This is a genomic window from Paenibacillus paridis (genome assembly GCF_006345825.1).
GTDB classification, from domain to species: domain Bacteria; phylum Bacillota; class Bacilli; order Paenibacillales; family Paenibacillaceae; genus Pristimantibacillus; species Pristimantibacillus paridis.
Genome location: NZ_VCIX01000088.1, coordinates 57,672 through 115,342, shown reverse-complemented (window position 1 = coordinate 115,342; position 57,671 = coordinate 57,672). Strand labels below are relative to the sequence as shown.

Genomic DNA, 57,671 nt, shown 5'->3' with positions numbered 1-57,671 from the left:
CTCCAAGTTTCCGGATGCAAAAGGCTTAAACAATGCTTCGACCGAGGCCTTGCTATCGGTATTCGACATTCATATCCCTCCCGTATATGTGGTATGGTTCCTTATTTTCTTCGATGCTTTTCTATTTTACCATTCATTTCCGTGTATTCCTAGTTAATTAATATGCTTAAGACTAGTATAAAAAAGCTGCCTCTCAAGTCATTTTAGACTCGGGGCAGCTCTGCTATTTCCATCCTATTTGTGTTCCATGAGGATCAAGCCATTTGCTTTGTTAGTCTGCTTTTTCTTCCGGAGGAAGCAGAACGATCTTGCCTTCGCCAAGCTCAACGCGCAGCTTGTTTGAGTTTTTCACTCCAATGGATTCTAGGTAACCCGCAGGTACCTGGAGCCGCCCGGCTTTATCCAGCACAGCATATTCCACATGCGAGCTTTCATCGCCGTCCGCTTCCTCGAGCTCGGCAAGCTCCTCCGCATAGGAGCGTTTGCGCAGCATCTCCGAAGATATTTTGCCATCGCGAATGGCCGCTACGCGGTCCACCTTCTTGGCAAGCTCCGGATCATGCGTAACGATGACGACGGTGATGCCAATCGTCCGGTTCAGCTCGCGGAACAAGTCCAATATTTGATTCGCCATGCGGGAATCAACCGAGCCTGTCGGCTCATCCGCGAGCAGCAGCTTCGGATGGTTGGCAAGCGCGATAGCGATCGCTACCCGCTGCTGCTCGCCTCCCGACAATTCATAAAGCTTATTCGACGCACGGTGGCTGAGCCCTACGGCATCGAGCAGCTCCTTCGCGCGCCAGCGCTTACGGCTGCCGGTCAGCAGAATGGGCAGCTCGATATTTTCGAGCGCAGTCAAATACGGAATCAGGTTCCTCGCATTGTTTTGCCAGACGAACCCGACACTCTCCCGCTTGTACTTCACAAAATCTCTCTCTTTGAACTTCAGCATGTCACGGCCGTCTACGGTCAGCTTGCCTGCCGTCGGACGGTCCAGCCCGCCCAGCATGTTCAGCAGCGTGGACTTTCCACTGCCGCTATTGCCGATAATCGCCATAAGCTCGCCGTTCTCGATATGGAGATCAAGGCCTTGCAAGGCGAATACTTCCAGGTCAGCTGTTTTGTATATTTTGACTAGCCCTTCGCAATGAATCATCCGTCAATCCTCCCCCAGCTTAATCGCTTGATGGATACGCAGCCTCGACAGCATGTACGCAAGAATGCCAAGTCCAAAGAGGAGCATAAAGCCAACCAGCACATAGATGCGCATTAAATCGGTGGAGTCGAACATAACCTTGAACGGCGGTACAAGGCTGCTCGGGTTAAAAGCAATCTGGAAGTTCGGCACGTACAGCAGGCTAGCCAAATTTCCGACACCGATGCCGATGAACACGGCTACTCCGGAGGTGAGCAGCTGCTCAACGCCAAGCATGCCAATCAGCTGTTTAAGCGATAAGCCAATGGCGCGCAAAATCCCGTTTTGCAGCGTCCGGCCCCTCAGCGACAATACCCAATACAATAAAAACCCGATAAAACTGACAAGAATCGATAACACAAAGCCTAACGTCAAGATGCCATTCAATGCCATAAGAAATGGATCATTCTTGGCATCCACAAGCTCGCTTCTCGTGTTCACGATATTCGTAATAGGCAGATTCGCTTCCTTAATCCCTTCATAAAAGTCAGCCGTGCTGACTTCGGGGTCGAGCTTTAGCCAGACATTGTAGGGCTCTAGCGCAAGCTGCACCTGAATGCGGGGCAAATGACCGACGATGAGCATAGGCGCCTTGCCCGTTTCCGCTTTATCGCTGACATCCACACTTCCGACAGGCGGATTAGGATTAAAGGTTGGGAAATAGTCAATGATGCCGTAAACCTTAAACGGCTGCTGCGGAACATCACTCCATCCAACCCAAATGGTATCGCCAGGCTTTACTTTTTTCTGCTCCGCAAGCGTTCTTGAAATGAGTACAGCCTGCGAATCGCCCGCCAGCAAATTTAGATAGTCATTTAGCGGATAGTCGAGCAAGCTGTCCCGGAACCAGGTCGTTTCGCCAAACTCATCCGTATCAATGCCGATCAGGGTAGCGGCTCCCGTCCCGTCATTTACGCTAAAGGCGGTTTCCTTCTTAAATACTCTTGCTGCGTGCTGAACGCCTTTGACCGTCTTGAAAGGCTCAAAGGCTGGCTCCACATAATGGACGGGAGCTTGAACAGCAGCCGTATCCGGCTGCGGCGCTCCTGGGCCTGCCGGAGGCGGCGCATCGTTCATCCACTGTGCGGTAAGCACAATCTCCGCTCCGTTGCCGTATCTAATCCGATCTTCTGTATTATTGTTAATCGTTCTCGCTGCCGAAGCGCTGAATACGCCCGTAGCGATGGTCATAATGAGAAAAATCATCAGAAATTGATATTGCGAGCTGGATCGCCCTACCTGAATTAGCGTGGCATAGACCGATGGCGGCCACCACTTCTTGCCAACCCAGTAGACGAGCCTCAGCACCCATGGATATAAACGAAGCAGCAGCAAGCCAGCACCCATAATGAACAACGCCGGAATGACGAACTGCAGCGGATCGATATTCAAGTCATCGGCATTAAGCCCTAAGCTTTGCAAATCGGCAAGCCGTTTACGGAAAGTATATAATCCGTAAATCGCCAAAGCTAGCGCAATGACATCAAGGAACATTTTGTGCCATAGCGGTGATTTGAGCAATCTTGCGAGCTGCTGCTTATGGCCAACAATAGAAACCCGCGTAGCCATAATGATTGGGATCAGCATAATAATGAAGCATGCAGCGGATGCAATTGCTCCATAGCGGTAAGCTTCCTCCGTCAACCGGACTGGCAGCCTCACGCGCTGGACAAATTCAAGGAAGCCATTCGACGAGCCAAGCACTTCGGTCAATAGGACACCGAGCAGCGGACCCAAACCAAAGGCGATGCCACATAAAATAATGCCCTCCACCCCGTACGAGGTAATGACCTGCCAGCGCGCAGCGCCTCTGCTTCGCAGCACGGCGATTTCGTTTTTCTGCCGATCTGCAATCAGGTTGGATACCATAAACATATAGAAGCCGAGCATGATCAGAACCGGAACATTGAGCGACCACATTAACGTTCTTAACTGCTCCGCACGTTCCATGTATTTGGCGATCGTATCCAGTGACGGTGTCTCCGACACGATCTGGTACATCGTGACATGATTCAGCAGCACATTTTTTATTTTGCTAGTTGTCAGAATGAAATCATCAATGAATCTGAGCTCCAGCTTGGAGTAATCCAGCACGAAAAACCACCCTGCAGAGGCAAGCGGAAGCCGGCCTTCCTGCAGCAGCTGCTGCCTAGCTACTTTATCGCTAATAATGAAGCTGCTGCTCAGCTCGCTTAAGTCCGTATCTCTAAAATAAGGATCATCATCTAGCTTCTTTTCGAACACGCCTACCGGCTTAAACTTTATTTCCCCGGCAATTTTTTTGTCGTCCAAACGAAACTCGGAATCCAGCACCGTTTTGAATTGCATCAAGCTTCTATCCGTCACAAGCACTTCATAGACGCCATCCACAGGCTGCTGCTCTGCAGGCATCCTGCCATCCGTCAGCTTAATATGCTGCTCCAAATCGGAGAAAGAACGAAGCGTCATCGTTTTGACCGATTTTGTCGTCTCTGGGTCGGGGTCGTTCATTGGCCTAATCTTGAGCGACTTGGATTGAAGATCTACAACAAGCTCCTGTACCGGGATTTGAAAGCTGGCCGGCGCCTCTTCCTGAATATAACGGTCAACCTTGTCGAAAATGCTGTTCATCTGCTCTGGCGTTTCTTTCGTATAAAATAATTTATTGTATTGGTTGCCGGGATACACGCCACGCTTGGCCTGCATCGTCTCCAAATCCTTAACCAGCATTCTCGATAATACCGCTTCCGAATATATCGGCATGCTGCTAACCAGCGCTACCGACATAACTAAGCCTATAAACAAGCTTGCGACCAGCCATTTGTTTTGGACCATTTTACGAATAATCATGACGAATAATGCCACTTGAAAACCTCCCAGGTAAACGGCAATCCTGCAAAAATTATTGCAGCACGACTATTGCGCCCTCTTCCAATCCCTTCGTGATCTCAATCTCCGTTGATCCTTTAATGCCCGTTTCCACATCGATTTCGCGAATTTTGTTGCCGTCCTCCAGCGTTCTTACGAAGGTCCGGCCAAGAAAGCTGCGTACGCCGCTCCGCGGAATTTTCAAAATATCATCGCGCTGCTGCAGAACAATAATGACATCTGCAAATGCTCCAATTGAAGCATCCGCCGGTACTTTAGGCACCTCAATAAACAGCGTTTTGGAATAGCGATCCCGAAGCTGCTCGTTCATCGTCGTTGGAGCGGAAGAAGGCGTCTGAACCACTTTCCCTTCAAACTCTTGGGAGCCGAAGATGACTTTGGCAGGAAACCCGACATCCACGCTCGTTATTTCGGCGCCTGACTCGACCCGCAGTGCGACGCGCAGCTGGCTTGGGTCAGAAATCATCACTAACGTCTGATAGGGCTCGACAAAATCCCCTTCGTCCAAATCCTCGACAAAGGTTACCTGGCCATCCATTCCGGCTACAAGCTGTTTACTGTTAAAGGTGCTCATTAACCGATCCAGCTTTAAATTTTCAATTTCCATCTGCAGCTGGGCAATATCAATGGCATCGCTATCGCCGCCTAATTTCGCCTGCTTAAAGGAGAGCTTCGCTTTGGCAACCGATAGCTGCTGCTCCTTTAACTGAATATCGAGGCCATCCACGTTCAACTGAACGAGCACATCGCCCTTTTTAACCTTTGCCCCTGAGGTTACCGTCATTTTCGCAATGCGTCCGCCTTGCCCTGTAAACTGCGCGATTTCCGATTTCGTCGATTCCAGGCTGCCGCTTCCTTTAATATCCTGTGTGATCGTTCCCTTCTCTACGGTAACGGTCCGATAGTTCTCTTGCGCCGGCTTCACAAGCGGCGGCTTCAAAGCGCTCTCCTCGGCTGGAAGCAGGGAGCAGCCTGTTAATGAGGCGCTAATAAGCAGCGCGAATGACCAGCCTAGCAGCGGCTTAAGCTTTTGCGACAATTTGTCCATCCTCCAGTTCATACACATGGTCAACGATTTCCATAATGGCAGGATCATGGGTGGTCATAATAATCGTCATGCCTGCCGACTCAACCAAATCACGGAACACCTTCATGATTTGCAAGCCCGTACGGCTGTCAAGCTCAGCGGTTGGCTCGTCAGCAAGCAGAAGCTTGGGCTTATGGGCAATCGCCCTAGCAATTGCAGTCCGCTGCTGCTCCCCGCCGGAGAGCTCAAATGGGCGATGATGCATTCTTGTTTTTAAGCCTACTTGCTCCAGCGCTTCAACTGCCGCTTCCTTGCGGCCATTAGCCGCCATTCCCGCGACTCTTAATATAAACTCTACGTTTTCATAGGCGGACATGAGCGGTATGAGTGCGAAGGATTGAAAAATCAAGCCCATTTCCTTGCGTCGCACCATATCGCGCTCTTGATTGGACATAGCCGTCAGATCTCGCCCGGCAAACGTAATCTGGCCCTCGGTCGGACGGTCCAGCGCGCTTAACAAATTGATTAGCGTTGTCTTGCCCGAACCGGATCTTCCCTTGAACGCAATCAGCTTGCCAGACGGAATTGCTATATCCACGCCCTTTAATACGGTTACAGCTCCGGTACCGCGTCCGAACGTTCTCTTTAAAGCGCTTGCATGAATGATATCATGCGTGGTTGGCAGCATCTGACGGTAAACCTCCATTTCCAATAAAACGTTTACATTTGTATCTTTTTCCATTTTAACCCCGTCCAGCCGTCTGCACAAGACTATCTATTTTTTCTATTCAATGGCGTAAACGACTTGTGGTGAAGGTAATATTCTTGGGGGTCATATAATGAGTATGTTGGAGTAAAACATTGGGTTATCTATGGTCTCTAATTAGTAATCTCTAGTCTCTATTTAGTTATCGCTGGTCTCTATTTAGTTACCTCTAGTCTCTAGTTAGTTTAGATGGAATTTTTCCCTCTAATCTTCTGAATTCCTACCGATTTTTCCATTTACCTGGAATTCATCCTGTTAATTTCAAGGAATCAGACGAATCTCAATGAAAATAGCTAGATTAACGGGATAAATTCCTTCTATTATCTATTCCAATCCAATAAGGCTATTTTAGCAGGAGAAATTCCATTTAATCTCCGTTTCATTTCACACGAGAAGACCGCCTCATAACTATCGTAACCCGCTTTTTGAGTTAAAGGGCATTGCTTAATGGGCAGGGCAGTCCGTGCGAGTTTCTATCTTCATAAAATTAGCAAGGTCCTCAATCGACCCCTGCACGAGGTTTTCAGTTCCTACCCAAACGTTGCTTTCTCCTAGCCGCATTTTCCGCATGAAAGCTATGGCTTCCACAAAATAAACCTCAATCCCCCCCTCCCTCTCATTCGCTTCTTCACGCCTGATAGCCGTAGATTTCATAGAAAAAAGCCTTCGCTCCTTAAAAAGGTTCGAAGGCTTTAGCTTCTATTAAATATCAAGCTGCAAGAAAAAAATAACAGCCGTCACCGTGAGGATGCTTATTATCGTAGATACAAACACCGATTGTGAGGCGAATTCTGCCTCGTTGTCGAACTCAACTGCCAGCAATACGCTGCTGAGCGAAGTTGGCACGGCGGAGGAGACGATTAGCGCGGCTGCGGTCAGCTTGTCGATTCCAAGCAGTGTGTTCATTTGCATCAGCCATACGATCAACCATGCGAGCAGCGGTCCGGCAACAAGCCTCAGTATACCCGAAATGCTCACGTCGATGAGCAGCGAGCGTTTGATTTTCCACTCCATATTGCCTAGCTGAACCCCGAGCGTAATAAGCGCGGTACCGATAAACGCATCCGAAAGATAACCGAGCGGCGTCGCAATCGGCTGCGGAATGGCAACCTCAAACCCTCTTAATAGGAAAGCAATTGGAATGACATAAATAATCGGCATGGACAGAATGGTTCGCATAATGGTCCGCATATCCGCTTTATGGGCGTTTACGTTATAGATGCCATAAGTGTTTGGGATAAGGGATTGCATCATCATAATGAGCACCTGTATGGCAAGCGTTTTCTCGTTTCCTGCAAAAGCGAGCTGATTGAGCGGTATGCCGTAATTCGCGCTGTTATAAAACAGGACGCTGTTGCGCATTGCGCTTTTCATGCTGGGCTGGTAGCTTCTCAGCCGAATGACCGCTTCGACAATCAAATACTGCGCAACCATAAACAAAATGAAGAAAAATAACACCTTTCCAATGACAGAAGCGGAGATATCCGTTTTGTACAGCAAATTAAACATGATCGCCGGAGAAAATAAATAAAAATTGAGCTTCGATAGCGTTTTGATATCCAGTTTGAACGCCCGCTGAATCACGATGCCAAGGCCGATCATAATAACCATCGGAAGCACATTCGACATCAGGATGTGAAGGAAAATACTCATTGCTGCATCTGCTTCTTTCTATTAAATAGTCTGGTAAGCATGAGGAACATAAACTGATTAGACACAAGTCTTCATCGTTCTTTGATCGCTTCACTCATTTTAATAGTTTCGCACACGGTTAGGCAAGCATCGGTTTAATAAGGGGCTCTTCTCCTTCAACTGATGATAATAAGGAGTTATGATGGTCAGAGCCAATGTTCCTTCACTCGTCTGAGAGTAACTTTCTTTGCCGAATCGATAGTCACTGACCCTTCAAAAATACCTTTGTATATGCCTAAGTTTCATCATGCGACACTTCTATTCTAATTTCTGATTGATTAGCATTTCATCCCATCCGTTTCCGGATGAAGTTATCCTTTCTCAGCCCGCTAGCCAGGCTTATGAACCGCCATAGATTAGGCTGTGCTGAGTTAAGTCTACTTTTTAGATCTATTTCTTCCAATCGGGCAGATTCAGATGAAATAGGTCTATTTTTTAGATCTATTTCCTTGAGATGCGGCGTTTTGGTGCTCATTTTACCGAATGGAGCTGATTTAGATCTATTTTTTAGACCTATTTCTTCCAATCGGCCAGATTCAGATGAAATAGATCTATTTTTTAGATCTATTTCCCTGAGATGCGGCGTTTTGGTGCTCATTTTACCGAATGGAGCGGATTTAGATCTATTTTTTAGACCTATTTCTTCCAATGGTGTGACCTTTGAGACACAAGAAGAAAGGCTGTCCCCACAGGCGATTAGCCTTACTGGGACAGCCTCGTACATTAATTAGTGATACACATATAATATTATTCATAACGGGTTACTTGAAACCAGAAACAATGAGGTACGCCGCAAAATTACAGCACTTATCTGTAAATCCACCATAGCCTTATCTACAAAACAATACAGACGCAACTTCTCAACAAGCCGTTTACTCTCTTGTGTAAACATATCTTCTCGACTAACTTACTATTATCTACCTACAAGCGTAGCCTCATCAATAATCTACCTCACCTAAGTACAAACGCAGCTCAACCACGAACCTACCGCCACCTCAGTACAAACGCAGCTTCACTACTAACCTACTGCCAGCCACCTAAGTTCAATCGCAGCTACTTAACAACCAGCCAACCACCGTTACCTCATCGCAGACGCAGTTGACTAGCAAACCTGGTATGAAGCGCAGAAGCAGCATAAGCGAAGGGGCAGCAAACTAGACTTTAAACTAAACTATACCTGCGTACTAGCGCTAAAGCATGTTCCTCCTTACAGCTGCTGCTCCTGCTGGTAGAGCACCGTTGACAGGTAGCGCTCGCCGTTGCTCGGTATGATAGCGACTACGCGCTTGCCTGTACCGAGCTTCTGGGCTAGTTGAACTGCTGCGAATATGGCTGCGCCGGAGGAAATGCCGCCGAGGATCCCCTCCTCCTTCGCCACTCTTCTTGCCGTCTCAAAAGCATCCTCGTTGCTGACTTGGATGATTTCGTTATAGACGTCCGTGTCCAGAATGGACGGGACGAAGCCTGCGCCAATGCCCTGAATCTTATGCAGACCCGGCGGCCCGCCGGATAATACTGGAGAAGCGGCGGGCTCCACCGCCGCAATATGAATATGCGGGAAGCGTTCGCGCAGCACTTCGCCCGCGCCCGTAATGGTACCGCCTGTGCCAACGCCCGCCACAAAGCCGTCCAAACTGCCGCCGAGCGACTCGATAGCCCTGACGATTTCAGGGCCAGTCGTTTCGCGGTGGATCTTCGCATTGGCGGGATTATCGAATTGCAGCGCCGGAAAATAGTCCGGATGCTTCGCCTGCAGCTCCTGCGCCGTCCGGATGGCGCCCTTCATGCCTTCAGGCCCCGGCGTCAGCACAAGCTCCGCGCCATAGGCGCGCAGCAGGTTGCGGCGCTCCAAGCTCATCGTCTCCGGCATGACCAGAATCGCCTTGTAGCCTCTCGCCGCCGCGACCAAGGCAATGCCAATGCCCGTATTGCCGCTTGTCGCTTCAATTATCGTATCGCCCGGCTTCAGCTTGCCTTCGCGCTCCGCCTCCTCGATAATGCTGATCGCAATGCGGTCCTTCACGCTGCTGCCCGGGTTAAAAAATTCCAGCTTCAGCAAAATTTCCGCGCTGCCCTCCGGCACTACATTTTTCAAACGCACGAGCGGAGTGTTTCCAATTAAATCGGTAATATTATCGACTACGAGACTCATCTTCCCTACCTCCTATATGTTAAAGGCCTTGCGGCGCGTGCCGATATCGGTTAAGCCTGCTCGCTAGACAGCAACGTTGCCCTGCGAGTGCTCATACAGCTCTTTATAATGTCCGTCATGCTCCAGTAGCTCCTGATGATTGCCCTGCTCCACGATCTCGCCATGGCTCATGACAATAATGCGGTCTGCCTGCATAATCGTTGACAGCCGGTGCGCAATGACAATCGTCGTCCGGTCCTGCGACACCACTTGAAGCGCATTCTGAATCAGCTGCTCAGTATGGGAATCGAGATTGGCGCTCGCCTCATCCAAAATTAGCACCTTAGGCTTGAACACGATTATTCTCGCAAAAGAAATCAGCTGGCGCTCTCCCGCGGACAAGCCGCTGCCGCGCTCGGAAAGCTTCGTATCGTAGCCGTTTTTCAGCTTCGCGATAATCGCATCCGCTCCCACAAATTCGCAGGCGTGAATAACCTCCTCGCGGGAAATCGAATCGTCGAACATCCGGACATTCTCGATAATGCTGCCGGAATACAGATACGGCTCCTGCTGCACCAACCCAATAAGACGATGAAGCGTGGCTTGCGGGATATCGCGGACATCGGTCTCGTCAATTCGGATGCTGCCTTCCTTCACATCATAGAAACGGCATAACAAGCTGATCAACGAGCTTTTGCCTGCCCCGGTCGTTCCCACGACGCCAATGAGCTCGCCCGAATTAATATGCAAATCCAAATCCCGGATGATGGGAATGCCTTCCTCATAGGAGAAAGAGATGCGATCAAAATCAATCCGCCCCTTCACCTGCTCCAAGTGAATGCCCGATAGCGTGGCCTGACGCTCGTCGGCTTCTTCGCCGTCTTCCGTTTTTTGCAAATCGACAGGCTCTTGCAACCGGTCCGTAACGTCGGGCTTATTGGCGAACACGCTCCATATTCTCGTAATCGCAACCGTTGCCGATTGCAGCGTGTTCCACTGCTGGGTAATCGTATTAATCGGCTGAAAAAACTGGCGGATATATGTGATGAACGCATACAATACGCCAAACTCCAGCTGTTTGCCAAGCACCGCATGCCCGCCGATCCAGACAACCAGCGCAACGGACAAGTTGCTCAATATATCAAAGGTCCGGCCAAAAACGACATTCGTCCGTATTTCCCGAAGATTGGCTTTGAAATAAAGGCCATTGCGCTCGTCGAATTGCTTCTGCTGCTCCTTCTGCTGATGGAACACCTGCACCAGGTTCATGCCAGACAAGTTCTCAGCTACAAATGCGACCATACGCGACAATCTCGTTCTCGCAATCTGGTAGGTCGTGCGCATAAACGAGCGGAAGGCGATGGCAATAAACCATATCATCGGCAGCAAAATCAAGCAGTACAGCGCAAGCTTCGTATCCAGCTGAAACATGAGCACGATGATGAAGATCAGCGTCAGCCCATCCCGGAAAAGGCTAAGCAGCACCTGATTAAAAAACTGGTTAAGCGCCTCCGTATCGCTCGATACGTGGGTGATCAGGCTGCCGCTCGACATCCGGTCGAAATAGCGCATAGACTGCTTCAAAATGTGTCCAAATAGCTGCTTGCGGATCCGGGACACAATACTCTGCCCGATATTTTGCAGCAGATTGCTTTGCAGATAGGTAAACAGAAAGCTCGATAAGGATAAGCCTAAATATACGATACAGATCGTGAGCAAGCCTTTATATTCCGCTTTGCCTGTAAATAAATGATCGTCAAACGCAATTTTCATTAAAAAAGGCTGCAGCAAATCCGATAAAATCGCAATCAGCGTGCAGCAAAACACGCCAATAAAGGACCACAGATGCGGTCTAGCGTAGCCGGAAAGCGTACGGAAGGCCGATATATACTCTGGCTTCTGTTCGGGCATATTGGGATCGCCTTTCTGATCCGCCTGCCAATTATGAATGGCTTGTGCCGGTCGCATGTTGACTCCCCTCCTCCTGTATCGCATGAAGCGTCGCATAGAGTCCTTGCTGCTCCAATAGCTCCGTATGCTTGCCGCGCTGCACAATCTCGCCTTCATCGAGCACGATGATTTCATCGGCGTGCTTAATTGCGCTGATGCGGTGCGCGATGATAATCGTCGTCTTGCCGCTGCGCTGCGTCTGAATCGCGTCAATAATATCCTTCTCCGTGACCGCGTCGACAGCGCTGACGCTATCATCAAGAAGCATGACCGGAGCATCCTTTATGATGCCTCGCGCAAGGCTGGTCCGCTGGCGCTGGCCGCCCGAAAGCGTCAAGCCTCGCTCGCCGAGCCTCGTTTCGAATTTATTTGGCAGATCGACGATGTTGTCGTAGATCTGGGCATGCTTAGCTGCAGCCTCGACCGCATCAAGCTCCCGCTCCCTGTCGGAGAAAGCAATGTTTTCCCTGATCGTCGTACTGAACAAAAATCCGTCCTGCGGCACGTACGCGATCTGTGTACGCAGGCTCTCCAGCGACATTTCCCGTACATCCGTGCTGCCGTACATAATAGTGCCCGGCGGCGGATCATAGGTGCGCAGCAGCAGCTTCATTAAGGTGGTTTTGCCGCTGCCCGTACGCCCGATAATGCCAAGAGTCGTACCTGGCTTAACGCTCAGGCTAATATTTTTAAGCACGGGGTTTGAAGCCTCGTCGTAGCGAAAAGACAAGTTCCGGACGCTAATGCCCGCTTGGGTCAAGTTGACCGTCTTGGCATGCTCAGGCTCTGCAATATCCGAGCGCTGGGCTAACAAGCCGTTCAGGCGATCCAGCGAAGCACGCGAGCGCTGAATCGTATTAATGACATTTCCGATTTGCTGAAGCGGATTCATCAGCATTCGAATATATAGCGTTAGCGCAACGAAATTGCCTAACGTAATCTGCTTGGTAAGGGTGAGATAGCCGCCGAAGGCCAGAGCGACGATAAGGGAAATCGCCCCAAGAAACGGAATCAGCGCCTGAAAAAAAGACGACACGCGCACGAGCCGCAGCTGGTGATGCCGAATTTGATCGACGGTTTTTCCGAAGCGCTCGTTCATGATGTCTTCCACGGCGAATTTTTTCGTTACGCGGATGCCCCCGAACTGCTCCTCAGCTGTTTCTGTCATCGTACCGAGCGCTTCTTGTACCTCCATCGATCTCTTTCTAATAATCGGCCCTAAATAAACGACGATGATCGGAATGAGCAAGAGCGGAAATATCGATGCCAATATTAAATAATAAGGAATATGAATGAACAGCATCATCGTAACGGCCGCCACGAGCATCATCGTTGCGTTCGCCGTTGAGTTTACGCCCATGGAGATGGACTCCCGCACCGCCGTAACATCGTTCATAAAATAGCTGAGCAGCTTGCCGACGCCGTTTTTCGAATAAAATCGCTCGCCCATAGCCGTAAAATGTCGAAATAAGCCTTGCCGAACCATGTATTCAAACCGTCTGCCCACATACATAATCAGATACATCGCGAGGCCATTAAACAGTACGTGACCAACGCCAATCACCAAAAGCAGCAAGCTGAAATCAACAACCAAACCGCCGGTTAATAAGCCTTGCTCCAGTTTATCCGTAAAGTCTCCCAGCACCTTCGGATAAAAAACGTTAATGACGTTGGCGACCAAGTGGAACAGAATCGAGATCAGGTAAAAATGCCATGTTTTCCGAAAAAAATCAGCGAGTATTCTTTTGGGTCTCAATAAAGGATCACTTCCTCGTCTAAAAGATTGGGGTTACGCTTCCTGCGTTTGCGGAAATTGCAATTCATACAGCTCATGGTAACGGCCTTGCAGCTGCAGCAGCTCGTCATGCGTTCCGCTCTCTGCAATCCGTCCTTGCTCGAGCACATATATCCGATCGGCCTGGCGTATCGTCGACAGCCGATGCGCGATAACAAGGCAAGTGCGGCCTTGAAGCAGCAGAGCCAGCGCCTCCTGAATGTATTGCTCTGACTCGGTATCAAGCGAGGCCGTTGCCTCATCCAAAATAATAATCTGCGGGTTTTTCAAAATTGCTCTGGCGATGGAAAGCCGCTGCTTCTGCCCGCCGGAGAGCTTTACGCCGCGCTCACCGATCGGAGTGTCGTAGCCAAGCGGGAATGAATCGATGAACCCGGCTGCATTGGCTGCTTGCGCCGCGGCGACGACCTCCTCGTGCGAAGCCTCTTGGTTGCCGTAGCGGATATTCTCGCCTATCGTTCCATTAAACAAAACGACATCTTGGGAGACGATACCGATTTGCTCTCTAAGGGAGGCAAGCGTTACGTCCTTAAGCGAGTAGCCGTCAATCGTTATATCGCCCGACTGCGGATCGTAAAACCGGGCAATCAGGCTCGCGATCGTCGTTTTCCCCGAACCGGATGAACCGACAAGCGCGGTCACCTTGCCCGCTTCAAGCTCTAGGTAAAAGTTGCTCAGTATGGTCGAATCGCCTGAATAAGCAAAATGGATGTGATCGAACACGATATGGCCGCTCGCTTGCGGCAATCGCTTCGCATCCTTCTTCTCTACAATTTCCGCCTCTGTATTCATAACCTCCATGATGCGTTCGTAAGCAGCAGCCGATTGCTGGATGGTGTTAATAATGCGGCTGAAATGGCGAATCGGATTTTGCAGCAGCCGCAAGTAGGCAATAAAAGCGACGATCGTGCCAACCGTCATCTGGTCATTCATCGCCAGCCATGCTCCGAACACGAGCACGATGGCCAGACCGAGATAATTAAGAAAATCTATGATAGGTTCATAAGCCGCCCTTAAGCGGGTCACCTGAATATTCGCATCCATGTTCCGCTGGGTGCGCTCGGAGAAACGATCCGACTCGTAGGCCTCTGCGGTAAACGATTTAATTAGACGTATGCCCGTCAGCGTATTTTGCAAATGGTCGCTCACATCAGCCACGGATTCCTGAACCGTCCGGAACGAGGCACGCATTTTTTTGCCAAATAAACGGGTCGTCAGAATCATGAACGGAAAAGTTGCCAGCAGCAGCACCGTTAGCTTCCAATCAATCCATAGCATATAGACGGCAATCGCCGTAAAGGTGAAAAAGTCGGTAAATAATTGCATCATGCTGGAGGAGATCATTTGCTGAAGAATGCTTACGTCGTTCGTGACCCGCGACATCAGGTCGCCGGTGCGGTTGCGGTCGAAGAATGAAACATCAAGGCTTTGCATATGACGATATAAATCGTTGCGAAGGTTATAGAGTACCTTTTGACCGATGGAGGCCATAAGCGACGTGCTGATGTAGCGCAGCGCACCAAGCGCAAGCGCAGCACCGAGCACACCTCCACCGATCAGAAACAGCTTGCCAAACTGCTTATTCGGAATGATATGGTCAATGGTCATTCGCGTTAGTTGCGGAACGATAAATTCGAGCAGCGAGATCGCGATGACGCAGACGACCGCCGCAAGCAGCAGCGGCCATTGCAGCCGAGCATGGGTGTAGACGCGCACGAACATATCGAGAATGCGGGCAGGCTTCACCTTCTCCCCGTTCCCAAATTTCCTCATCCCGCCCATGCCCCCGCCCGGCCGATAAGCGGGAGCGGAATTGTTGCGCTCGCTCATATTCGCTCACCCTCTTCGCTGCCGCCTGCCGTACCCTCCAAAATCTGGCGAAGCGATAGCCGAAGCTCACCGAGCAATATGCGCAGTTCCTCTGCTTTGCCGCTGTCGGCAACCGCAGCGCGTTCTGCCGCCTTCAGCAAATGAAGCAGCTCCTTGCCTGCCGGTGTCAAGCGGCGATTCGGCTTGCGACGCTCGAAGTGGGCGCCATCCTCCTCCGCCTCCCGCTCTGCGCACTCGCGCCGTTCAGGCTCGTTCCCGTCATTGTCCTTCTCCTCGAGCAAATAAGCTCTGCCGTCGTCCGTAATCTCAAATACCTTCTTGCCGTCCTGCTTTGAGGATTCGACAAAGCCCTGGTCCCTCAGCATCTGCAAGGTCGGATAAATCGAGCCTGCGCTTGGCTTGTAGGTGCCGCCGGATTGATCCTCCAGCGCCTTCATCATCTGATAGCCATGCATGCTCTCTTGCTCCAGCAGCGCCAGCAATGCATATTTCACGCCGCCGCGGCTAAAATAGCGCCTCCCCGAGCCTCTGCTCTCCCTCTCATGAACGTGATGCAAAAACAATTGTTCCTCTGGCTGCCATTCTTTCGTCATGCCATAATCTCCTCCGTTAACGATATATCGTATTAATATGAATTCTATACGATATATCGTTAATTGGCAATTACTTGTTGCGGAAGAGGGCCCCTCATCACCTCTTAGAGCCCCTAGCTTACTGGCGCAGCCTGATTTTTCCCATGACAAAATCCAGTAAATAATCGTACTTTACTGGATTTTGTCGCAATATAAGTCCAGAATATATTAGAAATTCCCTCTTGAAGCAACGGGAGCCTGATCAATCACTTCCGCAATGCGCGCTAGCGTGCCCTCACCCAGCACGATGCCCGATGCCTTCACGTTTTCTTCCACCTGCTCCGGACGGCTTGCACCGACCAATGCGCTGGATACGTTAGGCTGCCGCAATATCCAAGCTAGCGACAGCTGGCCTACCGTAATTTCCAGCTCGGCTGCAATGGCTTTGAGCTTCTCGACCTTAGCTAGCTTCTCCTCTGTAATTTTGTTTTTAAAGTTCTCATGCTTAGCCGCACGCGATTCATCCGGCACTTGGCTGTTTGCCGAGTATTTGCCCGTTAGCAGCCCTTGGGCCAGCGGCGAGAATACCACTTGGCCAAAACCTTTCTTCAGGCCAAGCGGGATAATTTCCTTCTCGATGTAACGCTCGAACAAGTTATAGATCGGCTGGTTTACAACGATGCGATCCAGCAAATACTTGTCGGCAATGGCGAAAGCTTCCGAAATCTGCGCCGCCGTCCATTCGCTGACTCCTACGTAATGAACCTTGCCCTGGCGGACCAAATCCTCGAACGCCCGCAGCGTCTCCTCTAGCGGCGTCTCCGTATCGAAGCGGTGGCTATAAAATACGTCCACATACTCCAGTCCCAGACGCTTCAGGCTCGCATTCGCCGATTCGATCACATGCTTGCGGGACAAGCCGCGGTCGTTAGGCCCGTCGCCGATTTTGCCGAATACTTTCGTTGCAAGCACGTAGGATTCGCGCGGATAAGCGCGCAGGGTCTCGCCGACCACCTTCTCCGCTTCACCCTTTGCGTATACATTTGCGGTATCGAAGAAGTTCACGCCTAAATCATACGCAGCCTCAATGGATTTCACTGCATTTTCCCGCTCCACGTAGCCCCCGTAGGTTAACCAGCTCCCAAGGCTGATACTGCTGACCTTCAAGCCGCTTGCGCCCAGATTCCGATAGTTTACTGTCATTATAAAATCCTCCTTTTTTAGATCCGTTGCACGTATTGCCACCATCCTGCACCGTTTACTCGCAGTGCTTAACCGTTGTTTGCTTTCAGCTTCTCCTCGGCTTTGCCCAAAGCCCATATCGCTTTGTGGCTGTTCTCGGGCTTGTCGAGCCCAAGGTTCTCGCGAAGCGTCTTGCCTTCATAAGAGGTTCGGAACAAGCCGCGGTTTTGCAGCTCTGGAATGACCTTATCCACGAAGGTCTCAAAGCCGCTGTAATAAATGTGAGGCAAAATATTAAAGCCATCCGCCCCGCTGCCGCGAATCCAGCTCTCAATAAAATCAGCCGTCTGGATAACCGATCCGGTAAAGGACACATGCCCGTGACCCGCGGCGCTCCGGGCAAGGAACTGGCGGATCGTCATTTTGTCTCGCTTTGCCGCATCCACCACCACCTCTTGGCGGCTGGTGATGCCGCTTGTAATGGTGCCATAAGGCTTCGCCTTATCAATAGGGACCGGACTGTCGAGCGGATACTCCGACAGATCCACCGTGAAATAATTCGACAACCGCTTCAGCGACTGCTTCGTGTTCAGCAAGGCATTAAATTCATCCTCGATATCGCGGGCCTCCGCTTCCGTGTCGGCTACGATCGGACTGAGCCCCGGCATAATGAGGAGCTGGTCGGACGAGCGCCCGTACGTCGCCAGCCTTCCTTTTACATCCGCATAAAACTCCTTCGCCGCGCCCAGCGTTTGCTGCGCTGTAAAGATGACGTCCGCGTTTTTGGCCGCAAGCTCTTTGCCGCTCTCCGAGGACCCTGCCTGCACGAGTACGGGAAAACCCTGCGGCGGACGCGGAATATTGAGCGGGCCCTTCACCGAATGGTATTTGCCTTTAAAGTTAATCTCGTATACCTTGCTCGTATCCAGCGTCACTTCCGCTTCCCGGTCATAGATGAGCGCATCCTCTTCCCAGCTGTTCCAAAGCTGCTTCGTGACCTCGACGAATTCATCGGCGATCTCATAGCGCTTCGTGACCTCGGGATGCTCGGGCTTATTGAAGTTTTCCGCATCCGCCTGCGAGTGGCCAGTGACGATATTCCATGCGGCCCTCCCCTTGCTGATGTGATCGAGCGAAGCGAACTTCCGCGCTACATGGAAGGGATCATTGTACGTGGTGCTTACCGTTGCAATTAAACCCACATGCTTCGTCAGCGCAGCCAGCCCGGCGAGCAGCGTGAACGGCTCAAGCCGCCTGCCGAGGCCTGAGTAGTTATCCGCGGTAAACAAAGAATCGAACAGCCCTCTCTCGGCAATTCTGGCTATGCCGGCGTAATAATCCAGGTCCAAATCTTCTTTCGGGCTAGAAGCCGGGTGCTTCCATGCCGCTGCATGATGTCCCGCCCCCCGCAGAAACACGTTAAAATGCGCCTTCTTATCCTTTGTTTCCTCGCTCATTTTGTCAGCCCCTTTTTCTTTTCTGCCATAAAAAAAGGAGACTCGGCCTACGATAAAAAGCCAAATCTCCGGTCGTCCGGTCGGTTATCTGAGAACATTTCAGTTGTGTCCTTCACTTTAGCAATCTGCGATGCCTAACGTTGGTTTAGGAATTCTGCTTATACGGCGGCCGCCTGCTTCCGCTTCTGCCACTTCTCGCGGAAGACGGGAAGCAGCGCATGGCCGGATGCGGTCGCTTCCTCCAAGTTCGGATAGCCCGATAAAATAAAGGACGTAATGCCGATGTCCACGTACTCCAGCAGCCTGTCGGCTACCTGCTCCGGCGTCCCGACGAAGGCCATCGCTCCGCCTCCTCGCACTTGAGCGAGCCCCGCCCAAAAATTAGGCCCAATGACATAATCATTTGCTTCAGCCAGCTTCTTAAGCTCGTTTTGCCGCTGCTGCCCGGCCGAGAGATTGTAGAACACCTGGCCTTCGAGCCCCTGCTTGACTTGCGGCTCGATGCGGCTGACAATCAGCCTTGCGGCAGCCCAGGCTTCCTCTTCCGTTTCGCGGATGACGACCTGCGCGCGCAGGCCGTATCGGATGCTGCGGTCTATGCCCTCGGAATCAAGCAGATTCCTCCGGTGATGCTCAACCTCAGCGATCTGTTCCTTGATCCAATCCAGCGGCTCCGCCCACATCAGGTAGACATCGGCAATTTCTGCCGCTGTTTTTTTGGCGGCGGCAGAGCTGCCTCCAAAGTAGAATGGAGGATGCGGACGCTGCACTGGGGGCGGATAGCTTACGCCGCCTTCAAGCCGAAAATATTTTCCGTTATGGTCAAACGGTTCAATATGCTTAAAGGCATCATGCGCAGCGAGCAGTTGGTCGCCGCGCTCGGCAGCGGAGTTGATCCAGAGCTGCTTTACGACCTTGATGTATTCAAGCGTCCGCTCATAGCGCGCGTCCTTATCGAAGGCCAGCTCGTCTCCCATCGACAGCATATCGGCGGGCGAGCTTCCCGTTACGATATTGATTAACGCACGCCCGCCGGTCACCTCGTCCAGCGTTGCCCCGATGCGGGCGGCAAGAGCCGGAGCAATCAGCCCGGGACGCATCGCGACCAGCGGCTTGAATATTTTCGTATGGGCCGCAAGCGTTGCTCCTACGATCCAAGCATCCGAGCAATTGCCGCCGGTCGGAATAAGCGCGAACGTATAACCGGCCTCCTCCACCGCTTGGGCTACCTTGATTTGATAGGCAGTATCCACGACTCGCGCCGATTTCACGCCGACATACGGCCCGTCTCCCCTAGTTGGCATATACCAGCCAAACTCCGGTTCAATCTCATCTATCTTACTCATGCTTAAGTCTCCTCCTTGCGCTCGATGTGGGCAGCTTGGCTATCCGCGACGATTAGCGTATTACCTTAATCTAAAGCCCTGTCCGGTCAGAAAATCATGCAAATGTTCTCTCAGCCTGTTCGACTTGAACCTTCGCAGCATTTCGCGGGACCATTTGGTCTCCTGCTCCCCGCCTTTGCCTCCGCCCTTACGGGTGGCGTAATAGACACGCGTGGTCTCGTCATAAGCGTTTATTTCCTGCTCTAGACCATCCTTCTTGTATACCTCTTGGTGATAAATGGCAGCAAGCGGTAGGCGCGGCCGAATATCGGGCTCTTGATCGGGAATGCCGACACACATGCCGAATACCGGATAGACTAGCGGTGGCAGCTCCAGCAAATCGGTAACTCCCTGCGGGTTGTTGCGAATACCGCCGATGTAGACCATCCCGTAACCAAGGGACTCGGCCGCGATGGTCGCATTTTGAGCTGCCAGCGTTGCATCAATGGTCCCAAGAAGGAACAGCTCCACATTTTGCTGCAGCTCTACGTCCTCGTGCAGGTTGGTTGCGATATGAATCTTGTTCAAGTCCGCGCACCATACGAGAAATACCGGGCTTTCCACGATTTGCTGCTGGTTTCCCGCAAGCTCTGCGAACTTACGCTTCCGCTCCGGATCAGTTACCGCGATCACGCTGTAGGCTTGAATGTTGGAGGAGGTCGATGCGGCTTGGCCAGCTAGCAAAATTTGCTCCAGCTCCTGCTGTGGGATCGGTTCCGGCTTGTATTTCCGAATCGAGCGGTGCTTTTTCAACAACTCAATAACGTCATTCATGCGTTCATCCCTCTCATTTTTTACACAAAAAAACCGGAGACACAGTTAACTGTCGTCCCCGGTTGTCCGGTAGATTATTAATTCCTATTATTCCAAGAAACTTAGTGCGAAAATGTCACCAAAAATTTATCACGTATTCATTTTTTTGTCAATGCTTCTCCCGTTTTACTCGCGCCTCTTTATCCAGTTTGTTCTTTTTTTAAAATAAAAAGTATTGTAATCCTAATTATCCCTAGTATAATGCTCGGTATAAATCCAGAACTAAGAGGCTAGGAGGAGATACACTTGGTTGATATGATCATTATCGGCGCCGGCCCGTACGGCATTTCCCTCGCCGCACATGCTGCTGCGAGTGGGATTTCGTACGTTTTGCTCGGAAATCCGATGCATTTCTGGAGTGAACAAATGCCTCAAAATATGTTTATCCGAACGAATCCTAGGTACATCAGCTTCTCGGATAAAGATGATGCTTTCACTATCGAACGCTATTGCCGCGAGACTGGCACTCCGCAGCGTTCTCCGTTTCCCCGGCCGCATTTTGTTGATTACGCCTTCTGGTTTGCACGGCAAACAGGGGTGGTGTTTACGCGTCAGCTCGTCGACCAGGTTGATTCCATACCGGCAGGCTTCCGGGTTATGACGAACGAAGGCTATTGCTACGAAGCCAAACACGCCATCATCGCAACCGGTTTGCAGCATTACAGCTATATCCCCGAAGTACTGCGCGGACTTCCTCCCGAGCTTCTCTCCCATACGTTCGGCCATACGGATTTTAACCGTTTTGTAGGCAAGAAAGTAGCCGTCATCGGAAGTGGCCAAAGCGCATGGGAGGCCGCAGGACTGCTCCATATGGCTGGCAGCGAGACCGAGCTTCTCTTCAGGCGTGATGCGGTTCAGTTTGCCGGCGAGGACAATACGGCATCCGGCCAGCGGCTGCTCGATATCGCCGAGCAATTCTATTCCTTGCCGCTGGAGCGGAAGCAGGAGAGATGGCATGCGCCGCGCCAAAGCAGTGTCGCCCCGTTTCTGCGCCCCTATGTAGAAGGCAAGCTCCCCATCACCGGCGGAGCAGCCTTGGCGAGTGCCGAGGCGACTGACGGGGGCAAAGCGCTGCTAACGCTGGCAAACAAGCAAACGAGGCTCGTCGATCATGTCATTTCCGCTACCGGCTACCGAATCCATCTCGATCAGGTTCCCTTTCTGCCGGACAGCTTGCTCCAATCCATTCAAAGAGAAGCTGACGGTTTCCACGGCTTCCCTCTGCTTAATGCTCAATTCGAGAGCAGCATTCCCGGACTATATTTTGTCGGTCCGCTGGCCTCGCATACACACGGTCCCGCCTTCGGCTTTATTGCCGGGCTGCGCCAGGCCTGCCGCTCGATCATTCCCCATCTTGTTCATTCCATTAATCGGGAGCAAGCGACATCCTAGTCGGCTTGCTCTTTTTTTTCTGTGATGGTCCACTCGAATATGCAAGCATAAGGAGCTCTTGGCGTAGTGGCCTATGAGCATGCTTGGCATGGGTATAAAATTACACAGCACAAAGCAAAGGGGCCGCCTAAGCGCTGCACCTTTGCCTGAGCCTGCTTATCTTATTGGTCGCCGAGCGTCGTCCTTAACGTCTCGACGTCTTTGTTAATCGCATCCGTCGCCTTCCGGATCGCCGAATTCACATCAAGCCCGTTGATGGCCAAATCCTCAGCTGCTTCCGTAAGACGAGTCGTAATTTCAAGCTCATACGGATGGATATAGTGCTCCTGCAGCGGCTCGCCGATAAACACGTTTTGCACCGATTTGCCCTGAAGCACCGGAATGTCGAGGCCGTACTCCTTCTCCAGCTCCGGATTAATCACGGCAGGCACTCGTCCGTTCCGAGCTAGAATCGTTTGTCCTTCATCGGATAAAATTTCAGCAATGACCTGAAACGCCTCATCCTTATGCTTGCTTTGGCTGTTGACGGAGAGGGAATGGATTTGAGCCTCTCTCGTTTTGCCGAGTTGGTCGCTAAAGTTCGGGGCTGGCGCGATGTCCCAGTTAAACTCGACGCCTTGCTGCCTCAGCTCCTCTAGCGGGCCGACCATATTCGCAAGCCACGTCACGCGCATGCCGATGACCTGATCCTTCATAAACTGGTCGCGTCCCCAGTTCCACGTGTTATCCGGCGTCACATAACCCGGAATTTCAAAAATCCGCTTGTTCAGCTCGAACACGCGCAGCCATTCCGGCGTATCCAGCGCCGCATTGCCGGTCTCGCGATCCACATACGAGAGCCCAAGGCCCTTGGAGAGGCCCGTTAGATTATCGACCGATAATCCAATATAATGCACGCCGTTTTCGGTGCGGGTCAGCTTGGCAGCGATCTCCAGCACTTCATCCCACGTCAGCTGCTTTTCGTCCGGGTACGGTACACCAAATTTATCAAAAATATCTTTGTTGTAATAGAGAACATGCTGATTGGCATTGAACGGGATCGCATAAATCTCACCGCCCTTGTCCTTCGTAATGTCCTTGATGTAATCATATAAAATCGGCTTAATCCGGCTTTCGTCAAAATTGTGGCGCTTGATCAGCTCCCGCAAATCCTCATAGGCTCCTGTACGGATGATCCGTTGATGGGAGGAAGAAGAGGAATAAATGATGTCCGGCACATGCGTGGACAGCACCTCCTCGTTCGTCGTAGTGGCCGCAGGCGTAATCCGCTCAATCGTCACATTCGGGTATTTTTTCTTAATGGGATCGGCGATTAAGGTGTTGAACTCCACATCAGGGAAGGTGCCGCTCGTGCTAAAAAAGGTTAACGTCAGCGGCTCGTCCCCAAGCTTCTTGAAATCCGCCTGCTGCGTTTCCGCAGGTTGATCGGTTGACGTATTCTGCGTGCTGTCTCCGCTCGTATTCGCCGGAGCATTGCTTTTGCCCGCGCATGCCGTCACCATGGTAAGCAAGACTATTATAATGAGGCCAAAAGTAAATTTCTTCATATTCGGTTTCTCTCCCCTTCGTATGCTGCTGCTTCGATTTATCTAGCTTTAATGTCTAGCCTATCCAGCTGTTTGATGTGTCAAAATACGGCCTTGCTCTCGTATCGTTTATTTTTCGGCCGCTTCAAACCTAGGTTTTCACGCAGCGTCGCTCCCTCATATTCCGTGCGGAACAACCCGCGGTTTTGCAGCTCCGGGATGACCTGATCGACAAAGGCCGCAAGGCCGCTCGGATAAATTTGGGGCATGACATTGAAGCCATCCGCCGCCCCGTTCAGAAACCAGGTCTCGATCACATCGGCCAGTTGAAGGGGCGTTCCCGTAAATGTAAAATGCCCTCTTGCTCCCGCCAAACGGTTAATGAGCTGCTTCAGCGTCAAATGCTCATGGCGAACGAGATCAAGGATCAGCTGATGACGGCTTTTGTTTCCGTTTACCTCGTTGGTTTCCCGAACGCCTGCAAGGGAAAGCGGCTGATCCAGCGGATAATCAGATAAATCGATGCCAAGGCGCTCGGATAATCGCCGGATCGCTCCGTCATGGTTCACATACTCGAACAGCTCGTTTTCAATTTCGCGCGCTTGCTCTGCCGTATCGGCAAGAATCGGGCTAATCCCCGGCAAAATCTTCAGTTCAGCAGCTGTTCTGCCATACTTCGGTAGCCTGCTTTTGACATCCGAATAAAAGGCTTGTGCGCTTTCTATGCTCTGATGGGCGGTAAAAATAACCTCCGCCACCTTTGCGGCGAATTCTTTACCGCTCTCCGAGGAGCCCGCTTGCACCAGCACCGGATAGCCTTGCGGGGGACGCGCAATATTGAGCGGGCCTTTCACCGAATAATATTTGCCTTTGTGGTCGATCGTATGGACTTTGTCCTTCAGCACAAGAGTGCCCGTTTCCTTGTCATTAAGAACCGCCCCGTCCTCCCAGCTGTCCCACAGCTGCTTGGCGACCTCGACGAACTCATCCGCCTCTTCATAGCGCAAAGCATGGTCCGGATGCTCCTCCCTGCCGAAGTTATGGGCAGCCGATCCGGCGCCTGTTACAATGTTCCAGCCCGCCCGCCCTTTGCTAATATGATCAAGAGAAGCGAATTTGCGCGCAACATGAAACGGCTCGTTATACGTTGTGCCTACGGTCGCGATCAATCCGATATGCTTCGTTCTACTGGCAAGTGCAGCGAGTTCCGTGAAGGGCTCCAGCTTGTTGGACCGTCCCGAATAGCCATCCGCCAAGAAGACGGAGTCCATTAGGCCGCGTTCTGCCGTCTGTACGATTTGCAGCACGTGCCGAAAATCGAGATTACGGTCCGGCTGGGCCTCTGGCAGCCGCCAAGACGCTTCGTGATGGCCGGTCCCGAACAAAAAAGCATTAAGGTTAAGCCTGCGCTGAGCTTGACTCATTTTCATTCCCCTTTTCTGAAGCTTGATATTAAATCCATTGCTTGGCTTCTGCTCAATCGTTTGCTTACTATCAGTTGTTAGATCTAATCACTCGCCAATCGTCGTTTTTAGCGTCTCAACATCCTTATTGATCGCATCAGTCGCTTTACGGATAGCCGAATTAACGTCAAGCCCATGGATGGCAAGATCCTCCGCCGCCTCAGTCAAACGTATGGTAATACTGGATTCGTAGGGATGGATGTAATGCTCTTGGATCGGCTCGCCAATGAATACATTTTGAACGGTTTTGCCTTGCAGCACAGGAATTTCAGCGCCGTAGTCCTTCTCCAGCTCCGGATTAATGATCGACGGCACGCGGCCGTTTTTCGCAATAATTCGCTGTCCCTCATCCGATAAAATTTCGGCGATAACCTGAAACGCTTCATCCTGATGCGGGCTTTGGCTGTTGATCGCGATGGAGTGAATTTGCGCTTCTCTCGTATGGCCCAGACGGTCGCTGAAGTTCGGAGCCGGGGCGATATCCCAGTTAAACTCCACCCCCTGCTGGCGAAGCTCCTCAAGCGGTCCAACCATATTGGCCAGCCAAGATACCCGAATGGCTATATTCTGATCCTTCATAAAATGGTCCCGCGTCCAGTTCCATGTGCCGTCCGGCGTCACGTAACCCGGTATTTCTAAAATTTTCTTCTGCAGCTCGAACACGCGCAGCCATTCCGGAGTATCGAGCGCTGCCTGGCCAGTCTCGCGGTCAAGATAAGGAATGCCCAGCGACTTGGATAGGCCTGTTAAATTATCAACGACGAGCCCGATATAATTCACGCCGTTCTCGGTTCTTGTCAGCTTCGTTCCGAGCTCGACCGCTTCATCCCAAGTCAACTGCTTCTCGGTGGGGTAAGGAACGCCAAACTTATCAAAAATATCCTTGTTATAATAAAGGACATGCTGGTTAATATTGAACGGCAAAGCGAGCACTGCGTCACCCTTGCCCTTCGTTATGTCCTTGATATAGTCATAGCCAATCGGCTTCAGACGGCTTTCGTCAAAATGATGCTTTTGAATCAGCTCTCTTAAATCCTGATATACACCCGTACGGATGACACGCTGCTGTACGCTGCCGAAGATGATGTCAGGCACATGTGTAGACAAGACCTCCTCTGGCGTCGTAGTCGCAGCCGGCGTAATGCGTTCAATCGTCACGTTCGGATATTTCGCATGAATGGGACCAGCGATCATCGCCTCGAACTCCACGTCGGTAAAGGTTGCTCCCGTCGAATAAAACGTCAGCTTCAGCGGCTCATCCCCAAGCTTCTTGAAATCCGCTTTCTCCGGCGAGCTGCTTTCTGTAGCAGACGTTTTTGTTGCGCCGTTCGTACTCGCTGGAGCGTTATTCCCTCCTCCGCAGGCGGTAACCAGCACAGCCATCGCTAATAAAGTAACAAAAGACCCTAACTTCCCCATCCTATACCCTCTCATTTCTATGATTTAATTTTTCCTTATACTAGATAAGCTCCAGCTAAGTCGAGAATGATAACGAACCCGGTTATCTACTTTCGTTTTCTGGTGTGCTTTTTTGAAAGAATGCGAATTAGATGGAATTTCTCCTGCTAAAATAGCGCTTTTCAATTGACGATTGAATTAGTGGGAAAATGTCCCGTTAATTTAGGCGTATCCCCCTTTTCCGGCATATTCTCAACTATTAGCGGGGCTAATTCCATCTAAATGCCCCTCGAGCCTAATATCCGTTAAATGAACGGGAGAAATTCCATCTAATCTACATGGAGAGAAAACTTTTGCATGAACGCTGAAATGATCTAACAGGAGTGACGTTTCGCTAACCAGACCAGTCCCTGCCGCTCATTTCGCTCCAAACTGCTTGATTTAGTTTTCTTTTTTTATACCTACCATTCAGAAAACTTACCTTTGCCGTCCGCCTGAAGCCACCTATCCGTTTAAAACTAATTGAGATCTAGATAAGCTGAACTAATAAATTACAGTTTCGGCGCTGCGCGAGCTGATCAACTTTACGATCGCGGTTGCAGCCGGATACCATGGAGGCAAAGGTAAGAATAAGGCTGTAATAACGAACACTTCGGTTCTCCACGCCGATCTTCTCGATTCGCTGGAACATTTTTATCAAGTTCAACCTATCCCTCTCCACATACCACCCGGTTACCGTTCAATTGGGGCCAACTAGCTCGGTTAGGTCTACTTTTTAGATCTATTTCATCCTAGTCGGCCAAATCCGATCCAGAAACCACCCGTTTACCGTCCAATTGGAGCCAACTAGCTCGGTTAGATCTACTTTTTAGATCTATTACTCTCTAGTCGGCCAAATCCGATAAAATAAGTCTATAATTTAGATCTATTTCACCAGAAACCACCCGTTTACCGTCCATTTGGAGCCAACTAGCTCGGTTAGGTCTACTTTTTAGATCTATTTCATCCTAGTCGGCCAAATCCGCTCCAGAAACCACCCGTTTACCGTCCAATTGGAGCCAACTAGCTCGGTTAGATCTACTTTTTAGATCTATTACTCTCTAGTCGGCCAAATCCGATAAAATAAGTCTATAATTTAGATCTATTTCACCAGAAACCACCCGTTTACCGTCCATTTGGAGCCAACTAGCTCGGTTAGGTCTACTTTTTAGATCTATTTCATCCTAGTCGGCCAAATCCGATCCAGAAACCACCCGTTTACCGTCCCATTGGAGCCAACTAGCTCGGTTAGATCTACTTTTTAGATCTATTACTCTCTAGTCGGCCAAATTCGATAAAATAAGTCTATAAATTAGATTTATTTCCCCAAAAATCATCGTTTTACCGTCCAATTGGAGCCAACTAGCTCGGTTAGATCTACTTTTTAGATCTATTACTCTCTAGTCGGCCATATCCGATAAAATAGGCCTATAATTTAGATCTATTTCGCCAGAAACCACCCGTTTACCGTCCAATTGGAGCCAACTAGCTCGGTTAGATCTACTTTTTAGATCTATTACTCTCTAGTCGGCCAAATCCGATAAAATAAGTCTATAATTTAGATCTATTTCACCAGAAACCACCCGTTTACCGTCCATTTGGAGCCACTCAGCTCGGTTAGGTCTACTTTTTAGATCTATTTCATCCTAGTCGGCCAAATTCGATAAAATAAATCTATAAATTAGATTTATTTCCCCAAAAACCACCCGTTTACCGTCCAATTGGAGCCATCTAGCTCGGTTAGGTCTACTTTTTAGATCTATTTCTCAAAAAGCAGCACTATTGCACACGTGTAGAACCTACCAGCTAAAGTTTAAACATACTTCGTGCATGGAGCGTGGCTGAGAGCCATAGCGGTTGAGAGTTACTTCTTTCACTCGCCGATTTCAAGGAAATTCATTCTGCAAATTAAATTTTCATCTTCCGCATCGCGAATTATCGGTCAATAAAATCAATTATTTAGATCTATTTCTTCCAAATCTATATCTCTACGACAAAAGCTCAAATTATATAGATTGCTGAAGGTGCCGCGTGTTCGCGGGTCTTCTTAGGCCCAGGCTCTCTCGCAAGGTTGCTCCTTCATACTCGGTACGGAATAGGCCGCGGTTTTGCAGCTCAGGTATGACCTTGTCGACAAAAATCTCAAGCCCCGTTGGAAAGAGCTGCGGCAAAACGTTGAAGCCGTCGGCGGCATGGTTCAGAAACCACTTCTCAATAAGATCCGCCGTTTGCAGCACCGAGCCTGTAAATGTGATGTGGCCGTGACCGCCATTGCTGCGATAAAGCAGCTGCCGTATCGTAAACCCTTCCCTGCGCGCCGCATCAAGAATGACCTCCTGCCGGCTGCGGATGCCGTTGAATTCCTCAGCAGGCTTTGCTTTGTCCAGCGGCACCGGCGCGTCCAGCGCGTAATCATTGAGATTGACCGTAAACCTCTCGGAGAGGCCATCCAGCGCCCGCTTCGTATCCACAAAGGAATGCAGCTCTTCCTCTAACTCCCTCGCCTCAGCCTCCGTATCTGCAACGATGGGCGCCAGTCCCGGCAAAATAACGAGCTCGTCAGCGCTTCTTCCGTATTTAGCCAGACGGCCTTTGACATCGCTGTAAAATTCACGGCCCGCGTCAAACGTTTGCTGCGCGGTAAAAATCACTTCCGCCGTCTTCGCCGCCAGCTCCTTCCCCTGTTCGGAGGAGCCCGCCTGCACGAGCACCGGGTAGCCCTGTGGCGGACGCGGAATGTTGAGGGGCCCCTTCACAACATAGGTATGGCCCTTAAAGTTGATCTCATGCACCTTGCTCGAATCCACTAGTTTGCCGGCTTTCTTATCGAAAATAAGCGCGTCATCCTCCCAGCTGTCCCACAGCTGCTTGACGACCTCGACGAACTCCTCGCCCGTCTCGTACCGCTCCGCATGCTCGGGATGTTCGTCCCGGCTAAAGTTGTGGGCAGCCGAGCCCGCCCCCGTCACAATGTTCCAGCCGGCCCGGCCTCCACTTATATGGTCCAATGAGGCGAACTGTCTCGCGACATGGAACGGGTCGTTATATACCGTGCCTACGGTTGCGATCAAACCGATATGTTCCGTGACTGACGCCAGCGCAGAGAGCAGTGTGAACGGCTCCAGCTTGCTGCCGCCTCCAGCGTAGCCGTCGGCAAGAAAGATCGAGTCCAGCTTGCCGCGCTCAGCAATTCTCGCTAGCTGGCCCAAGTAATCAATGTCCAGCTCCAGCTCAGGATGGGCATCCTCGTGCCGCCATGCTCCCGCGTGATGGCCAGTTGCCCTCAAAAATACATTTAAATGAACCTTGCGGTTTGCCTCACCCATTATAAATACACCTCTTTTTTCGAGTAGTTGAAGTCGTTGGAGTCATTGGAAATCCTCGCATTCTCCGGCCGCATAAGTCCCAGCTTGCCCCGAAGCGTCTGCTCTTCATAGGAGGTGCGGAACAAACCTCGGCTTTGCAGCTCTGGAATGACCTTGTATACGAAACGCTCCAGACCGCTCGGATAAATTTGCGGCATAAGGTTAAAGCCGTCGGCAGCCCCGCCGTGGAACCACCGTTCGATTTCATCCGCCAGCTGCAGCGGCGTACCCGTGAAGGTGAAATGCCCCCGCGCGCCAGCTAGACGGTTGATAAGCTCGCGTAGTGTTGGCTTCTCCCGTTCAATTAAATCCAGGATTAACTGGTGCCGGCTCTTCATGCCGCTAACTTGATCCGTCAGTAGAGCCCCATCTGCGGTTACCCGGTCGTCTAAGCCATGATTCGATAAATCGATGCCGAGGCGGATAGACAGCCGCTTGGTCGCCCCCTCATGATCGATTAACTGGAACAGCTCCTCCTCCATCTCCCGAGCTTCTGCCTCCGTATCCGCCAGAATCGGACTCAAGCCCGGCAGTACTTTCAGCTGATCTGCCGTGCGCCCGTATTTCGCCAAGCGAGCTTTCACATCCGCATAGAATGCTTGAGCTTCCTCGAACGTAAGCTGCGCGGTAAAAATAACCTCGGCCAGCTTAGCGGCAAAATCCTTACCAGTCTCCGAAGAGCCGGCTTGGACCAGCACCGGATGGCCCTGCGGCGGACGTGCAATGTTCAGCGGCCCTTGAACGGCATGGTGCTTGCCTGTAAAATCGATGGTGTGAACCTTGGCTTGATCGATCAGAATGCCGTTGATTTTGTCATTTCGGACCGCATCATCTTCCCAGCTATCCCACAGCCGCTTCACGACTTCTACAAACTCTTCTGCCGATTCATATCGCTCATGATGCTTGGGGTGCTGCACTCTGCTGAACTGTTCTGCCGCGGGACCTGCGCCCGTCACGATATTCCAGCCGGCCCGGCCTTTGCTGATATGGTCCAGAGATGCAAATTTACGGGCTACATGAAACGGCTCGTTATACGTCGTCTCCACCGTTGCAATCAGTCCGATGTGCCGAGTGGATGCTGCCAGCGCCGACAACAGCGTAAACGGTTCTAAGGAGCCCGAATGTGCCCAATAGCCGTCTGCCAGAAACACAGAATCGAGCAAGCCCTTCTCCGCTATTTGTGTCAGCTTTACATAATGGTGAATGTCCACGCCGCACTCCGGGCTTGTATCGGCATGCCGCCACGATGCCTCATGATGACCCGATGCCGCCAAAAACGCGTTCAGATTAAGCTTTCGTTCCGATCCTCCCATAACGCTTCTCCCCCTAAAGCCTTATTGATCTACAATCAAGCCGCCGCCTTACGCCTTAGCAAAAAAAATAACCAGAGCTGCCCTAAGGCAATCTCCGGCTATCCGGTCGATAATATCCAAGTAAAAAGATGAAATTAGATGGTTTTATATCAGTGGAATGAATTTAACATCTTCGGAACATTCTGTCAATCCTTTTAAAACCGTGATTTTCTGCTCGTTCCACCAACCAATCGGCCAAGCAATGCCATTGCACAGATCGTTTTCCTACTGCCCAAGCGTCGTTTTCAGCGTCTCGACATCTTTATTAATTGCATCTGTCGCTTTGCGGATCGCCGAGTTCACATCAAGGCCATGAATCGCCAAATCCTCTGCCGCCTCGGTTAGCCGAATGCTGATCTCCGCTTCATACGGATGCTGATAGTGCTCTTGAATCGGCTCTCCAATAAACACGTTTTGCGTCGTTTTTCCTTGAAGCACCGGAATATCCGCACCATAATCCTTCTCCAGCTCCGGATTAATAATGGACGGCACGCGTCCATTTTTGGCTATAATGCGCTGGCCCTCATCGGACAGGATCTCGGCCAACACCTGAAAAGCCTCATCCTTGTGCTTGCTTTGGCTATTTATCGATATTGAATGAATCTGAGCTTCCCTTGTTTGGCCTAGCTGATCGTCAAAGTTCGGCACCGGAGCAATGTCCCAATTGAATTCCACGCCTTGCTGGCGCAGCTCCTCAAGCGGACCGACCATATTGGCCAACCAAGATGCACGCATCGCAATATTTTGATCCTTCATAAAATGATCGCGGGTCCAGTTCCACGTACCGTCCGGCGTAACATAACCCGGTATTTCAAATATCTTCTTCTGCAATTCGAATATTCGCAGCCATTCCGGATTGTCCAGCGCAGCTTGCCCCGTTTCCCTATCCACAAACGGCAGGCCGATGGACTTGTTCAAGCCTTGCAAATTATCGACCACAAGACCGATATAATTCACGCCATTGTCCGTTCTTGTCAGCTTGGTTCCAAGCTCAACCGCTTCATCCCAAGTGAGCTGCTTCTCAGTCGGATAAGGAACGCCGAATTTATCGAAAATATCCTTGTTGTAATAGAGCACATGCTGGTTAACGTTAAAGGGCAGCGCAAGAATAGCATCGCCTTTGCCCTTGGTAACCTCCTTGATGTAATTGTATGCGATTGGCTTAAGCCGGCTTTCATCGAAGCTGTGGCGTTTAATCAGCTCTCTTAAATCCTCGAAGGCGCCGGTACGGACAAGCCGCTGCGACACGCTGGTAAATAGAATGTCAGGTACATGCGTGGACAGCACCTCTTCAGGCGTTGTCGTTGCAGCTGGCGATATGCGTTCGATTTTGACGTTTGGATATTTGGCGCGAATCGGGCCGGCGATCATCGTTTCGAATTCCACATCGGTAAACGTGGGACCGCTGCTGTAGAAGGTTAACGTTAACGGCTCATCACCCAGCTTCTTGAATGCCGGAGCTGCCTCTGCATCGCCGCCTTTCGTTGGCTCATTCGTAATCGCCGCTTGATTGGAAGGCGCTTGGTTACCGCCCGCACAAGCGGTGACTAATCCCATCATCAACAATGCCACAAAGCCGGAAGCCAATCTCTTCATCGTAACCCCTCACTTTTCCCTAAAAGTATACTTGCCATTCATGATACATTCCTCTTATTCCACCAGTCCAGTCCGCTCCACCCCTTCGATAAACCAGCGCTGAGCGAATAAATAGACAACGAGCAGCGGCATGATAATCAGGAAGGACGCAGCCATTTTGATCGCTTCCGCATACACCGTTATTTCTCCCGCTCCCTCGGCGAGCTTCATTTCACCAGCCATTCTGGCAAGCGTAATCGACAGGGGAACGTTCTCTGCGGTGAACATAAACAGCGACGGGAAGTAGAAGTCATTCCAGTTCCAGACAAACGAGAACAAGACCACCACTACCGTTGCCGATCTTGAGATCGGGAACATGACGCGGAAAAACATGCGGAACGGTCCCGCTCCGTCCATTCTCGCAGCCTCGTCCAGCTCCTTGGGAAGCGTCGAGTAGAAGGCCCGATAAATAATAACGAACATCGCCCCCTTTAATCCATGCCCGAATAGAGCAGGCACCACCATCGGCAAAAAGGTATTGAGCCAGCCAAACTCCTTAAACAGCATGATCGACGGTAAAATCGTAATTTGCGGCGGCATAATGAAGGTGAACAGAAGCAGCGCGCCCCATACTTTCTTGAAGGGGAAATCCAGCCGCGCGAAGGCATAACCTGCAATCGCACAGGAGAATACCTGCAGCACCGCAACCGAGGACGCGAGCGAGACGCTGATCAGAAAGCTTTTGCCATAGTTCAGCATTTCGCTTGCATGCTGGAGATGCCCGAGAAAGATCGTTCTCGGCACCCAGATCACGGTGGGGTCCAGAATGTTTTGCGCATCCTTCACCATCGTCGTGACCATGTACAGGATCGGCTTAATATAAATAAATGCAACGTTAATCAAGATGACATAAACAAACAGCTTAAAGAGCAAACCCTTGTCGATTTCAGCACCAAGAAGCCGATATCTGACGGCATCCAGCCCACGGCGCAGCTTATCGTCCGAATAGAACCTTGCCACGGTTTTGTTGCCTCTTTTTACTATTTTCACAGTCGTTTCACCTCACCTTCCTAGTTATCGTTTTCCTGACAGTGATTTGTCGACCCGGCTGTAAATAAACAAGGTCAACAGCACGAACGCGAGAATGATCGTAAAATAAATCCATGCAAGCGCACTGGAGCTGCCGTAATTGCTTGTGTTCACTCGGCTCACGATCGGGTTGGAAGGGAACGTGAACAAATCAACCACCGTGTACATCAGATTCAGGAAGATATACGGAACGAGACCCGGAAGCGTAATCTTCCAGAAGGTATTCCACGGGCCTGAGCCGTCAATGCGTGAAGCCTCGTATACCGATGCTGGCAGCGTCTGCCTTCCCGCGAGGAAAATTAGAATCTGGACGCCCGAGTACCATAACACGAGCACAAACGAGCTCATGACCTTTTCGATCGGAGCCGCCCATGCGCCCGGCACATATTCCTGCAAATAATAATCGATTTGGAGCGTTTCCATGATGCTGAGCGAGCCTTCCCCCTGCGCAATAAACTCCTGCACGATTTGGCCAGAGGAGAAAATGACCGGAAGGAAGAAGATTACCCGGAACAGCGTTCGGCCCGGAAACTTCAAATTAAGCAATATCGCCACTAACAGCGAGAAGACAAGAATGATTGGAATCATCATCGCCGACTCCCTCAGAAACGGAAAAAGCTCCTCATAGAGCAGGCTTCCGTTCGCAATCAGGATCTCCCGGTAATGGTTCAATCCGATAAACGTGTAATTGACGCTGCTCACCGTAATTTTCACCTGATGAAAGCTCATATACAGCGAATATCCCAGCGGGAAGGCGACAAATACAAGAAAGCCAAACACCCATGGCGCTATAAACAACGAGCCTTCCAGCTTCCTCAGCGTCGCATTCTCCAGCTTTCGGCTAAATTTCATGGCTCAGTTCCCCCTCTAATGACCGCAAAGTCTTTTGCCGGAACGAATACGCCATTATGGTTATAATCCGATTCATTATAATTGACAATAATCCGCTTGCCGCTGCTGTACGCCGTTTCTTTCACTTTCGGGGCAAGCGTGCGGTGTTCCGTAATAAACTCGCTTTGCACATCTGCCAGCGCTTCATTCGTTTTCGCATATTCGGCGCCGATCCGATCGATCCAATCCTTATAATTCAGGCTGTAATACCATAAGGAATACGATTTTTTCAAATCATCCGCAGCGTCGCCGCTGAGCACGTAAGCCGGGTACGCGCCATATTCGATGCTCCGCAAAAACTCATCCTCGAATTCATCGCGTACATTTGACCATTCGAGCGTATAGGTGCGCAAGCCGTGAAGCACAATCTGGGCGAAAGGAATTTCTTCGCTTATAAATACGTCGTACGAATAATCGTCCGATAGCCGGTGAACGTGATCGATTTGACCGAGCGCGTAAAAGTTGACGTTATTCGCCGCAAGCGAACCAATCGCTTCCTTGCTCTTCTCCAGAATGCTGCTCTGAACCGCAACAACATCCGCTCGGCTGGCCTTGTAACGGCTGTTGAAATCCGTATTCACCTGCTGGCCGATGCCATCCTCGTAATAGATACCGTCCGCGCCGAGGCTCTTGTAATCCTTCAGGTCTCCTGCCACAACCTTCTCGTAAAATTTGGGACTGACAAACACAGCGGCATCCTGATCCTCATTGTTCTGCTCCTCAAGCACCGTTCCCGCCAAATTGCGCAAGCCGTCGCGCCGCCACCAGAAGCGGTCATCCCCGTTCGTATTCAGCGTGTAGTTTGCCGTGAGATACACAGGAATTTCAAGCGTGTGGGCAAAAGCAATAAAGCTTCTCATCCCATCGTTCCCGCCAAGCCGCTTATCGACAGGAAAGTAGCCGCCATGCGTGCTGTAGCCATCCTGCTGCCAGCCGGAGTAATGGACTTGCATATTGTGAATGCCGAGCCCATAAATACGGTTCACAAGCTCTATCGCCTCCGAAGTCGTCGTCGCTTTCAGATACGAATCGGCAAAAAGCCCCTTCTCGATGTCTGCCCCGACAATATCGACATACAGCGGAATATCCTTCTTCGGTTCCGCCAGCGGCTTCACGCCCTGCTCCTGAATTAAATAATTCCGGTATACCTCAGCCATTCCCGCATAATCGCTTTTCTCCGGCGCGAGCGGGTAATATCGGGTAGCTCTCGCTTCTGCAGCAAATTTCTCGCCGCTGTAGGTATAGAAGCCTTCCCCGGTGCTTTTGCTGACGCTTTGGAAAAACCGCTTGCGGTATTGCCATTCCGTCGTCGCCCAGTTCGAGCGGCCTACCGCCCCGGAAGGCGCCGCGTATACGTTCGCGAAAGCCTCTCCCTGCGAGATGACCGCAACAAACGCTTGGTCTCCCGACTTGATGCCGTAAACTGGCATGGCGATTCTTTGCCTTCCCGTATTCTCGTTATAATAAGATAGGTCCTGACCATACACGCTCTCGTTATAGGTGAGCTGCTGCATGATGCGGTTCTCCTTGAAATGAATGAGAGAGCCTGACCCGTCCGGCAATAGTATATAACCCTCCTGCCCAGTTGATGGCTGGGCGCCAAATAATGGATACAGTTTAATGTTGAGCAGGCTTAAAGCGCCTTCCACGATTTCCGAATCGATAATTTTCGTCTCCACGTAGTCGCCTTGCAGGCTAACCTCAACCGGAATTTTGAACTGCACCTTAGGCAACACAAAGGTCACCTTAAAACCATTTTCGGTCGCCTGAAAGTTGTCTAAATAGCCTTGGTTCTCGATTAAGCCCGCCGTAACCGACGACGATTTATAGTTTTTGGCATTAACGTATTCCACCATAACGGGCGATGACAGATTGTTTTTCCAGGTGGCGGGCACGGTCTCGTCCTGCCAGTATTGCGGATCGGGATATGAACGCCAAATGTTACCCGTCGCCTTGTGTATCACCTGAAAATGACCGGATGCCTTATTCGCAAGCAGCTGTAACGTAGCCGATTCTCCAACGGCCTCAAATCCGTCCTCCACCGGAAGCCCTGCTTGGTAAGGGGCTGCTCCTTTGGCTTCAAACAGCCCCGCTTCAAGGGAGACAACCTCCGCCTGATGATTCCAAAGGCCTGCAGCTACAAGAGCCACGTAGCCGATGCCTACCAGCAAGACGGCGATGAACGCCAGCTTCGTTATGAGCTTAAAGTTAAGTTTGCGGGCCGTCATCGGATGATTACCTCCTGGTACAAGGAATTAATAAAATTCACTAATTCGATGCTTAAGCTAATTAAAATAAAAATGAGGATCACTATAATAGCCAGCGCAAGCAGCGACAATACAATAATCAAAATCGCTTCGATAAACGTATAGTTGTGAATGCCCTGTACCATCCAGATTAAGAGCAGCACGACCCACAGGATGATAACCAGCTTCAGAAAATTAAAAATAGCCAGCTCATTCAGCGTCAATACATTCGATAACAAAGTTATAGGTATTCCTATGAGAATAATCGGAAATAAGGCGTACGAGCTGCTGAAAAATACGTCCCTGAACCTTCCTTCACCCCGAAGCAAGGAGCTGATTAAATAATTGGATACGACCCAGCCGAGCCAGATGCCTACGAATTGAACGGTAATTGGAAGCAAATCAATGCCCACATGAACAGCCGGATTAAAAATAAAGCTGGTTCCCGCCTGCATATAGCCATAGGCTGCTGCTGCCAGAAGGAATAGAATTATGCTGCTGAGAAAACCGGCTTTGTTCTCATAACGAATCGCATAAAAGCCGTCTACCGGATGCTTGATCAAATAGAACACATGCTTCAGCTGCTCGGTCAGCAAGCGTTTCGGCCGCGACTTCGCGCGCAGCTTCAGGCTCCACTTCAGCTTTTTGGATAGCGCATTCCACAGCAGATAGGCAATCCCCAGGGCCAGCGCGATGTTCATGAGCAGTCCGAAATGGCTTTGAAACCATTTCAAACGGTTTTGCCAAAAGGAGTCCGAATAACCATTGACGACACCCGCTTGATAAAATAGCTTTTCCGCTCGCGCATAATCCTCTTTCTTGTAGGCTGCTTTGGCGAGTCCGATCAAAGCTGGCGTATATTGCGCATTCAAGCGATGGACCTCGGTCCACAAAGGCTCGCTTTGCTCGTATCTGCCTTCCTGCGTCAATTGATTGGCTTCATGGACTAATTGCCCAAACTCCGATAAGCGCAATACTTGGATTAAATTATTGACGCTGTCCAGTACGAGCAGCTCGCCCTTCGAATTGCTGGCAATGGCCGCAGGCGTCTTGACGACACCGGTTTTGGAGGTTGCCGTAATGACATCCCCGCCCCAGAAGAACAGCAGATTTCCATTCAAATCATATTGGCTGATAATATTCCACACCGCATCGATGACCGTAATATTGCCAGCGGCGTCCACGGTAATGTCATTTAGCTGCGGACGGATGCCCCGCTGCGAATAATGGAAAAATTCACCGTAGGACTTCACCGGCTGCAGCGCCGCAAATTCCCCTTTGCCCTTTAGCTGATCCAGCCCGGCGATGTTGAGCTTCTTGACCTGATCGGTTTGGATCTCCTTCGTAACGGTATAAATGAAGCCATTTTGGTCAATCGTCGAATTTGCAATAGCGCCGGGAAGCTTCCTCAGCTCCCGCTGGTACATTTCGCGCGTATAGACAAACCGTTTAAAGGCGTCGAACAAGGTAAACGGCACTTTGTTCGGTCCGAAGAAGCTGATGAAATCCCCTTCGGGGTCCAATTGTACCAAGCCTTGATAAGCGCCTAGCGTCGTGACATAAATGAAGCCGCGTTTGTCCACGATCAGATTTACCGGATCATACTTGAAGCCTGCCGGCAAATAGCTGGACTCGGGTCGACCGAATTCCTTCAACAGCTTGCCGGCAGCATCCAGCCGCACGACCCGGTTGTTGCCCGTATCCGCGACATAAATCTCGCCTGCCTGATCCACATACAAGCCGCTCGGCTTCTTGAGCGGGCTCTCGCTAACCTTGATTTCCCGGACAAAATCCCCCTTCTCGTCCAGATGAACAATCCGGTTATTGCCCGTGTCTGCAATATAAATGTGATCCTTCCCGTCCACAAAAATATCCTTAGGCTGATTTAACTGCAGCCGATTCGTTTCCTCAGTGCTGGCCGCTCGGCTTGCATCCGCATCCGCAGCAGCTAGCAAACCCGTCGTTCCCGTACCGAGAATGCCGGCAGGAATATACGCCGCTTGCGTCTTCACCAGCTGTCCGAAGCCGTCCTTGTAATAGGTTTCGTACGGTAACTGCGAGGCAGTCGCCTGCAAGCCGGGCCACGTTATGTAAATCGCCGCAATCAGGACCATGATGGCCGGACGAATCCGCAGCCTCCTGTTCTTCAAACGATTTCCCCCTCAATTATTTGATTCCCGAATGCGCCATCGTCGAAATCACCTTGCTTTGCAAAATAACAAAGAAAATTAAATTCGGCACCAGCATAATTAGGGCAGCTACGGCAGCAGCGCCTTGGCGCGCTACATTATTGGCCAAATTATTGGTCAGTGTCGATAAGAAAAACGGAAAGTTTTTCATCTCGTCGTCCTGCATGAACAGCATCGAGGTTTCCACGTTGCCCCAAGAGTTCTGAAAGGCCAATATGGCGACGGTCGCAATGGCTGGCATGCACATCGGGATAACGATTCGGACAAATACAATTAACTCATTCGCGCCATCAATTCGGGAGGCTTCCAACAGCGAATCGGGAATTTGATCCACGAATTGCTTCAGCAGGAAAACCGCAACCGGCAGAGCCAGCACCGGCAGCAAATGCCCCCAGTAGGTATTCATAATTCCCAAGTTGCTGACGACGAGATATCTCGGAATTTGAATGACCTCCGGTGTAAACATCAGCATCAGGATGATGGTGGCAAAGATCCATTTTCGTCCGGGAAATGGATGCTTCGACAGCGGATAAGCGCAAAGCGCGCTCACGATGGTCACGCCAATAACGCTCGCTGCCGAAATAAACAGGCTGTTGAACAAATAACGGGAAACCGGAACAATTGAATTCGAGGTGACCCAAAACAGCTCCACAAAGTTCTGAATGTTCGGCTCCTGCACAAAAAACTTCGGCGGGTAAATAAACAATTCATGATATGGCTTGAAGGCATGATTGAAGATATAAATAATCGGAAGAATCATCATGACGGACAACGCAAGCATGATGATATTGAATAAGATTTTTACGGTTAGGCTCGATTGCTTCAGTTGTTATTCCTCCTTCGAACCGAACAATCCCCAGCTAAGCTTGTTCGCAAAATACATTAATATAAGAAGAAACACGGAAATGGTCGCCGCATACCCCATCTCAAAGCGGATAAAGCCGTAGTCGTTAATATGGTTGACGATCAAATGACCGGCATACTCCGGCGTTGGGTTTTGCCCGGAAAGCTCGACGCCGATGGAGCCGGTCTTAAAGGTCGTAACGATCGCCATGACAGCGCCGAAGAGCATCTGCGGCTTCATAGACGGGATCGTGATGAACCACAGCTCCTGCAAATTATTTTTGATGCCGTCAATTTTCCCTGCCTCATAGAGTGTCGTGTCCACGTTGAGAATACCGGCAAGCATCGCCAGGAAGCCTACGCCCATGCTCGACCATAGCGTGACAACAATCATCGAATTCATCAGCAGCTCCGGGCTGGTTACCCAAAGCTTCGGGATGTCGATAAAGCCGATCTTCAGCAGGAAGCTGTTCAAATAACCGATTCGGTCTCCTGAGAGCAGCGGCAGCCAAATGATCGTCATCGCAATGCCCACGGTAAGGGAGGGCGTATACATCGCAAGCGCGACCCACTTGCGAAGGCTGCCGCGCAGCCTTGAAATAAGCCACGCCAGCAGAAACGCGGCGGCATAGCCGCCAGGCCCGACAATGACCGCAAATTTGAACGTATTCGGCAGCGCGTATTTCAAAAACAACAAATCCTGTGCGATCAAATACTGGAAGTTGCTCCAGCCGATAAACCGCGGCGGCTCTATACCGTTGTAGTAGGTGAAGCTTAGTCCAACCGCCGCCAGAATCGGAATGACAATAAATAAAGCAAAGCAAATGAAGAACGGAGCCATAAACAAATAGGACACCCGAAAGGACCATAGCCTACTCCACATAACGGTCAATTCCTTCCCAAGGCTGATCAACAACCGGAATATCCAAGGCTTTCAGCTGTCGGCCCTGTTCGTCGATAAAGCCGAACTCCTGCTGCTTCCTCAGCAGCTCCCGGTTGATATCCCTCACCGCCTGCTCCAGCGAGGACATATAGTTATCCGTCCTGACCACCGACCTGATCCAGGCATTATTCGTCTCGCGCTCGAGGAAATAACCGCCGGGCACATTCGGTATATCTTTATACCATTTCCACTGGTTCAAAATAACGTTCGCGTCCTCCTTCTTCCAAGGCAGATTGGTGAAGGCCTCGACGTTAGCCGTATTCCAGCGGAAGGCTACGCCGTTAACGGCCTCCAGATCCGATCCGTATTGCTCCTGCACCTCGGCGGAGAGCCACCATTTCAGAAACTGCCAAGCCTCTTCCTTCTTCTTCGACTGATTAAAGATGACGCCGGTTCGCTGTCCGCCGCCAGCCCAGCGGCTAATCGTTCCATCTGCTTGCTCCGTGCCGGGAATAAGCGCGATGCCCCAGCGGCTGTTGAGCTCTGGCGCCGCTGCCGACAGCTGCACATACATGTTGTAATCGGATATCCCGATCGGCATCGTTCCCGTGCGGAAGTGCTGGTAGAAGCTCGGCACCTCTTTCTCCACGGCGTACGTATTGAACAAATCGGTCCACTGCTTGAAAGCCCGGTAGGCTTCCGGCCGATCAAGGCCTGATTTCACGCCGCCCGGCTCGTAGAATTCAACACCGTTTTGATAGAAGAAATGAGTGAACTCCTTCGGATTAACATAGAAATTCATGAAATTTTGCTGCAGCGTAGGCAGCAGGTCATATACATCATCCCAGGTTTGCGGAATATCCAGCCCTAAGCGCTGCAAAATATCCTTTCTATAATAAAGCACCTGGAACGACTGCGTTTCCGGGACGCCATAGTAGCCGCCATCATAATGAAGCGGAAGCCATGAGCCAGGGCTGAACTGCGGATACAACTGCTCGAAGTCCGGAAATTCGGACAAGTCCTGCAGCGTCCCGCGGATCGCATAATCGACCGGCAAATCCTGCGTTAAGCCAAGCGCGATATCGGGCTGAACGCCTGCCGCGTTGGACATCAGCAGAAGCTCGGGATTCGGCAGCAGATTCACCTTCACCTCAATGCCCGTTTCCGGCGTAAAGGATTCGTCGGCAATTTGCTGAAGCTGGTCCACGTAGTCTCGGCCCCGCTGCACCCAAACGTTTAGCTTCGTGTCATCCATTTCCTTCAGGCTGTCCCTTGCGTCGAACGAGTAGATAAAATTCTGTGCTCCGCCCCATACGCGGTTAAAGAAGCTCGCTTCCATCTTAGGAGCGTCTTCCATCTCGGGGATGATATACAACTCATCTAGCTGCAGCGATTGCTTGAGCAGCGTATCGATAAACGTTCCGAATTTCTCTCTCATCGACGATATTTCTTCCACCTGATAAGGAATTTCCTCAGGCTTGCGCAGCAATGAGCGAATATCCTTCGCGGAGGTATCCAATCCTTGGCTGATCGAGTCCTTATTGCCGTTGGCTTTGACTAATCGCTTGGACAAATCCTCCATCACATCAGCCGCAAGCGCCATTTGACCGGTTAGGCCAGGGAAATCCTGATCCATGTTCCAGGTACGGTTGCGGTCGATTGCCTTCTTCGTACTGGCTCCCGTTATCGTGCGCAAATCCCAATCGATTGCATCCAAATGGGCAATCAGCTTCTCAACGTCGACAACAATCGATTTGACCTGCGACTGCGTTACCGCAAGCGACAACATATGCTCGCCCTTCTCCAGCTTCAGGAGATATGGCTTTTTGCTGCCGTCTTGCAATACGGTTCCGTTCCAGCCCGTGGAATAAGGAAAACCATAAGCCAGAAATTCCTTGAACGGCACTTCTCCGTCGATTCGAACCGTCCGATAGGATGTCTTCTGCGCGATCGTATTTTGCAATGTCCGAAAGCCGATCTTATACAGCCCCGTCTCCGGCACCGTGAAGGACCATGTAATTTCCTGGTTTTGCTCAAGCCAGCGCAGTCCGCCCACCGTGTTATAAATAATTCTTCCCTCGTAGCGTGGCAAGGTCCGTGAGTTTTTGTCCGAAAATAGCTTAATCGCCGTATCATTTTTGTAAGCAAAATCCTCAGCCTGCAGGGTCAGCACCTCCCCTGTAATGGAAGGGACATCCCCCTGCTCGGACGCTACTTCTTCATAAGAGGGGATCGGTTTGCTTGGAACCAGCTCTAATTGCTCGATTGCAACAGGATCAAAGCCCTGCAGCCGGATCGTATGCACTCCCTCTGTGAAATGCCATTGCAAAGGCTGCGCATATGCTCCTCCCGAATCAATGAAGGGCTTCTTGCTCCAGCCCGACACATCCATGGATCGCGGACGAATCTCATCGCCATCCGAATTTTTTAATATAGGACGGACATCCTCCCAAGTACGGTATAACGAGATTGAAGAGGCTTCCCGGAACGGCTTCGCTCCGTCTACGGTCACTTCCCACTGTATCGGCCCCTTCCTGCCACCATCCTTAAGAGGGTTGTAGGACACATGAATCTCATACAGCGCACTCTCTGCAACGTCAACTCGATATTCAACCCACCCTGTATTGGTCGTATTCCATAGCAGTACATTGGATTTGCCTTCATATTCGCCTGCCTTAATCGCTGCCGCATCAGACACGAGAGAGGGACCTGCGCCCTCTACCAGGACGGAATTGGTTGCATTCTGAATCCCCTGTGCCTGCCAATTGGCCAGCGCTTCGCTGAAATAAGGATCTGTCTCGTAATTAAATGTAGCAATTAACCCCTCATAATTGACGGCCTCAGCTTTCTCTCCCGATACCGTATTCACCGCTGCTCCCGATGAGAGCAGCAACGCCGTCATTAATAGGCTTCCGCCAAGCCATAACCATTTCCGTTTATTATTCATAACGAGCAGCGGCCCCCTCCTTCGCACCTGTTGACTCATTTACGCAAACCTGACCCCGGTATCCTTATGGAAAAAATGGGCCTTCGATACATCCAGTTCAACCTTGACCTTCTCGTGATTAGAGAAGCGGTTGTCCGGGTCCACACGGGCGATAAGCGGCTTTTCCTGTCCGATATCCAGATAGAGAAAGCGATCCGCTCCCATCAATTCATTATCGATATAGGTTCCTGTAATGATCGTCTCTGAAAACAGCCCTTCCAGCTTTACATTTTCCGGCCTTATACCTAATATGACCGCTTTGTTTACTTGGTTATTTGCACGCAAAATATCGTCGGTAGCTTCATTAATTTTCAATACAAAACGGTTCGTATGGAATTCCAGCTTTCCTTGCGGGTTCTCCTGCACGCGCCCTTGAATGAAATTGATCTGAGGCGAGCCGATAAAGCTGGCCACAAACGTATTGGCGGGCTTGGAATAAATAAGCTCCGGCGTGTCGCACTGCTGGATAACGCCACCCTTCATGACGACAATCCGATCCGCCATCGTCATCGCTTCCACCTGGTCATGCGTAACGAAAATAAAGGTCGTGCCCAGCTTCTTGTGCAGCTTCGTAATTTCCATCCGCATCGTCACCCGCAGCTTGGCGTCCAAATTAGAAAGCGGCTCATCCATAAGGAACAGCTTCGGATCACGCACGATAGCCCTGCCGAGCGCTACCCGCTGGCGCTGTCCGCCGGACAGCTCCTTCGGTTTGCGGTTCAGGTAAGGCTCGATTTCCAATATCCGGCTGGCGTTCTTCACAGCCAAATTGATCTCATGCTTGGGCAGCTTGCGCATCCGCAGACCAAAGGCAATATTTTCGTACACGCTCAAATTCGGGTAAAGGGCATAGTTCTGGAAAACCATTGAAATATCCCTATCCTTGGGCGGAAGCTTGTTGACGAGCTGGTCCCCGATATAGATCTCACCCTCGGATATGTCCTCAAGGCCAGCGATCATTCGAAGCGTCGTCGACTTTCCGCAGCCGGAAGGCCCGACAAATACGATAAATTCCTTATCCAGAATCTCTAGCTGGAAGTCCTGTACGACCGCGTGCTTGTCTTTGCCATAACGCTTATAAAGATGTTTAATGGTCACTCCCGCCATAATACGTCCTCCTATCCAAACTTTAGTCCATAAAAAAAACGAGGATATCATGTCATGCTCTGATATCCTCCATTGATACGGTAGAATGTATGAAATTGTAGAATTAGCTAAGTACCGTTTCCTTCGCCTGATGCAGCTGGGAGAGCGCCTCGTCAGCCTTAGCCAGCTCTTCCGGGCTTAAGCGCTCATGCCAGCTTTGGGCCGCTTCCGTAATATGCTCCGGCTTCGATGCCCCTAGAATAGCGGATGTAATGCCAGGACGGCTAAGCACCCATGACAAGGCGTATTGAGCCTGAGTCAAGCCGCGTTCCGCTGCGAGCGGCTGAATAGCCTCCGCCACGTTAATCGCATTTTTCTTCAGCAGCTCCTCCAGCCTCGGCTCGCCTGCAGCCAGGCGGGAGCCTTCCGGCGGAGCTTCGCCTGCTCGGTATTTGCCTGAGAGCACGCCTCTGCCGAGCGGACTATAAACGATGACGCCAACCTCCTCCGACTGGACAAACGGTATAATTTCCTTCTCGATCTCGCGGGAGATCAGGCTGTATTCCGGCTGCAGGCTCTCGAAGCGGTGCAGGCTGTGCAAAGCACTTATTCCATGCGCTTTCGCAAGCTGCCATGCGGCAAAATTGGAAGCGCCTATGTATCTTACTTTACCTTGGCGAACGAGATCATCGAGCGCGCGAAGCGTTTCCTCAAGCGGCGTCTCCGGATCGAAGCGGTGTACCTGATAGAGATCCAAATAATCCGTCTTCAACCGCTTCAAGCTGTCCTCCACCGCTTTGTAAATATGGTAGCGACTTTGTCCAGCGTCATTTACGCCGCTACCGACTCTACCATGCACTTTCGTCGCCAATACAATATCGTGCCTTCTTTCCTTCAACAGGTTGCCAAGAATACGCTCGGACTCGCCTTCGCCATAAACGTTTGCCGTATCGACGAGATTAATGCCCTGATCCAGCGCCAAATCCAAAATCGTAGACGAAGCCTGCTCATCGATCCATCTTCCAAAGGCCATCGTTCCAAGGCTTACCTCCGATACCTTCAGCCCTGTTCTTCCTAATTTGCGGTATTTCATGATTCCATTCCTCCTGTAGTTTTCAAATTAAAATACAAAAAACCGGAGACATTGTATCGAAACAAGTCTCCGGTTATCCGGTCGATAAATTCATTATTCACATCGAAATAATATGTTTTAAATCATACGTCTGCTGCTTACCGATGTCAATCGCTAGTTTCATGAAGGGACAACTGCTCAATAAGCGGCAAGAATAGTTCTCTCTGGACCGGCTTGGCTTGCCGCAAATTGGCTTAGCTCGACGATAAGCTTACCTTTTCCAAATGACAAAAATTTGCGTTCCTCTACGGTTGGCGATTGCTGCATGAGCTCCAAAAACTGAATAATCAGCTTTCTTCTACGCCTGATCTCAGGGTATCCGTTATCAAATAACCATTGATCAATCGTATTATAGCTGCCGCGGTTCAACCGAAAGGTTTGCAGACAATAATGATGGAAGGCCAGATCGGGCCACTCATAAAGGCTAGCATTCTGATCACTCTTCATCCGCTTGCTCATTACCTTTGCTTCTTAACCGCAGATGATGATTTCTCGGTATCATAGCGACTGCGTTCTGTACGGTCAATTTGTACGATTTGACCATTATGAATCGTAATTTGGACGATGCCATATTGCACGCCTACCAATTGCTCTTTAATACGTTGCAGCCATTCGTCAGCAACCTCAACAGTTCGGGACATAGTCAACATCCTCTCAAGAGTTATGTGTGTGAAACCAGTCAGACCTTTCTATCAAAAAAACATAAAAGAAGGCGCACGCCAACCGATTCGGCATTCGGTTGGCATGCGCCTCCAGTTTTCCAGTGAGCGCGAATTGCAATAAAATACAGCGGTAGTTATGCCATTATTTTGTATGCAATTTTCACTTCTTTATTTCCGACTAATTCAATAGGATAAATTAAATTTAACATGTTGTTTTCCATTCGTCAATACTTATTGCGGCTCAATTTCTGGATCAAAACGGTAATCAAAGAAGAAATCGGCTTGCCCGTTAGCGTCCATCGCCCCATTGTCATTCAAACCATTTACTCTTAACCAAAAGCCAGTAACCGGCAGTTGCTCATTGGTTATCGCAACAACCCGGTCTTCCTCAATCGCATATTTCTCGGAGTCCTTGATCGCATAGGTTGTGAATCCGTCTCCTTTGGACGAGAATGCATAATAAGGGAATTTAACCCAAGCCACAAGAAACAAACACAGAACAAAGCCCAGAGGTATTTTCCAATGGTCTAACGTCATATAAAAAGCGCCAAGAAAAGAGAAACCCAGTAGCTTGTAATATAAGCCGGTTTCTTCTTCCTGACGCTTTCGATACAACAAATACAAGCTAACAAATAAACCAATGATTCCAAGCAACCAAATCCAAACCAACAGCCACACACCTCCAAGATCATTCAAGCCTCTTGTAGGTTACCATATTTAGGGTTAATCTGGTAGTTTCGCTTTGAGCAAAGCTATGCTTGGAGCATTCACGACTTCGCAGTCATTTCCTTCAGCTCGGACAGCAATTGATCCAGCTGCGCATACTCTTCGACCATCGTGTGAATTTTGATATCCTGCGTTTCCATACTCGCATGCACTTCTTCCACCGAAGCCATATTCTCTTCTGTCGTTGCCGCGATATTGACCATTTCATCCGCCATGTTCGCATAACGCTCATGCAGCTCATTCGCGGAGCTGCCTACCGTATCCGAATGCTGCTTCACCAGCTTCGTGTTCTCGTTAATGCGTTCAATTAGCTGCTGTGCTTGAAGGGCAACATCCCTGCTCGTCGTTACCGCCGCTTGGCCATTCTCCACCTGCTCATGAACGGCAATGATTTGCGAACGGATGCCAGTCAATATGTCCCCGATTTCGTTCGTCGCTGCTCTCGAATTGTCCGCAAGCTTTCGAACCTCGCCGGATACGACCGCAAAGCCTCTGCCATGCTCGCCTGCACGCGCCGCTTCAATCGCAGCATTAAGCGCAAGCAGATTCGTTTGCTCGGCGATATCGCTAATCGTACTCACGATTGAGCTGACACGATCATTCTGCTCATTTAGCTGCGCCATCATGTTAACTGTGTGATCAATAATCGACCGAACGCTTTCCACTTCAGCGGATAGTGTTGCCATCTGCCCGCGGTTTTGCAATGTCAGATCGGCGTTCTCATCCGAATACTGCTGCAGCAGCCCAGTTCCTTCGAGCAATTGCTTTACGGAGCTGTCGATGATCTGCGTAGATTCGCTTATCGTTAGAATGTTGCCCGTCTGCTTCTCAATCGCGGCCGACATTTCGGAGAAGGTCGCCGTTACCTCTTTGGATATTTCTCCCGTAGAGCGAACCGTTGTCTGCTGGCTGTTGCTGAACTCGGTCAAAACAATGATCGAGGATTTCAGCTTCTCCAGAAGCGCTTCGGCCATATCCTTTGAAGCCAGCGCCTCGCGCTGCTTATCCGTTACTTGGCGCTGGAGCTTGCCGCTAAAACTTGCAGAGAAGGCAAGCGCAACGGTTGCAAACGTTAGATACAAGAACAAATAAACAAGCGTTTCATTCGGAAACAGTTTGGGCTGGAGCACAGGATCTAGAAAAAGATAGGTGCTTAGTGCCGCTCCCAATACCCCCGTTAAAACAATGGGGCGATAATCCGCGTACAACGTTATAATAGCAAGATTGACATAAACCAGAAAATAAGTGCTCACGATCGGATTGGGATCCGATACAATTAATAGAGTAACAATGATCGTCAATATAAAAGGTACAAAGTACTTAATGTAACCCGTAAAAACGCCTCGGTATGTCATGAAAGTTGCTGCTCCGCATAAAAATGTACCGACTCCCGCAAGCAAAACAATGATATCTGCGCCGAGTCCGATAGCCAGATCTGTTAAAATCCCCAAACCGAGAAGGCTCCATAGAATTTTAATTAACAATCGATTACGCTTGTCCAATTCTGTTAATTCTTTTTTCACGACATTTCCGCCTTTTCTATAGAACTAATAAGTTATAAAGCTTAACCGATTAGCTCATCTCCCCTCGCTCCATGTGTAACAAGCGCTGCTTCCTTCGGATAGACGAGCCATTCGTAACGAGCCTTGTTGCGGTACATATGCTCCATATCGAACAAGACAGGGACCACATCATCCCCTTTGTAAAACACCCTCTCTCCAACTTTCTCTAGCGGTACCCGATAGGTAATTCGAAGCGCTCTCAGAAAGACGGGCTCGAGCAGCGAGACAAAATATTTCAACTTTAGCTTTTCTGCAATATATACAGCAGAAGACAGCACATCCGAAATATACTTCCCCCGGTAGGGCTTAAGCAAAGCAATCTTATCGATTTCCGCAACTGCCCCCGCAGCTTCTACAATTTTTGAATAAGTCTGAAACGGACCTGCAGCGTTGATGGAACTGCTTGCGCTATAGGCTTTTATTTCAGAAGTTCCCACATAATGCCCTTCCGGTGTAACAACGACGAATCGCTCAAGAGCATGATCAGAAAATTCAAGTTCAAACCCTTTCTCCATCCAGACTGTCGTCCAAATGCCGTTAAACATGGCTAACTCCAATTCGTTCTCCACTCGTTTAAACATGATTTTTCTCCTTTATCTCTCTATTTTCTCGTAGTCTTCTTCGCAGGTAAAATATGTAGGCAATTTTATTATCGGAATAATTAACTTAATAATTTACCATTTCCGATTCCTGAGTATGATGTTTTAGTAAATTGTCACATATCCAAAGCTAATTTCGGCAGTAATATTTGTAATAACCCACCTTTCAGCATTTTAAATACTTTTTCCGCATTTCCTATTAACAACGTGGCTACAAATAAAATTAAACCCAGCCAACAACTAGGAAATTGAAACAAATCGTAGCACCGACCTTTAAAAATGTCAATAGTTTCCTTATTTATTTGTTTCAAAATACCCTCAGCCGTTTATATATAACTAAGAAATTCAATACAGTTGATCAACCTGATCGACAAATATAAAATGAGGAGAGATGTCAAATGTCACGAGAAAACTCTAGTAACGGCGTATTGGTAGGCGCAATTGTAGGAGGTGCCATTGGTGCCATTTCGGCTCTGCTGTTCGCACCAAAAGCAGGGGCGGACCTTCGGGAAGACCTCTCAAACAAATTCAAAGCCATCAGCGAGAAAACGAAGGATATCGCCACTGCTGTAGGCCAAAACACGAAGGAATTCGCTACAACAGTCGGGCAAAATACAAAGGATTTGGCTACTAACATCAAGCAGGAAGCCGGCGATTTGGTTGACCATGCCAAACAATCCAACCAAAACATTATGGATTCCATTTCATCCGCTAAAGAAGATGTAAAGGATGAGCTAGCTACCACAGGGAGGTAGTCTCATGAAAGAAGAACTCAAAACCACTACAAACTCTATGGCACCCACCGAGCAAGAGATGATCAAGCTCGGTGAGGACATGGAGAAAATGGATACAAACGCAGAAGTGATCGAGAAGGGATTGATTCCCGATCCGGTACAATAATAAACAAACAAAAACCTTTCCATAGTTGCTATGGAAAGGTTTTTGTTTGAGGCTAATTATATAAAAAATTATGAAGTGCTGAGTCCAGGGCTGTGATCGGTTAGAAGCAGCTTAAGCTTCTCAATGGCCCGCTTCTGAATACGGGAGACGCTCATTTGCGATACCCCCAGCTCATCGGCAATATCGCGCTGTGATTTGCCGTTATGGTACGCGAGTATAAGTACTTTCTTCTCCTCGGCCTTAAGCTGATCGAGTGCTTCCTCCAAATCAAGACGGTTATCAACGCTGTAATAATCGTCCTTATCGGAGCCGATAAGATCGCCAATTGTAGCCGCGCTGTCGCCTTCGCTTGATAGTGGCGTATCCAGCGATACATAATGATAAGACTCCCGGCAGGACAGCACTTCAATCGTCTCCTCTACCGAGAGGCCTAAATGGACCGCGATTTCTTCCATTTTGGGCGAATGACCCAGCTCCACCGTCAAATGATCGATAGCCTGCTGAATAAGCAGACCCTTCTCCTTAATTCGTCTCGGCACCTGGATATACCAAGATTTATCGCGTAAATAGTTTTTCAGGTGGCCAATGATGCTTTTCATGGCATAACCCTCAAACGGAATTTCCCTAGAGCTATCATACTGCTTAAACAAACGCAGCATAGAAAGCTGGCCAACCTGATATAAATCTTCGTAAAGATCAGGACGGCTGCGAGACATTTTTGCAGCCGCCATTTTTACGATTGGCTCAAAATGCTGCAACAATACCGTAGCGGTATCGTTGCAGCCTGTTTCCTGGTAAATCTTCATTTTCTCAATGGTTTCTTTTGGATCCAGGCAGGATGAATTCGGGTTCATGCCATCTCCTCTTTCCTACCAAATAACTTGGTGAGAATCACCTCTGTGCCTTTTTCGGAGAATACTTCGACCTTATCCATTAAAGCGTGCATCATAAACAATCCTAGCCCGCCAGCCGATATTTCATTAAGCTCCTTGTCATGCAGAGAAGCAGACTTGCTCGCCGGCTCATATTTAAAGCTCGTTCCTTCATCTTTAATACGGATGGAAATGCCTTTTTCTTCGATCTCAAAACGAATGTCTACCACGCCAGGCTGTGCATTGCTGTAAGCATGCAGTACAACATTGGTACAAGCCTCCGTTACGGCTACCTTCATATCTTCGATCTCCTCGTACGAGAAGCCTGCTTTATTCGCTATTCCAAATAATGTAAGCCTAACTACATCGATAAATTCCGCCCTCGCCGGAATCGTCAAACGGATGAATGAGTTCATAGTGTTTTCTGTCCTCTCTTGTGTGTTCCTGAAATGGCTCATACTTTTTTGACTCTGTTCCAGATCCTTATCGTTGAGATCACGCCATTATAAAGCGTAGAGACGATTCCGGGCTCCTCAACGGGCTTCTTGCTCTCGCTCTTGATGGAAGCAACCACGCTAGCTGCCGACTCCCTTGCCATACCGGTAAACGAACGCACGGCGTGACCAATATCGTTGACGGATGCAAATAACACATCAAGAGAACTTAGTTTTGATCGTACATCTTGGGTCATTTTATTCGTGTTGTGGACCGCTTCCTTCACCTCAACACTGATTTGGGTTACTTCCGTTCTTAAAGAACCAACCGTTTGCCGCATTTCGTCAAGCGCACCCCTCAGTGTTTTGAGCGTTTGAATCAAAGAGTACAAGAGCACGAGGATAGCAACCGCTATAACAGCAATACTGATTTGCATGATAAGATCCATCGTTATCATCACTTCCTTTTTTTCTTTAGTTACCCGCAATTCCGCCTTTTGAAACAGAACGGCCCTCTCTAGCAAATCATAGAATCAAAATTGTCCTTTGCTTCATTCATGGTATAATAGTAGAACCTTACAAATCTGAAGCCTTCATTATAAAGGAGTTTAACTCATTGTATAATTTGCGTCTTAACATCCGGTCAAAAATTTTAATAGGCTATTTTCTTATCATCTGCTGCCTTGGCGCTTCTATTATTATTGTAAGTGATAGAATCTCATCCTTACAGGATGAAATCGAGAGCATTACGACCCGTGACATTGAAGTCCATAATCTCATTACGACAATTCGTTACAATGCCGTAAGCATGGAATCTAGTCAGCGGGGATTTGTCATTACAGGGAATGAAAACTATTTGGACCCTTACGCTAAAGGGAAAGCCGAATGGGAAGCTAACTACAATGCTTTGTATCAATATCTTTCCGATGATCCTACCACAAGGAAAAACTTAGAAGAAATAAAGCTTACGATTCAAAATTGGATCAGTACGGCAGGCGAGCCTACGATTGCTCTGCGGAAGGCCAATAACACACAAGGAATCATCGATTTCTTTAATGATGACGTCGGAAAAAAAGATATCGATTCTCTTCGTACACAGTTGGAAACACTGCGTCAAAAGGAAATCACATCGACAAAGAACTACATTTTAAAGCTTGAAAGCCGCAATGATATGCTCATTATCAGTTTGTATCTCATGTTGATTATCGTGTCCGTTATTGCATTTATTATCGTATCTTATGTGTCCGGGTCAATTGTCAAAACCATTAAGGATGTCGTAAAAACCATTTCCGATATTGCCTCCTCTGGAGGAGACCTCTCTACCCGTATCAAAGTGAATACACGGGATGAAATTCGAGATCTTGCCAACGCAACGAATGCACTGCTTGATAACTTAAGCGATCAAAACTGGATTCAGTCGAAGGTTGCGGAAGTTGCCACCATGAATCAAGGCATAAACGATACCATTAATTTAGCCGAATCCTTCTTATCGAAGCTATCGCCAATGCTAGGAGCTGCCTACGGGGCATTTTACCTTAAACGAGGAACAGGGGATCAGCAAAGACTGGTCAAACTTGCGTCGTACGCTGCTGCACATGATACCGCGGGTCAAAATAGCTTTAAGCTCGGCGAAGGCCTGATCGGCCAGGCGGCGCTCGAGAATCGCACCTTTTTGCTGAATTCGACGCCAGACCATCCGATCATGATTACTGCCGGACTTGGCCCTGTGCAACCAAGAAGCATCCTAATCGTTCCGTTTGAATATGAAGGCTCGGTCGCAGCCGTCGTGGAATTTGCATCGGTTGAATCCTTTACTTCTCAGCATCTTAAGCTTATGGAGCAAATTGAAAACTCCTTTGGCATTGCAATCAACAGCGTGATCGGCCGTATGGAAGTAGAGAGACTTCTTAGCGAGTCTCAAGTGCTGACGGAGGAACTGCAAACGCAAACCGAGGAACTGCAAACCCAATCGGAAGAGCTTCAAATGCAGCAGGAAGAAATGCGCATGACCACCGAGCATCTGGAGGAGCAAAATCTGTTTGCCGAGCAGAAAACGAAAGAACTGGAGAAAGCAAAGGAAGAGCTTGAAGCTTATTCTGAGCAGTTGAAGAAAAGCTCGCAGTACAAGTCCAACTTCCTTGCCAATATGTCTCATGAGCTTCGTACGCCGCTTAACAGCATCTTGATCCTTTCCCAGCTCCTTTCGGAAAATGAAAATGAAACTTTAAACGAGGAAGAAGCAGGGTATGCTAAAGTAATCAATACTTCGGGCAACGATCTATTGTCTCTGATCGACGACATTTTGGATCTATCCAAGATTGAGGCCGGCAAGGTTATCCTCATGATGGATGAAGTGAATGTGAGTGAGATTCCCGAGCATATGAAGCTGCTCTTCCATCCCGTAGCCGAGAATAAAAATATTGATTTCCAGCTTAATATGGACGCAGACCTACCGGCAGTCATTCATACCGATGGTCAACGATTGCAGCAGATATTGAAAAACCTGTTATCCAATGCGTTTAAATTCACAGAAAAAGGAACCGTCGGCCTAACGATTAAACTTGCCGATCAAGACAGTGTTAAACGCCATATCCCTGCCCATACCGATAAAACCGTTCTTGCGATATCGGTAACCGATACGGGAATCGGCATCCCGTTAAACAAGCAGCAGCTTATCTTCGAAGCGTTCCAACAGGTAGATGGCGAGACCAATCGCCAATACGGCGGAACGGGGCTTGGCCTATCGATCTGCAACGAATTCAGTAGGCTGCTTGGTGGCCGAATCGTCCTTGAGAGTCAGCCAAGCAAAGGAAGCACGTTTACCCTTCTTGTTCCAAGCTTGCCACATATGGAGAAAGAACAGCTCATATCTCTCGAGGAGGAAGTTGCCGCTGCTGTTGCACCTACTGCAGCCATTGTAGCTCCCGATGTTATCGAGCACGAAAATTCCGATTTTCCCGAAGATGACAATGATCTGTTTAGAGGAAAAAAGGTTTTGCTTGTCGAGGATGATTCACGCAATGTATTCGCCCTCGTTAAGGCACTGGAAAATCGAGCCTTCAATGTCACTGTGGCCAATAACGGAAAGCAATGTATGGAAATCATTAAACAAAACACGGATTTTGATCTGGTGCTTATGGATATTATGATGCCTATTATGGATGGATTTGAAACGATGAAGGAGCTTCGCTTGATTGCTGAAATGCAGGAGACTCCCATCATAGCTTTAACAGCAAAAGCGATGAAGAGTGACCGTGACAAATGCCTGGAGGCGGGAGCATCCGATTACATTAGCAAACCACTCAATATGGATCAGCTCTTCTCCTTAATGAGGGTTTGGCTTACAAAGCAGGTGGGCAATTGACAAATGAATGGCTTGAGGAAGATACGGATCACGAAACGTTAACCCATAGCGAATTGGAACGTATTGAAATTGAATTGCTTTTGGAGGGAATCTACAGCATCTACGGCTTCGACTTTCGGAACTATTTGCGCTCTTCCCTTCGGAGGCGCATTTATCATCGAATGAATCTTGAAAGCTTGCCAACGATTACCTCCTTATTGGAAAAGGTGCTGCACGAACCAAAATTCATTGAAAAATTATTAAATGATTTTTCAATTAAAGTGACTGAAATGTTTCGCGATCCAAGCTTCTTTACTGCTTTGCGCAGAGACGTAATTCCTCATCTTCGCACGCTGCCTGAAATTAGAATTTGGCATGCTGGCTGTGCAACAGGAGAAGAGGTTTACTCAATGGCCATTTTGCTGCAGGAAGAAGGTTTGCTTTCGAAAGCGAAGATCTATGCTACAGATATGAATGAGCTTGTCATAGAAAGCGCAAAGCAAGGAAAATTCCCATTAAAGCGAATGCAAGCTTTCACCAAAAACTACATGAAGGCAGGCGGCACGAAGGAATTTTCCTCCTACTACTCAACAAATCATGAGCATGCCTTCTTTCACCCTTATATCAAAGAGAATATGATGTTCGCTCAGCATAATCTCGCAACCGATTGTTCGTTTAATGAATTTCATCTTATTTTATGCCGAAACGTCCTGATTTATTTTGACTCCGAGCTCCAAAATCGGGTGCATGACTTGTTTTTTGAGAGCCTTACTGTAAATGGCTTTCTTGCGTTAGGCAGCATGGAATCTTTGATCTCCTTCCATAAGAGCAAATATGAGGACTTCAATGCTCCTGAGCGGGTTTTTCGCAAAATATTGAAATAACTGTAAGTAATCAAAAAAAGAGATGACATTGTCATCTCTTTTTATTGTATTTATAAATGGATGCCGACCTAATGCTCTGAAGCTACATTCAAATATTTCTTCAACACGACCTCGGTTCCATTCTCAAGCGCATTCACTTCAACCTCATCCATAAGCGCCTGCATTAAATAGATGCCGAGTCCGCCGACTCGAAGCCCGCTTACATCGGCATCCGGCAAAGGCGCTGCTTTATCCAAGACGTCCGTAGCCAAAGCCTCTGAACCGCTATTGTTTACTTTAATGGTAAGCGCATGGTCCTCGGGTTCAAAAGAAATGTCAATGACACCCTCATTGGGATCAGGAGTGCCATGAATCACCGCATTATTGCACGCCTCCGAAACCGCTACCTTCATATCTTCAATATCTTCATACGCATAGCTCATCTTTGAAGCTATGCCGTATAGACAGATTCTGACCAAATCGATATAGTCTGCATGGGCCGGTATTTGTAAACGGATGGCATTCATGCTTGGGCCTCTGTCCCCTCTATTAAATATCTGGAAATACCCGTCAAGTCAAACAAACGTTTAATGGCGGGCGGGATATCGCTAACGAAAAACGGCGCCTTCAGCTCATCACGAAGTTTAAGCACCGAAACGATGATGCCGATTCCGGTACTGTCGATATATTTTAACTGTTTAAGATTCAGCACCAATGCTTTCTCTGTTCGGTTCATGACAGGCTCCAAAGCAGCCCGCAGCTGCGGCACTACAGATAAATCAAGCTCTCCGATGACATGAAGAATATATTGATTCGTTGTTTCTTCTTGCACGACTTGAAATTGCTCAGCTTTCATTCCATTCACTCCGCTCGCATTTGTTTAATAAATAGTATCAAAAATGGCTCACCTTGTACAAGGCATATCGATGAATCCTTACATTGAGTAAATATGGAAGTAATGAATCGACGTTAATTTTCGAGAATTCTCATCGATAAATAGTTTCAACAAAGCTTCGCCACGTTCGAATACGAGTCCATCCTCTGTTACATAATCAGGCTCTCCTAACGCTTTTTTTACGGCATCAATTGAAGCATTCATCTTAACGCCATCGATCAGCAATGTTTTTGCACCCTCGGTCAGCTCAACAAAATTAACAATTCCATCACTAAACACGATACTCATCTCAGGGTATTCGTAAATCACAAGTTCCTTCAGATGCGGGTCTTCGGTGATTTTCCCAGGTTTGCCAAGCTTCTTAGCAACCGAGTCCATGTCATCGTAAAGCGTTATGCCATTAACGGTTTGCAGTGTAAAGCTTGGTTTCTCCTCCTCTTTCACCTTTACAGGCACTTCTGCATAGGTAACTTCCGTTACGGTAGAAGGAGACATTGAAGGCTGCACAATATCAGGTGCTGTATCAGCCGGTGCTGCCGGTAGAGATGGACGAGTGCCCATAGTCAAGGAATACGTAGCAGTGACGGGTGAAACATCGCCCGAAAGAGCGAACATTCCTCCGAGTAAACAGCCAATGATAATAATGCTCTTCATATGATCTCCCTCCTATGCGGGATTATTTTGATTCTTCCTTTGC

Annotated in this window: 47 protein-coding genes (1 of these 47 only partly in view); 5 read left to right on the top strand and 42 right to left on the bottom strand. The window is 49.5% G+C overall.

Annotated features, from left to right (window positions below; genetic code table 11):
• The 15 genes from FJQ58_RS17650 to nfsA form a co-directional block, all read right to left on the bottom strand.
• On the bottom strand, positions 1–69 hold the 5' portion of the coding sequence (locus tag FJQ58_RS17650) for an NADH:flavin oxidoreductase (RefSeq protein WP_139995779.1). 1,047 nt of this gene lie to the left of the window's left edge; the window shows 69 of its 1,116 coding nt (coding positions 1–69); its start codon is at positions 67–69; the stop codon falls past the left edge of the window.
• 202 nt (positions 70–271) lie between these two features.
• Positions 272–1,156, bottom strand: coding sequence for an ABC transporter ATP-binding protein (locus FJQ58_RS17645; RefSeq protein WP_139995777.1), 885 nt, complete (start codon positions 1,154–1,156; stop codon positions 272–274).
• Positions 1,157–1,159: 3 nt separating this feature from the next.
• Positions 1,160–4,039, bottom strand: a complete 2,880-nt coding sequence (locus tag FJQ58_RS17640; protein WP_238404127.1) for an ABC transporter permease — start codon at positions 4,037–4,039, stop codon at positions 1,160–1,162.
• Between the two features lie 37 nt (positions 4,040–4,076).
• Positions 4,077–5,102: an efflux RND transporter periplasmic adaptor subunit gene (locus FJQ58_RS17635; protein ID WP_162341546.1), complete on the bottom strand. Its 1,026-nt coding sequence runs from the start codon at positions 5,100–5,102 to the stop codon at positions 4,077–4,079.
• A complete protein-coding gene (locus FJQ58_RS17630) occupies positions 5,086–5,796 on the bottom strand; it encodes an ABC transporter ATP-binding protein (protein WP_420799850.1) in 711 nt (236 codons plus the stop codon). The genes FJQ58_RS17635 and FJQ58_RS17630 overlap by 17 nt, the downstream gene beginning before the upstream one ends.
• 762 nt (positions 5,797–6,558) lie before the next feature.
• The gene (locus FJQ58_RS17625; RefSeq protein WP_139995773.1) at positions 6,559–7,509 is read right to left on the bottom strand and encodes an AEC family transporter; all 951 of its coding nucleotides are present in this window, start codon (positions 7,507–7,509) and stop codon (positions 6,559–6,561) included.
• 1,246 nt (positions 7,510–8,755) lie between these two features.
• The gene (gene cysK / locus FJQ58_RS17620) at positions 8,756–9,700 is read right to left on the bottom strand and encodes a cysteine synthase A (RefSeq protein ID WP_139995771.1); all 945 of its coding nucleotides are present in this window, start codon (positions 9,698–9,700) and stop codon (positions 8,756–8,758) included.
• A gap of 63 nt (positions 9,701–9,763) precedes the next feature.
• The gene (locus FJQ58_RS17615; protein ID WP_139995770.1) at positions 9,764–11,647 is read right to left on the bottom strand and encodes an ABC transporter ATP-binding protein; all 1,884 of its coding nucleotides are present in this window, start codon (positions 11,645–11,647) and stop codon (positions 9,764–9,766) included.
• Positions 11,622–13,385: an ABC transporter ATP-binding protein gene (locus tag FJQ58_RS17610; protein ID WP_139995768.1), complete on the bottom strand. Its 1,764-nt coding sequence runs from the start codon at positions 13,383–13,385 to the stop codon at positions 11,622–11,624. Before FJQ58_RS17610 ends, FJQ58_RS17615 begins: the two co-directional genes overlap by 26 nt.
• A 33-nt stretch (positions 13,386–13,418) precedes the next feature.
• Positions 13,419–15,254 (bottom strand): ABC transporter ATP-binding protein, encoded by a 1,836-nt coding sequence (locus FJQ58_RS17605; protein ID WP_238404126.1) that lies wholly within the window; start codon positions 15,252–15,254, stop codon positions 13,419–13,421.
• Entirely contained in the window at positions 15,251–15,847 is a 597-nt protein-coding gene (locus FJQ58_RS17600) for a PadR family transcriptional regulator (protein WP_139995766.1), read from the bottom strand. Before FJQ58_RS17600 ends, FJQ58_RS17605 begins: the two co-directional genes overlap by 4 nt.
• Before the next feature lie 207 nt (positions 15,848–16,054).
• Positions 16,055–17,029, bottom strand: coding sequence for an aldo/keto reductase family protein (locus tag FJQ58_RS17595; RefSeq protein WP_139995764.1), 975 nt, complete (start codon positions 17,027–17,029; stop codon positions 16,055–16,057).
• Between the two features lie 68 nt (positions 17,030–17,097).
• Positions 17,098–18,465, bottom strand: coding sequence for an LLM class flavin-dependent oxidoreductase (locus FJQ58_RS17590; protein WP_139995762.1), 1,368 nt, complete (start codon positions 18,463–18,465; stop codon positions 17,098–17,100).
• 158 nt (positions 18,466–18,623) lie between these two features.
• Complete coding sequence (locus tag FJQ58_RS17585; RefSeq protein WP_139995760.1) at positions 18,624–19,811, bottom strand: LLM class flavin-dependent oxidoreductase; 1,188 nt, start codon at positions 19,809–19,811, stop codon at positions 18,624–18,626.
• Between the two features lie 60 nt (positions 19,812–19,871).
• Positions 19,872–20,624 (bottom strand): oxygen-insensitive NADPH nitroreductase, encoded by a 753-nt coding sequence (gene nfsA, locus FJQ58_RS17580; RefSeq protein ID WP_139995758.1) that lies wholly within the window; start codon positions 20,622–20,624, stop codon positions 19,872–19,874.
• A gap of 294 nt (positions 20,625–20,918) precedes the next feature.
• Between nfsA and FJQ58_RS17575 the strand changes: the two genes are divergently transcribed.
• Positions 20,919–22,055 (top strand): NAD(P)-binding domain-containing protein, encoded by a 1,137-nt coding sequence (locus tag FJQ58_RS17575; protein WP_238404155.1) that lies wholly within the window; start codon positions 20,919–20,921, stop codon positions 22,053–22,055.
• Between the two features lie 161 nt (positions 22,056–22,216).
• Here FJQ58_RS17575 and FJQ58_RS17570 read toward each other — a convergent pair whose 3' ends face one another.
• From FJQ58_RS17570 to FJQ58_RS17475, 21 genes are all read right to left on the bottom strand, one after another.
• On the bottom strand, positions 22,217–23,602 hold the full coding sequence (locus tag FJQ58_RS17570) for an ABC transporter substrate-binding protein (RefSeq protein ID WP_139995754.1): 1,386 nt from the start codon (positions 23,600–23,602) through the stop codon (positions 22,217–22,219).
• Between the two features lie 80 nt (positions 23,603–23,682).
• Positions 23,683–25,005, bottom strand: coding sequence for an LLM class flavin-dependent oxidoreductase (locus tag FJQ58_RS17565; protein WP_139995752.1), 1,323 nt, complete (start codon positions 25,003–25,005; stop codon positions 23,683–23,685).
• A gap of 87 nt (positions 25,006–25,092) precedes the next feature.
• Positions 25,093–26,463: an ABC transporter substrate-binding protein gene (locus tag FJQ58_RS17560; RefSeq protein WP_162341544.1), complete on the bottom strand. Its 1,371-nt coding sequence runs from the start codon at positions 26,461–26,463 to the stop codon at positions 25,093–25,095.
• Positions 26,464–26,971: 508 nt separating this feature from the next.
• On the bottom strand, positions 26,972–27,148 hold the full coding sequence (locus FJQ58_RS32365; protein WP_162341542.1) for a hypothetical protein: 177 nt from the start codon (positions 27,146–27,148) through the stop codon (positions 26,972–26,974).
• 1,339 nt (positions 27,149–28,487) lie between these two features.
• Positions 28,488–29,807, bottom strand: coding sequence for an LLM class flavin-dependent oxidoreductase (locus FJQ58_RS17555; protein WP_139995748.1), 1,320 nt, complete (start codon positions 29,805–29,807; stop codon positions 28,488–28,490).
• Positions 29,807–31,159: an LLM class flavin-dependent oxidoreductase gene (locus FJQ58_RS17550; protein WP_139995746.1), complete on the bottom strand. Its 1,353-nt coding sequence runs from the start codon at positions 31,157–31,159 to the stop codon at positions 29,807–29,809. Before FJQ58_RS17550 ends, FJQ58_RS17555 begins: the two co-directional genes overlap by 1 nt.
• 264 nt (positions 31,160–31,423) lie before the next feature.
• Complete coding sequence (locus tag FJQ58_RS17545; protein ID WP_139995744.1) at positions 31,424–32,794, bottom strand: ABC transporter substrate-binding protein; 1,371 nt, start codon at positions 32,792–32,794, stop codon at positions 31,424–31,426.
• A 54-nt stretch (positions 32,795–32,848) separates the two neighbouring features.
• Entirely contained in the window at positions 32,849–33,823 is a 975-nt protein-coding gene (locus FJQ58_RS17540; RefSeq protein WP_139995742.1) for a carbohydrate ABC transporter permease, read from the bottom strand.
• Between the two features lie 24 nt (positions 33,824–33,847).
• Positions 33,848–34,714 (bottom strand): carbohydrate ABC transporter permease, encoded by an 867-nt coding sequence (locus FJQ58_RS17535; RefSeq protein ID WP_139995740.1) that lies wholly within the window; start codon positions 34,712–34,714, stop codon positions 33,848–33,850.
• Entirely contained in the window at positions 34,711–36,981 is a 2,271-nt protein-coding gene (locus FJQ58_RS17530) for a DUF5696 domain-containing protein (RefSeq protein WP_139995738.1), read from the bottom strand. Before FJQ58_RS17530 ends, FJQ58_RS17535 begins: the two co-directional genes overlap by 4 nt.
• Positions 36,978–39,149, bottom strand: a complete 2,172-nt coding sequence (locus tag FJQ58_RS17525; RefSeq protein ID WP_238404125.1) for a YIP1 family protein — start codon at positions 39,147–39,149, stop codon at positions 36,978–36,980. The genes FJQ58_RS17530 and FJQ58_RS17525 overlap by 4 nt, the downstream gene beginning before the upstream one ends.
• 16 nt (positions 39,150–39,165) lie before the next feature.
• Entirely contained in the window at positions 39,166–40,014 is an 849-nt protein-coding gene (locus tag FJQ58_RS17520; protein ID WP_238404154.1) for a carbohydrate ABC transporter permease, read from the bottom strand.
• Between the two features lie 3 nt (positions 40,015–40,017).
• A complete protein-coding gene (locus tag FJQ58_RS17515) occupies positions 40,018–40,914 on the bottom strand; it encodes a carbohydrate ABC transporter permease (protein WP_139995734.1) in 897 nt (298 codons plus the stop codon).
• The gene (locus FJQ58_RS17510; protein WP_238404124.1) at positions 40,904–43,861 is read right to left on the bottom strand and encodes an extracellular solute-binding protein; all 2,958 of its coding nucleotides are present in this window, start codon (positions 43,859–43,861) and stop codon (positions 40,904–40,906) included. The genes FJQ58_RS17515 and FJQ58_RS17510 overlap by 11 nt, the downstream gene beginning before the upstream one ends.
• A gap of 39 nt (positions 43,862–43,900) precedes the next feature.
• Positions 43,901–45,007, bottom strand: coding sequence for an ABC transporter ATP-binding protein (locus tag FJQ58_RS17505; protein WP_139995730.1), 1,107 nt, complete (start codon positions 45,005–45,007; stop codon positions 43,901–43,903).
• A 103-nt stretch (positions 45,008–45,110) separates the two neighbouring features.
• Entirely contained in the window at positions 45,111–46,079 is a 969-nt protein-coding gene (locus FJQ58_RS17500; RefSeq protein ID WP_139995728.1) for an aldo/keto reductase, read from the bottom strand.
• A 177-nt stretch (positions 46,080–46,256) separates the two neighbouring features.
• Positions 46,257–46,577: a hypothetical protein gene (locus FJQ58_RS17495; protein WP_139995726.1), complete on the bottom strand. Its 321-nt coding sequence runs from the start codon at positions 46,575–46,577 to the stop codon at positions 46,257–46,259.
• On the bottom strand, positions 46,577–46,759 hold the full coding sequence (locus tag FJQ58_RS17490) for a YezD family protein (protein ID WP_139995724.1): 183 nt from the start codon (positions 46,757–46,759) through the stop codon (positions 46,577–46,579). The genes FJQ58_RS17495 and FJQ58_RS17490 overlap by 1 nt, the downstream gene beginning before the upstream one ends.
• Positions 46,760–47,011: 252 nt before the next feature.
• Positions 47,012–47,449, bottom strand: coding sequence for a hypothetical protein (locus FJQ58_RS17485; protein WP_139995723.1), 438 nt, complete (start codon positions 47,447–47,449; stop codon positions 47,012–47,014).
• Between the two features lie 98 nt (positions 47,450–47,547).
• The gene (locus FJQ58_RS17480; protein WP_139995721.1) at positions 47,548–49,029 is read right to left on the bottom strand and encodes a methyl-accepting chemotaxis protein; all 1,482 of its coding nucleotides are present in this window, start codon (positions 49,027–49,029) and stop codon (positions 47,548–47,550) included.
• 41 nt (positions 49,030–49,070) lie between these two features.
• The gene (locus tag FJQ58_RS17475; RefSeq protein WP_139995719.1) at positions 49,071–49,649 is read right to left on the bottom strand and encodes a hypothetical protein; all 579 of its coding nucleotides are present in this window, start codon (positions 49,647–49,649) and stop codon (positions 49,071–49,073) included.
• Positions 49,650–50,065: 416 nt separating this feature from the next.
• Here FJQ58_RS17475 and FJQ58_RS17470 point away from each other — a divergent pair, with 416 nt between their 5' ends.
• Together FJQ58_RS17470 and FJQ58_RS32360 are read left to right on the top strand one after the other, a co-directional pair.
• Positions 50,066–50,422, top strand: a complete 357-nt coding sequence (locus FJQ58_RS17470; RefSeq protein ID WP_139995717.1) for a YtxH domain-containing protein — start codon at positions 50,066–50,068, stop codon at positions 50,420–50,422.
• 4 nt (positions 50,423–50,426) lie between these two features.
• On the top strand, positions 50,427–50,567 hold the full coding sequence (locus tag FJQ58_RS32360) for a hypothetical protein (RefSeq protein ID WP_162341540.1): 141 nt from the start codon (positions 50,427–50,429) through the stop codon (positions 50,565–50,567).
• A gap of 68 nt (positions 50,568–50,635) precedes the next feature.
• Here FJQ58_RS32360 and FJQ58_RS17465 read toward each other — a convergent pair whose 3' ends face one another.
• The 3 genes from FJQ58_RS17465 to FJQ58_RS17455 are packed head-to-tail and all read right to left on the bottom strand — an operon-like array spanning position 50,636 to position 52,322.
• Positions 50,636–51,421, bottom strand: a complete 786-nt coding sequence (locus FJQ58_RS17465) for a sigma-70 family RNA polymerase sigma factor (protein WP_139995715.1) — start codon at positions 51,419–51,421, stop codon at positions 50,636–50,638.
• A complete protein-coding gene (gene rsbW / locus FJQ58_RS17460) occupies positions 51,418–51,855 on the bottom strand; it encodes an anti-sigma B factor RsbW (RefSeq protein ID WP_139995713.1) in 438 nt (145 codons plus the stop codon). The genes FJQ58_RS17465 and rsbW overlap by 4 nt, the downstream gene beginning before the upstream one ends.
• 38 nt (positions 51,856–51,893) lie before the next feature.
• Positions 51,894–52,322 carry a DUF948 domain-containing protein gene (locus FJQ58_RS17455; RefSeq protein WP_162341538.1) on the bottom strand — a complete coding sequence of 143 codons (429 nt, stop codon included), beginning with the start codon at positions 52,320–52,322 and terminating at the stop codon, positions 51,894–51,896.
• A 167-nt stretch (positions 52,323–52,489) separates the two neighbouring features.
• Between FJQ58_RS17455 and FJQ58_RS17450 the strand changes: the two genes are divergently transcribed.
• Both FJQ58_RS17450 and FJQ58_RS17445 read left to right on the top strand, forming a co-directional pair.
• Entirely contained in the window at positions 52,490–55,237 is a 2,748-nt protein-coding gene (locus tag FJQ58_RS17450) for a response regulator (RefSeq protein ID WP_139995709.1), read from the top strand.
• Positions 55,234–56,100 (top strand): CheR family methyltransferase, encoded by an 867-nt coding sequence (locus FJQ58_RS17445; RefSeq protein ID WP_238404123.1) that lies wholly within the window; start codon positions 55,234–55,236, stop codon positions 56,098–56,100. The genes FJQ58_RS17450 and FJQ58_RS17445 overlap by 4 nt, the downstream gene beginning before the upstream one ends.
• A 68-nt stretch (positions 56,101–56,168) precedes the next feature.
• Here FJQ58_RS17445 and FJQ58_RS17440 read toward each other — a convergent pair whose 3' ends face one another.
• The 3 genes from FJQ58_RS17440 to FJQ58_RS17430 all read right to left on the bottom strand — a co-directional run bounded on the left by FJQ58_RS17440 (position 56,169) and on the right by FJQ58_RS17430 (position 57,628).
• Positions 56,169–56,606, bottom strand: a complete 438-nt coding sequence (locus tag FJQ58_RS17440) for an ATP-binding protein (protein ID WP_139995707.1) — start codon at positions 56,604–56,606, stop codon at positions 56,169–56,171.
• The gene (locus FJQ58_RS17435; RefSeq protein WP_139995705.1) at positions 56,603–56,935 is read right to left on the bottom strand and encodes an STAS domain-containing protein; all 333 of its coding nucleotides are present in this window, start codon (positions 56,933–56,935) and stop codon (positions 56,603–56,605) included. Before FJQ58_RS17435 ends, FJQ58_RS17440 begins: the two co-directional genes overlap by 4 nt.
• Positions 56,936–57,013: 78 nt before the next feature.
• Positions 57,014–57,628 carry a hypothetical protein gene (locus FJQ58_RS17430; RefSeq protein WP_139995703.1) on the bottom strand — a complete coding sequence of 205 codons (615 nt, stop codon included), beginning with the start codon at positions 57,626–57,628 and terminating at the stop codon, positions 57,014–57,016.
• Positions 57,629–57,671: the final 43 nt, after the last annotated feature.

Bases quoted from the DNA above. Each gene is read 5' to 3' on its own strand.
- FJQ58_RS17645 (WP_139995777.1), bottom strand. From the start codon at position 1,156: ATGATTCATTGCGAAGGGCTAGTCAAAATATACAAAACAGCTGACCTG.
- FJQ58_RS17630 (WP_420799850.1), bottom strand. From the start codon at position 5,796: ATGGAGGTTTACCGTCAGATGCTGCCAACCACGCATGATATCATTCAT.
- FJQ58_RS17625 (WP_139995773.1), bottom strand. From the start codon at position 7,509: ATGAGTATTTTCCTTCACATCCTGATGTCGAATGTGCTTCCGATGGTT.
- cysK (WP_139995771.1), bottom strand. From the start codon at position 9,700: ATGAGTCTCGTAGTCGATAATATTACCGATTTAATTGGAAACACTCCG.
- FJQ58_RS17615 (WP_139995770.1), bottom strand. From the start codon at position 11,647: ATGCGACCGGCACAAGCCATTCATAATTGGCAGGCGGATCAGAAAGGC.
- FJQ58_RS17605 (WP_238404126.1), bottom strand. From the start codon at position 15,254: ATGAGCGAGCGCAACAATTCCGCTCCCGCTTATCGGCCGGGCGGGGGC.
- FJQ58_RS17600 (WP_139995766.1), bottom strand. From the start codon at position 15,847: ATGACGAAAGAATGGCAGCCAGAGGAACAATTGTTTTTGCATCACGTT.
- FJQ58_RS17595 (WP_139995764.1), bottom strand. From the start codon at position 17,029: ATGACAGTAAACTATCGGAATCTGGGCGCAAGCGGCTTGAAGGTCAGC.
- FJQ58_RS17590 (WP_139995762.1), bottom strand. From the start codon at position 18,465: ATGAGCGAGGAAACAAAGGATAAGAAGGCGCATTTTAACGTGTTTCTG.
- FJQ58_RS17585 (WP_139995760.1), bottom strand. From the start codon at position 19,811: ATGAGTAAGATAGATGAGATTGAACCGGAGTTTGGCTGGTATATGCCA.
- nfsA (WP_139995758.1), bottom strand. From the start codon at position 20,624: ATGAATGACGTTATTGAGTTGTTGAAAAAGCACCGCTCGATTCGGAAA.
- FJQ58_RS17575 (WP_238404155.1), top strand. From the start codon at position 20,919: ATGATCATTATCGGCGCCGGCCCGTACGGCATTTCCCTCGCCGCACAT.
- FJQ58_RS17570 (WP_139995754.1), bottom strand. From the start codon at position 23,602: ATGAAGAAATTTACTTTTGGCCTCATTATAATAGTCTTGCTTACCATG.
- FJQ58_RS17565 (WP_139995752.1), bottom strand. From the start codon at position 25,005: ATGAGTCAAGCTCAGCGCAGGCTTAACCTTAATGCTTTTTTGTTCGGG.
- FJQ58_RS17560 (WP_162341544.1), bottom strand. From the start codon at position 26,463: ATGGGGAAGTTAGGGTCTTTTGTTACTTTATTAGCGATGGCTGTGCTG.
- FJQ58_RS17555 (WP_139995748.1), bottom strand. From the start codon at position 29,807: ATGGGTGAGGCAAACCGCAAGGTTCATTTAAATGTATTTTTGAGGGCA.
- FJQ58_RS17550 (WP_139995746.1), bottom strand. From the start codon at position 31,159: ATGGGAGGATCGGAACGAAAGCTTAATCTGAACGCGTTTTTGGCGGCA.
- FJQ58_RS17545 (WP_139995744.1), bottom strand. From the start codon at position 32,794: ATGAAGAGATTGGCTTCCGGCTTTGTGGCATTGTTGATGATGGGATTA.
- FJQ58_RS17535 (WP_139995740.1), bottom strand. From the start codon at position 34,714: ATGAAATTTAGCCGAAAGCTGGAGAATGCGACGCTGAGGAAGCTGGAA.
- FJQ58_RS17530 (WP_139995738.1), bottom strand. From the start codon at position 36,981: ATGACGGCCCGCAAACTTAACTTTAAGCTCATAACGAAGCTGGCGTTC.
- FJQ58_RS17515 (WP_139995734.1), bottom strand. From the start codon at position 40,914: ATGTGGAGTAGGCTATGGTCCTTTCGGGTGTCCTATTTGTTTATGGCT.
- FJQ58_RS17510 (WP_238404124.1), bottom strand. From the start codon at position 43,861: ATGAATAATAAACGGAAATGGTTATGGCTTGGCGGAAGCCTATTAATG.
- FJQ58_RS17505 (WP_139995730.1), bottom strand. From the start codon at position 45,007: ATGGCGGGAGTGACCATTAAACATCTTTATAAGCGTTATGGCAAAGAC.
- FJQ58_RS17500 (WP_139995728.1), bottom strand. From the start codon at position 46,079: ATGAAATACCGCAAATTAGGAAGAACAGGGCTGAAGGTATCGGAGGTA.
- FJQ58_RS17495 (WP_139995726.1), bottom strand. From the start codon at position 46,577: ATGAGCAAGCGGATGAAGAGTGATCAGAATGCTAGCCTTTATGAGTGG.
- FJQ58_RS17490 (WP_139995724.1), bottom strand. From the start codon at position 46,759: ATGTCCCGAACTGTTGAGGTTGCTGACGAATGGCTGCAACGTATTAAA.
- FJQ58_RS17475 (WP_139995719.1), bottom strand. From the start codon at position 49,649: ATGTTTAAACGAGTGGAGAACGAATTGGAGTTAGCCATGTTTAACGGC.
- FJQ58_RS17470 (WP_139995717.1), top strand. From the start codon at position 50,066: ATGTCACGAGAAAACTCTAGTAACGGCGTATTGGTAGGCGCAATTGTA.
- FJQ58_RS32360 (WP_162341540.1), top strand. From the start codon at position 50,427: ATGAAAGAAGAACTCAAAACCACTACAAACTCTATGGCACCCACCGAG.
- FJQ58_RS17465 (WP_139995715.1), bottom strand. From the start codon at position 51,421: ATGAACCCGAATTCATCCTGCCTGGATCCAAAAGAAACCATTGAGAAA.
- rsbW (WP_139995713.1), bottom strand. From the start codon at position 51,855: ATGAACTCATTCATCCGTTTGACGATTCCGGCGAGGGCGGAATTTATC.
- FJQ58_RS17455 (WP_162341538.1), bottom strand. From the start codon at position 52,322: ATGGATCTTATCATGCAAATCAGTATTGCTGTTATAGCGGTTGCTATC.
- FJQ58_RS17440 (WP_139995707.1), bottom strand. From the start codon at position 56,606: ATGAATGCCATCCGTTTACAAATACCGGCCCATGCAGACTATATCGAT.
- FJQ58_RS17435 (WP_139995705.1), bottom strand. From the start codon at position 56,935: ATGAAAGCTGAGCAATTTCAAGTCGTGCAAGAAGAAACAACGAATCAA.
- FJQ58_RS17430 (WP_139995703.1), bottom strand. From the start codon at position 57,628: ATGAAGAGCATTATTATCATTGGCTGTTTACTCGGAGGAATGTTCGCT.